The following is a 53,380-nucleotide window of genomic DNA, read 5'->3' on the forward strand; positions in this document are numbered from 1 at the left end:
GTGTACGTTCTGTCGAAGGACGAAGGCGGCCGTCACACGCCGTTCTTCAACAACTACCGTCCGCAGTTCTACTTCCGCACGACCGACGTCACGGGCGCGATCGAGCTGCCGAAGGACAAGGAAATGGTCATGCCGGGCGACAACGTGTCGATCACGGTCAAGCTGATCAACCCGATCGCGATGGAAGAAGGCCTGCGCTTCGCCATCCGTGAAGGCGGCCGCACCGTGGGCTCGGGCGTCGTGGCCAAGATCCTCGACATCTGATTCGAAGCAGCGAAGGAATCACCATGGCTACCAAGCAAAAAATCCGCATCCGCCTGAAGGCGTTCGACTACAAGCTGATCGACCAGTCGGCAGCCGAGATCGTCGACACCGCCAAGCGCACCGGCGCGATCGTCAAGGGCCCGGTGCCCCTGCCGACCCGCATGAAGCGTTTCGACATCCTGCGTTCGCCGCACGTCAACAAGACCAGCCGCGACCAGTTCGAGATCCGCACGCACCAGCGCCTGATGGACATCGTCGACCCGACCGACAAGACCGTGGACGCGCTGATGAAGCTCGACCTGCCGGCCGGCGTCGACGTCGAGATCAAGCTGCAGTAAATACCTGCTGTTGCTCTTTTGTGAAGCCCGCCTACAGAAATGTAGGCGGGCTTTGTTTATTCTGGCTTCTCTGTGGCATCCTCGGAAAAATCTGCAACTTGCGCAGAAAACGCTCATCAGAGGCGAGGTAATTTCTCAGAGAGGTGCGGAATGCAGGTGAAGTGGGTTTGGCGAAGCGTGGCGGTGGCGGGCGTGGTGGTGCTCGCGGCCTGCGGTGGAGGTGGTGGTGGTGGTGGCGGCGGCGGCGGCTTCGCCGCATTGCCGGGGGCCGCCGGGGGCATTGCGGGTGCCGGCACCGTCAGTCTGAGCGGTACCGCGACCTACGTCTCAGTCCCGAATCCCGTCGGCGGACTGGTCTATGCGGCCGCCGCACCGAAGCCGATTCGTGGCGCCAGCGTCGAGATCGTCGACAGCGTGTCGAACGTCGTTGCGACGACGGCCACCGACGCCAATGGCGCCTACGCGGTGTCGGTCCCCTCGAGCACCCAGGTCCTGGTGCGGATCAAGGCCCAGATGGTGCAGGCCGGCGGCGGCGCGAGCTGGGATGTCTCCGTCCGCGACAACACCCAGTCCGACGCCCTCTATGCGATCGAGACGCCATCGTTTTCCAGCGGCGTCGCGGCCGCCACCCGGGACGTCCAGGCGCCGTCGGGTTGGGACGGCACGCACTACGCCTCGACCCGGGCCGCCGCGCCGTTCGCGGTGCTCGACGCCGTCTACGCCGCCCAGGCGAAGATGCTGTCGGTCGCGCCCGCCACCGCCTTCCCGCCTTTGCGCGTCTTCTGGAGCCCCAACAACGTTCCGGCCAGCGGCAATCCTGCGCTCGGGCAGATCGGGACCACCTCCTTCTCGACCAGCAGCGCCGGGCGCGCCATCTACGTGCTCGGCAAGGAGAACGTCGACACCGACGAATACGACGAATCGGTGATCGCCCATGAATGGGGGCACTACTACCAGTCGGCCTTCAGCCGCGACGATTCGCCGGGCGGCAGCCATGGCTTGAACGACCGCCTGGACCGCCGCGTGGCCTTTTCGGAGGGCTGGGGAAATGCCTGGTCGGGCATCGCGCTGGCACGCCGCAACTACACGGATTCGGTCGGCGCATCGCAAGGGCCGGGCACCAACATTGATCTCAGTTCGGGCGCCGCCGCCACTCCCGGCTGGTACCGCGAGGCCTCGGTGCATTCGATCCTCTGGCGCCTGAACAGCCAGGTCGGCTTCAAGCCGATCAACGACACCCTGACCGCCGCCGCCTTCAAGAACGGCGTGGCGGTGACCTCCATCCATCCTTTCGCCGCCGCCTTCTACGCCGTGGCGCCTTCCAGCGCCTCGGCCTTGTCCAGCCTGCTGGTCTCGGAGCAGATCAGCGCCGCTGCTGGCGATCCTTTCGGCGCCCAGGAAACCAACACCGGCAGCGTGTCCGGCGCGCTGCCGATGTACAGCCAGGCCACAGTCCCCGGCAACACCACGGCCTGCGTGTCCAATACGGCGGGCGCCCCCAACAAGCTCGGCAACTACGTCTACCTGCGCTTCGCCATCCCCGGCGCGGGCGTCCGGACGATCACCGTCACCGGCCCGAGCACGGCCGACCCGGATTTCGCGGTCTACAGCGGCCGGCTGATCGACGAAAGCATCGGTTTCGGCAGCAGCGAGAGCAAGGCTGTCAGCCTGCCTGCGGGCGACAACGTTCTGGTGATCAACGACTTCAACAACTCCTCGGCATCGACATGTTTCAACGTCAGCATCCAGTGAGAATCGGGGCCGCCCTGGCCTGCGCCCTGGCGCTGGCCGCGCCCCTGGCAGCCGAAGCCGGCGGCGGACCGATGACGACCGCGCCGATGAAGGCCAATGGGGCCGGTGTGGTGGTCCAGTACCGCGTCGACGGCACGCCGCAGGCCGGCCAGGCGGTGGCGGTGCAATTGAGCTTCGACGGCATCGTCGATCCGGCCGGCGCCACGGTCCAGCTCGCGACCGAAGGCGRCCTGTCGCTGGTGGGCTACGAGACGACCCGCAGCCTGCCGGCGGGGCAGGCTGCCACCTGGACCGTGGAGGTGGTGCCGGCCGCGACGGGCATCGGCTATCTGAACGTCTTCACCACGCAATTCGGCGCCACCAGCGCCACGTCGGTCGCGGTCCCGGTCGGCAAGCCGACCTCCGTGGCCCCGGCCGGCGGCGCCCTCAAGCGCTCCGCCGACGGCGACAAGATCCTGCCGATGCAGGTCAAGTAGCCCTCCCGGGCTTCGCTGAAGCGCTCGCTTGCGCCTTTGGGCGCTTGCGGGCTATAATCTTCGGCTCTGCCTAACTTGCGCCTTCCTGGGAATCCAGGGATTGCGGTCAGGCGGGAACTTTAACAACCCTCGTTCGTGGGCCCTCGAGCGCGAAGGCGTGAAAACGCAAGCGCATGAAGGGGTCCAACGCTGTCGCCAATTGAAGTGGCAGCGGCGGGCGAGGACTTCCATTTTTGGAGAAAACAAATGAGTCTGAGCAACTCCCTCGGGTTGCTGGGCCGCAAGGTGGGGATGATGCGTCTCTTCACCGATGACGGGGACGCAGTTCCTGTCACGGTGGTGGATGTGTCCAACAACCGCGTGACCCAGATCAAAACCCAAGAGACCGATGGCTACGTCGCACTGCAAGTGACGTTCGGTTCGCGCAAAGCATCGCGCGTGACCAAGCCGGCCGCCGGCCACCTCGCCAAGGCGGGTGTCGAAGCCGGTGAAATCATCCAGGAATTCCGCGTGACCGCCGATACGGCCGGTCAGCACAAGGCGGGTGGCGTCATTGCCGCAGGCAGCGTGTTCGCGGTGGGCCAGAAGGTCGACGTGCAAGGCACCTCGATCGGCAAGGGCTACGCTGGCACCATCAAGCGCCACAACATGAGCTCGCAGCGCGCGTCGCACGGCAACAGCCGTTCGCACAACGTGCCCGGCTCCATTGGTATGGCGCAGGATCCCGGCCGCGTGTTCCCCGGCAAGCGCATGACGGGCCACCTCGGCGACGTCACCGTGACGACCCAGAACCTCGACGTGATCCGCATCGACGAAGCCCGTCAATTGCTCCTGATCAAGGGCGCGATCCCCGGCTCGAAGGGTGGCTTCGTCACCGTGCGTCCGGCCGTCAAGGCCAAGCCGCAAGCCGCTGAAGGAGCCAAGTAATGGAACTCGAACTCCTGAACGAACAAGGCCAGGCCGCGTCGAAGTACGACGCCCCCGAAACCGTGTTTGGCCGTGACTACAACGAAGACCTGGTCCACCAGATCGTCGTCGCATTCCAGGCCAATGCCCGCCAAGGCACGCGCGCCCAGAAGGACCGCGAACAGGTCAAGCACTCGACCAAGAAGCCTTTCAAGCAAAAGGGAACGGGCCGCGCCCGTGCCGGTATGACGTCCTCGCCGCTGTGGCGTGGGGGTGGCCGCATCTTCCCGAACATGCCTGACGAAAACTTCTCGCAGAAGATCAACAAGAAGATGTACCGCGCCGGCATGGCGTCGATCTTCTCGCAGCTCGCTCGCGAAGGCCGTCTGGCCGTGGTCGATTCGTTGACCGTCGATTCGCCCAAGACCAAGGCGCTGGCCGCCAAGTTCAAGGCGATGAACCTCGAGTCCGTGCTCGTGATCGCCGAAGAAGTCGACGAGAACCTGTACCTGGCCTCGCGCAATCTCGTCAACGTGCTCGTGGTCGAACCGCGCTACGCCGATCCGGTGTCGCTGGTCCACTACAAGAAGGTGCTGGTCACCAAGGGTGCCGTCGACAAGCTCAAGGAGATGTTCGCATGAGCCGCATGAACCCTACGCCCAAGCAGCGTCAGTTCGACGAAGGTCGCCTGATGAACGTGCTGGTCGCCCCGGTCGTGTCCGAAAAGGCCACGATGGTCGGCGAGAAGTCCAATGCCGTCACCTTCAAGGTGCTGCAAGACGCCACCAAGCCAGAGATCAAGGCCGCTGTTGAACTGATGTTCAAGGTCGAAGTCCAGGGCGTGTCGGTGCTCAATACCAAGGGCAAGTCCAAGCGCTTCGGCAAGTCGATGGGTCGTCGCGACAACGTTCGCAAGGCCTATGTCACGCTGAAGGCTGGTCAAGAGCTCAACCTCGTCGGGGAAGGCGCTTAATCATGGCCGTCATCAAGATGAAACCCACTTCGCCGGGCCAACGCGGCGCGGTGAAGATTTCGCGGGATCACCTGTACAAGGGTGCCCCCCACGCTGCGCTGCTGGAACCGCAATTCCAGAAGGCCGGCCGCAACAACAACGGTCACATCACGACCCGTCACAAGGGTGGTGGCCACAAGCACCACTACCGCGTGGTGGACTTCGTGCGCAACAAGGACGGCATCCCGGCCAAGGTCGAACGCATCGAGTACGACCCGAACCGCACCGCCCACATCGCGCTGGTGTGCTACGCCGACGGCGAACGCCGCTACATCATCGCCCCGCGCGGTCTTGAAGCCGGCGCCACGCTGCTGAGCGGTTCGGAAGCCCCGATCCGCGCCGGCAACACGCTGCCGATCCGCAACATCCCGGTCGGCTCGACCATCCACTGCATCGAACTGCAACCCGGCAAGGGCGCGCAGATCGCTCGCTCGGCGGGCACGTCCGCCACGCTGCTGGCCCGCGAAGGCGTCTACGCCCAGGTCCGCATGCGCTCGGGTGAAGTGCGCCGCGTGCACGTCGAGTGCCGCGCCACCATCGGTGAAGTCGCCAACGAAGAACACAGCCTGCGCCAGCTCGGCAAGGCCGGTGTGAAGCGCTGGATGGGTATCCGCCCGACCGTTCGCGGCGTGGTGATGAACCCGGTCGACCACCCGCACGGTGGCGGCGAAGGCAAGACCGGCGAAGGCCGTCATCCTGTCGACCCATGGGGCAATCTGACCAAGGGTTATCGCACCCGTAACAACAAGCGCACGCAAGTCTTCATCGTGTCGCGTCGCAAGAAGTAAGGGTTAGCAAATGACTCGCTCTCTCAAAAAGGGTCCGTTCGTCGACCACCACCTCGTGGCCAAGGCCGACAAGGCCGTGACGACCAAGGACAAGAAGCCGATCAAGACCTGGTCGCGTCGCTCGATGGTCCTGCCCGAGTTCATCGGCCTGACCATTGCCGTGCACAACGGCAAGCAGCACGTGCCCGTGTACATCACCGACCAGATGGTCGGCCACAAGCTCGGCGAATTTGCGCTCACGCGCACGTTCAAGGGGCACCCCGCGGACAAGAAAGTCCAGAAGAAGTAAGGAACGACCATGTCTGAAACACGTGCAGTCCTCCGCGGCGTCCGCCTCTCGGTCGACAAGGGCCGTCTGGTCGCTGACCTGATCCGCGGCAAGAAGGTCGATCAAGCGCTCAACGTTCTGCAGTTCACGCAGAAGAAGGCCGCTGTGATCATCAAGAAGGTGCTCGAGTCGGCGATCGCCAACGCCGAGCACAACGACGGTGCCGACATCGACGAACTGAAGGTCAAGACCATCTACGTCGAGCAAGGCGCCACGCTCAAGCGCTTCACCGCGCGCGCCAAGGGTCGCGGCAATCGCATCAGCAAGCCCACGTGCCATGTGTACGTGACGGTTGGCAATTAAGGCTGGAAGAAATATGGGACAGAAAATCCACCCCACCGGCTTCCGCCTCGCGGTCAGCCGTAACTGGTCCAGCCGCTGGTACGCAAGCAACAAAGACTTCGCCGGCATGCTGGCCGAAGACATCAAGGTGCGCGAGTACCTGAAGAAGAAGCTCAAGAACGCATCCGTTTCGCGCGTGCTGATCGAGCGTCCCGCCAAGAACGCCCGCATCACGATCTACTCGGCACGTCCGGGCGTCGTGATCGGCAAGAAGGGCGAAGACATCGAGAACCTCAAGCGTGAACTCGGCCGCCAGCTCGGCGTGCCGGTCGCGGTCAACATCGAGGAAGTGCGCAAGCCCGAAATCGATGCCCAGCTGATCGCCGACAGCATCACGCAGCAACTCGAGAAGCGGATCATGTTCCGCCGTGCCATGAAGCGCGCCATGCAAAACGCCATGCGTCTGGGTGCCCTCGGCATCAAGATCATGTCGTCGGGCCGCCTGAACGGCATCGAAATCGCGCGTTGCGAGTGGTACCGCGAAGGTCGCGTGCCGCTTCACACGCTGCGCGCCGACATCGACTACGGCACCTCGGAAGCCAAGACCACCTACGGCGTCATCGGCGTCAAGGTCTGGGTCTACAAGGGCGACACGCTGGGTCGCAACGACCTGCCGGCCGTCGAAACGCCGCGTCCTGATGACGAGCGCCGCCCCCGCGGTCCGCGTCGCGATGGCCGCCCGGGTGGCGACCGTCCGGGTTCGGACCGTCGTGGTCCTGGCCCGCGCGCCGGTGCCCGTGGCCCGATCGGCGGCAACGTCGCTCCGGCCGATGGCAGCGACAAGCCCGCAGAAGCCACTGGTGGAGCTCCGGCTGCACCGGGTGCAGACTCGAAACCCGCCGTTAAGCGCGTACGCAAAGCCGCGCCAGCTGCAGCAGCTGACGGTGCCAAGACCGAGTGATCGGTCTTAGAACTACGGAGTAACAAAAATGCTGCAACCTGCACGCAGAAAGTTCCGCAAGGAACAAAAGGGCCGCAACACCGGCATCGCGACGCGCGGCAACGCAGTCTCGTTCGGTGACTTCGGCCTGAAGTCGATCGACCGCGGCCGCCTGACGGCCCGCCAGATCGAAGCCGCACGTCGCGCGATCTCGCGCCACGTCAAGCGCGGTGGCCGCATCTGGATTCGTGTGTTCCCCGACAAGCCGATCTCCCACAAGCCCGCTGAAGTGCGGATGGGTAACGGCAAGGGCAACCCCGAGTACTACGTCGCCGAAATCCAGCCTGGCAAGGTGATCTACGAGATCGTCGGCGTGCCCGAAGAACTCGCCCGCGAGGCCTTCCGTCTGGCCGCTGCCAAACTGCCGCTGCGCACGACTTTCGTCGCACGCCAGCTCGGCGCCTGATCGAGGAGAACACCCCATGGCAACACGTAAGAAGAAGGAAGTCGCGGCCCCGGCCAAGACTTCGAAGGCTGCAGTGCTGCGCGACAAGGACGTCGCCGGCCTGCAAACCGAAATCAAGGACCTGCAGAAGGCCCATTTCGGCCTGCGCATGCAGAAGGCCACGCAACAGCTGTCGAACACCTCGACCCTGCGCGTGACCCGCCGCGACATCGCGCGCGCCAAGACCATTCTTGCGCAGAAGCAGCAAGAAGCCCAAGCCGCCAAGTAAGGAGTGAACATGACGGAAGCTAAAAAATCCCTCAAGCGCACCTTGATCGGCAAGGTGGTCAGCGACAAGCGCCAGAAGACCGTGACCGTGCTGGTCGAGCGTCGTGTCAAGCACGAGCTCTACGGCAAGATCGTGGCCAAGACCAGCAAGTACCACGCCCATGACGAAAAGGGCGAGTACAAGCTCGGCGATACCATCGAGATCACCGAAAGCCGGCCGATCTCGAAGTCGAAGAACTGGGTCGTGACCCGCCTGGTGCAGAAGGCCGTTCTGGTCTGAATGTAGACCCCACGCTCCCCACTGCGTGTGGTTCGCTGCCCCCCGAGGGGGCCGCAGGCCGCCTTGGGAGCGGCCCGGCGCCGGCCTGATCACCGCGGCGCACGCCCGAACCGAAAGCGGCCCACAATGTGGGCCGTTTTTCTTTTTCTGGAGCACACACATGATCAAAGTCGGCGATTCCCTTCCTTCGGCCACCCTGCAGGAATATTCGGAGGTGGAAGGCGAGGGCTGCAGCATCGGACCGAACCCGGTCGACGTCACCAAGGCCGCCGCGGGCAAGACCATCGCACTGTTTGCACTGCCCGGCGCCTTCACGCCGACCTGCTCGGCCAAGCATGTGCCGGGCTACGTGCAGCACTACGACGACTTCAAGGCCGCCGGCGTCGACGAGATCTGGTGCGTGAGCGTCAACGATGCCTTCGTGATGGGCGCCTGGGCGCGCGACCAGAACACCGGCACCAAGGTCCGCATGCTGGCCGATGGCAGCGCCGCCTTCGCCACCGCCACCGGCCTGACGCTCGACCTGAGCGCGCGCGGCATGGGCGTGCGCAGCAACCGCTATTCGATGCTCGTGAAGGACGGCAAGGTCGCGACGCTCAACGTCGAAGGCCCTGGCAAGTTCGAGGTCAGCGACGCCGACACACTCCTGGCGCAAGCCAAGGGCTGAACCCGTATTCACGGGGAACACCGCGGAACCGGCTTTGCCGGGCCGCTGGTGTTGCCCCCGGTCGGGGGGTGGGCGGGCTACACGAAGTGAGCCCAACCTGGGGGCGAGCTAAAGATCCGCCTTGAGGTAGTGCGACCCCGCAATGGGGTTGTGATAGTAGGGCGGCACTTCCGCAAAGCCCAGGTCCTCGTAGAGGGCCCGGGCTGACTCCATGTCGTCCAGGGTGTCCAGCAGCACGCAGGCATAGCCGGCACCGCGGGCGCCATCCAGGATGGCCTCGGCCAGTTGGCGGCCCAAGCCGACGCCCCGGAACTGCGGCCGCACATAGAGGCGCTTCATCTCGGCCGCGTTCGGGTAGTCGGCCGTATCCAGCGGGCGCAGCGCGCAGCAGCCGGCGACATGCGCGAGCCGGCCCTCGCCGCGCGACAGCGGCGCGGCATCGACCGGGACTGCGACCTCGCCGACGTCGACCAGCGCCAGCAGCAGGGCGCCCCGCGGCTCTGCGTACTCGCCCGGCAGGCCGACCAGTTCCTGTTCGAAGTTCTGGAAGCCGAGATCGATGCCCAGCGAATCGGCATAGTCGCGGAAGATCGCCCGCACCGCGTCGAGTTCGTGCGGCTCGTCCGGCGTGATCATGACGATCTCCGGCGTGTCGGCCAGCGGCAGCGGACGTGACAAGGAGTGGCTCATGGTCGCAGCGATGCGATCCAGCTCGCGAATGCGGCACAGACCGCGAACACCGCCATCGCGAGCAGGCGCGAGGCGGCGTCGTCACGGCTCGGCGGTACGCTGCCGCCAAGCAGCCGCTTGTCCCCGGTGATCATCGGCCTCAGCAGCGGTTGCCGACGGACCAGCACATAAAACAGCACGGCCAGCACGTGCAGGCTGACCAGCACGATCACGATCCATTTGCCCAGCACCGCGTGCCAGTGCGTCGCCGCACCGACGATGCCGCCGGAGACGAAGCGGGCGAGCGGGCCTGAACTCGAGATCTCGTCGTCCGAAAAGAGGCCGGTCGCAACTTGGACCGCGAGCAGCAGGAGCAGCGCGAACACCGACAGCGCGCCAAGCGGCGAGTGGCCGACCAGATGGTCGGGAGGGGCTTGTCCGCGCAGGTAGTCGGCCACCGAGCGCGGCGCATAGAGAAAGGCCGCGAAGCGCGACCAGCGGCCGCCGACGAAGCCCCAGACCGCCCTGAACAGCAGCAGCGCCAACAGCGTGTAGCCGATCCGGAAGTGCCATTCCATCGCGCCGCCGAATCCGGTCGCGATCTGGGCGACGACCGCCGTCGCGAGCAGCCAATGGAAGACGCGGGTCGGGAGATCCCAGACGCGGGTTTCCGAGGGCGCATCGTTCAGACCCGCGCATGGCGTGTGGGACTGGAAGGAGGCGGTCATCGATAGCGGTGGACGGAGCGGCGGAAGCCGCAGATTAGCAAACTTCCAGGCTGCCGCGCCCTGCGGGTTGTCTCTAGTCGTATGCGGGCGCAAATTCATACACTCGCCCAGGCGGCATTTCCCGCGGCTTCCCAGAAAGAACCAAGAATGAAACGATTGCCCCTGTTCGCCCTTGCGGGCGCCGCTTTCGCCCTGGCGCTTCCGGCCGCGGCTCAGTTCGCCAAGCCCGAGGATGCGATCAAGTACCGGCAGAGCGCGATGTTCGTGCAGAACCAGCACATTGGGCGCATTGCCGCCATGGCGAGCGGTCGTGCGCCCTTCGACCAGGCCGCCGCGGTCGCCAACGCGGATGTGCTCACGGTGATCACGAAGCTGCCCTGGGCCGCTTTCGGACCCGGCACCGCGGGTGGCAATGCCAAGCCCGACATCTGGAAGGAGCAGGCGAAGTTCAAGGAACTCAACGAGCGCTTGATGGCCGATACGGAAAAACTCGCGGCGGCGGCCAAGACCGGCAATCTGGATGCGCTGAAGGCCGCTGTGGCGAACGTCGGCGAAACCTGCAAAACCTGCCACGACACCTTCCGGAAGAAGTGACTCGGGCCGGGCCGCGCCGGCCGGGGGTCAGGCTTCCGCCAGCAGTTTCTCGATCAGCTGGTGCAGTTCGGCGAAGTCGGGCTCGCCGACGTAGCGCTTGACAATCTCGCCGCGCTTGTTGACGACGTAGGTGGTGGGCGTCAGCTGCACGTCGCCCCAGGCCTTGGCAACGGCGCCGGTGTTGTCGATCGCCACCTTGAACGGCAGCTTGCGGGTTTCGGCGAAATTGACCACGTAGCTGGGCGGGTCGTAGCTCATGGCCACGGCCAGCGTGTCGTAGCCGCGCGCCTGGTACTTGTCGTAGGTGGCGATGACCTTGGGCATCTCGCCGACGCAGGTCACACAGCTGGTGGCCCAGAAATTGACCAGCGTGACCTTGCCCTTGAGGTCCTCGGTGCTCTTCTTGCTGCCGTCGAGCAGCACGAAGGTGGAGGCCGGTGCCGCCGACACCCCGGTATTCAGGTACACGCCGACACCCACGGCCAGGGCGAGCGCGACAGCGGCGGCGTAGATGACTTTTTTCATGGGCAAGGGATGGAGCGGTCGGGGGAATTTTAGTTCCGATCGGGCGGCGGTTCGATAATCGGGTTTCCGATGGCCCCAATGACCCGTTCCCGCTTCGCCGCGCCCGCCTTGGCCCTTGCCAGCGCGCTCGCCGGCTGCAGCCCGACCTTCAATTGGCGCGAGGTGCCGATCGGGAACGAGGGCGTCGTCGCGCTGCTGCCCTGCAAGCCGGACCGGGCGACGCGCGCGCTGCCGCTCGGCGTCGACGCGGTCACGGTCGACATGGCGGGTTGCGAGACCGGAGGCGCCACCTTCGCGGTGGCCCACGCCGTCGCCGGCAGCCCGGCCCAGGCCGAAGGCTGGATCCGCGCCTGGCGCGCGGCGACGCGAAGCCAGCTGGCCGGCGCCCCGACGACCGAAACCGCGGCCGTGCTGCCGCGCGCGGCCAATGCGCCCGCGCCGGTGCGGCTCGACACGCCGGAGGCCGAGGGCGGCGCTTCCGCCAAGCCGCTGCATGTGCTCTGGTTCGCCCAGCAGCGACCGGACGGCGTCGCGCTCTACCAGGCGACCGTGATCGGCAAGCCGTCCTCGGCCGACGCGCTCCCCACCTTCTTCGAAGGCTTGCGCGTTCCATGAGCCGCCGGGCCGCCCCAAGGCGAATACCGCAGTGCGAAGCACGGAGGTTGCCTGATGAGCCGCCGGGCCGCCCCAAGGCGAATACCGCAGTGCGAAGCACGGAGGTTGCCTGATGAGCCGCCGGGCCGCCCCAAGGCGAATACCGCAGTGCGAAGCAGGTTGCCTGATGCGCCCGCCCCCGCATAATCGACAGGCCGCCCTTCGATCCGAATGAACAGCATCTTCATCATCGCCCACTCTCCGCTCGCGCAGGCGCTGCGGCAGTGCGCGCTGCATGTCTTTCCCGACTGTGAGACGTCGATCGTCGCGCTCGACGTGCTGCCCAACGTGTCGCCGGACGAAACCCTCGCTGCCGCCCGCATCATGCTGGCCCAGTTGCAGCTCGCGCCGCGCTCGCAGGTGCTGGTGCTGGCCGACGTGTTCGGCGCCACGCCCTGCAACGTGGCGCAGAAACTCGTCGACGGCGTCCGGTCGCGGCTGGTGGCGGGCGTCAATCTGCCGATGCTGCTGCGCGCGGTGAGCTACCGCAACGAAGCGCTCGACACGCTGGTGCAGCGAGCCGTTACCGGTGGCACCGCGGGCGTGATGCAGGTGGCAGTGGCGGCTCCGCAGAATCAGGCAAGAAGAAAGCACAGTGACCAAGACATCCGTGACCATCAGCAATAAGCTGGGGCTGCATGCACGCGCCTCGGCCAAACTCACCAAGATCGCCGGCAGCTATCCGTGCGAGGTCTGGCTCTCGCGCGGCGACCGCCGCGTCAACGCCAAGAGCATCATGGGCGTGATGATGCTGGCCGCGGGGTTGGGTGTCACGGTCGAGATCGAGACCCTCGGCGAGGGCGAGCAGGACGCGCTCGATGAGATCGTCGCCTTGATGAACGACAAGTTCGGCGAGGGCGAGTGATGGCTCTCCCCCAGGTCGGCTCACTGCGTGTAGCCTCCCACCTCCTCGCCGGGGGCAACACCAGCGGCCCGGCAAAGCCGGTTCCCCGGTGTTTCACCAGCAGAGCTCGCGCTTCGCGCTGGCTCTTGGGATGACGGGGGCGCCATGACTTTCGTCGTCCACGGCCTTCCCGTTGCTCGCGGCATCGCCATCGGGCGGGCGGTGCTGGTGGTCTCGAGCCGCATCGACGTCGCCCACTATTTCATCAAGCCGGAGCAGATCGAGACCGAGATCGACCGCGTGCGCATGGCGCGCAACGCGGTGGCCGAGGAACTGCAGAAGCTGCAGGCGAGCGTCGCGCTGATGGGGCCCAACGACGCGCCGCACGAGCTCTCGGCGCTGCTCGAGGTGCACCAGATGCTGCTGCAGGACGAGGTGCTCACGGGCGGCGTCAAGCACTGGATCGTCGAGCGGCTTTACAACGCCGAATGGGCGCTGACCACCCAGCTCGAGGTGGTGGCGCGCCAGTTCGACGAGATGGAGGACGAATACTTGCGCGAGCGAAAGGCCGACCTCGAGCAGGTGGTCGAGCGGCTGTTGCACCGCATGAAGGGCACGGCCGCGGTGCTCGCGCCGACGCCGCCGCGGCGCAAGCGCACCGCCGACGAAGACGACCACCACGACCTGATCGCCGGCGACGCCTTCGACGCGCCGCTGGTGCTGATCGCGCACGACCTGTCGCCGGCCGACATGCTGCAATTCAAGAAGAGCGTGTTCGCCGGCTTCGTGACCGATGTCGGCGGCCGCACCTCGCACACCGCGATCGTCGCGCGCAGCATGGACATCCCGGCCGTGGTCGGCGCCCGCAGCGCCAGCCAGCTGGTGCGGCAGGACGACTGGGTCATCATCGACGGCGATACCGGCGTGATGATCGTCGACCCCTCGCCGATCATCCTGGCCGAGTACGGCTTCAAGCAGCGCCAGGGCGACCTCGAGCGCGGACGCCTGTCCCGGCTGCGCCACAAGCCGGCCGTGACGCTCGACGGCCAGCGGGTCGACCTGCTGGCCAACATCGAGATGCCCGAGGACACGCTCGGTGCGGTCAAGGCCGGCGCGGTGGGCGTCGGCCTGTTCCGCAGCGAGTTCCTGTTCATGGGGCGCGAGGCGCACAACCTCACGCGGCTGCCCGACGAGGAGGAGCAGTACCAGGCCTATCGGCGCGCGCTCGATGGCATGAAGGGCATGCCGGTCACGATCCGCACCATCGACGTCGGCGCCGACAAGCCGCTGGACGGCAAGTCCCAGCGCGAGGATTTCCACCTGAACCCGGCGCTGGGGCTGCGCGCGATCCGCTGGAGCCTGGCCGACCCGGCGATGTTCCTGACCCAGCTGCGCGCCATCCTGCGGGCCGCGGCGCATGGCGAGATCCACCTGCTGATCCCGATGCTGGCGCATGTCAGCGAGATCCACCAGACGCTGTCGCTGCTCGACTTCGCACGCACCGAGCTCGACAACCGCGGCGCGGTGTACGGCAAGGTGAAGCTTGGCGCGATGATCGAGATCCCGGCCGCGGCACTGACGCTCAAGACCTTCCTGAAGCACTTCGACTTCCTGTCGATCGGCACCAACGACCTGATCCAGTACACGCTGGCGATCGACCGTGCCGACGAGTCGGTGGCCCACCTGTACGACCCGGCCCATCCGGCGGTGCTGCGGCTGGTGGCCGAAACCATCGCCGAATGCCGGCGCCAGGGCAAGGGCGTCAGCGTCTGCGGCGAGATGGCCGGCGACGTGACGTTCACGCGGCTGCTGCTGGGCCTGGGGCTGCGCAGTTTCTCGATGCATCCGTCGCAGATCCTGGCGGTCAAGCAGGAGGTGCTGCGGGCCGACACCAGCAAGCTCGAGAGCTGGGCGCAGGAGGTGCTGGAGTCGGAGAATCCAGCGGCTGCGCTGGTGCGCACCTGAGGCCGGCGCCGGGCCGCGCCCGCAATAAAACGAAACACAGCGAAACCGCGGCGAAAGGACTTCGGCGCGTCCAGCGCCGAGCATCGAGTCTTCCGGATCATCCCGATCCCCTCTGAAGGAAGACTCTCATGAAACGCTGGTTCAAACGCTCTCTTTTCGGAATCGCCGGTGCTGCGCTGCTGGCCGGCAGCCTGGCCGGATGCGCCGGCCATCGCCATGGCTGGAGCGGCTCCGAGCAGGACCGCGCCGAGTTCCGCGCCAAGATGGTCGAGCGCGTGGGCAGCAAGCTCGAGCTGGACGCCGCGCAGAAGCAGAAGCTGGTGGTGCTGGCCGAGAAGCTGCAGGCGCAGCGTGCGGCGCTGCGCGGCGGCGGCGACCCGCGGGCCGAGTTCCGCAGCCTGTTCGCCGGGGCCAAGCTCGACCAGGAGCGGGCGAAGAAGCTGGTCGACGACAAGACGGCCGCGGTGCAGGCGGGCAGCCCGGAGGTCATTGCCGCCGCGGCCGACTTCTTCGACAACCTGAACCCGGCGCAACAGCAGAAGGTGCGTGACTTCATGGAACGCGGCGGCCGCCGCTGGGGCCGCGGATGACGGCGCCGCCCGTCGGCGTTCGCACCATGCTGCGGCTCGAGGGGCTGGCCGTGGCGGCGGCGGCGGTGGCGGCCTACGCCGCGCTCGGCGCCGGCTGGGGCGCCTTCGCGCTGCTGTTCCTCGTGCCCGACCTGTCGCTGCTGGGCTTCCTCGTCGGACCCCGGGCCGGCGCGGCGGCCTACAACGCGGCGCATTCGTACCTGGGGCCGTTCGCCGTGCTTGCTGCCGGTGCGCTGGGCGATTGGCCGGTGGCCCTGGCTGCAGGCCTGATCTGGTGCGCCCACATCGGCTTCGACCGCCTGCTGGGTTTCGGGCTGCACGACGCCAGCGGCTTCGGTGCCACCCACCTGGGACGGATCGGCCGCGCCGATCCGTGGTGAAGCCGCCGCTGCCGGTGGCGCCCGAATGCACAATCGCCGCATGCCCCGCATCCTGCTGATCGATGACGACGAGCACCTGGGCGCGCCGCTGGCGAGCTACTTCGCGCGTTTCGACCTCCAGCTCGACTGCGCGAGCCGGCCGAGCGAAGGCCTGGCCAGGCTGCGCGCCGAGCGCTACGACGCCGCGATCCTCGACGTCATGCTGCCCGAGATGGACGGCTTCGCGCTGTGCCGCGAGATCCGCAAGGAGAGCGACATCCCGATCGTGATGCTGACTGCCCGCGGCGACGTGATGGACCGGGTGGTCGGCCTCGAGCTCGGTGCCGACGACTACCTGCCCAAGCCCTTCGAGCCGCGCGAACTGGTGGCGCGGGTGCAGACCATCCTGCGCCGGCAGCGTGCCGTGCAGCCGCCGTCCGTCCCGGCACAGCAGCGGATCTTCGAAGGCCTGTCGATCGATCTCGACAAGCGCGAGGTGCTGCGCCACGGCGAGCGCATCGAACTGACCGGCACCGAGTTCGAGCTGCTGGCGCTGCTGGCCGACCAGCCCGGCCGCGTCTGGAGCCGCGACGACATCCTGAACCGCTTGCGCGGCCATGAGGCCGAGCTCTACACGCGGGCGGTCGACATCGTCGTCAGCCGGCTGCGCAGGAAGCTGGAACCGCTGGACTGCATCAAGACGCTGCGCAATGCCGGCTATGCCCTGGCGGTGGGCCGGAGCGCCCCGCCGTGAGGCCCGCCGGCCCGGGTCGCTCCCGCCGCTGGCGCCACAGCCTGCGCCATTCGCTCAGGGTGCGCCTGATCGGGGTCTTCGTGCTGCTGGCGCTGGCGATGACGGCGGTGTTCCTCGGCGGCATGCAGCGCGCTTTCTCCACCGGCTGGCGCGACGCCGCGCGGCCGCTGGTGGCCGACTACATGGACCGGATCGTCACCGAGCTCGGCACCCCGCCCGACGTGGCGCGGGCCCGGGCGCTGGTCGAGCGGCTGCCGATCTCGATCCGCATCGAGGGGCCGAGTGTCGAATGGGACTCGCATCCCGACCGCGGCAGGCACGGCTTCGGCCTGCGCAACAGCGAGGGGTTCAGCCGCGTCACGGCGGACGGCCATCGCGTGAGCTTCGGCATCGGCACCTTGCCCTGGCAGCGCGAACCCCAGGGCATCGGCTGGATCACGCTGGCGCTGCTGCTGGCCCTGACCGCGCTGGCCTACGCCTATGTGCGCAAGCTGCTGCGGCCGCTCGACGACATTCGCGCCGGGGCCGAGCGCTTCGGCCGCGGCGCCTTCGACACGCCGATCCCGCTGCGCCGGCGCGACGAACTCGGCGACCTCGCGCAGCGCATCAACACGATGGCGCACGACATCCAGGGCATGCTCGATGCCAAGCGGGGCCTGCTGCTGGCGCTGAGCCACGAGCTGCGTTCGCCGCTGACCCGGGCCCGGCTCAATGCCGAGCTGCTGCCGGCCACGCCCGAGGGCGCGGCCGAGCGCGCCGCGCTGCTGCGCGACCTGGCCGAGATGCGCGACCTGATCAGCGACCTGCTCGAGAGCGAGCGCTTGTCGAGCCCGCATGCGGCGCTGCAGCGCGAACCGGTCGATCTCGCGGCACTGGTGCGCGAGGTGGCGGGGGAGCATCCCGAGGGGGCGCGCGTCGTCCTGGACCTGGCCGAGGACCTGCCGGTCCTGGCGCTCGATCGGTCGCGGCTGCGGCTGCTGGTGCGCAACCTGCTCGACAACGCGCTGCGCCATGGCGCCGGCGCGGCGCAGCCGCCGCGGGTCGCTGTTCGACGCGGCGGCCAGGATGTGGAACTGGAAGTGCGCGACTTCGGCCCCGGTGTCGATCCGGCCCAGCTCGCGCACCTGACCGAGCCCTTCTACCGCACCGATGGCGCGCGCCAGCGCAGCACCGGCGGGGTCGGCCTCGGCATGTACCTGTGCCGGCTGGTGGCCGAGGCGCACGGCGGCACGCTGGCGGTGCGCAATGCCGAGCCCGGGCTGGCGGTCAGCGTCGCGCTGCCTGCCGCCTGAAGTCGCTCGGGCTGCCGCCTGTGTGTTCGCGGAACACCCGGCTGAAATGCGAGAGGTTGCTGAAGCCCGAGGCCAGCGCGATGTCGGTGATCGGGCGGGCCGCGTTCGCCGGGTCCAGCAGCTCGCGGATGCTGCAGGCCAGCCGCTGCTGGAGGATGTAGCCGGTCAGCGTGTCGTCGTCGCCGGCGAAGGCATTGTGCAGGTGGCGCTTGCTGCAGCGCAGGGCCTGGGCGATGCCGTCGATCGACAGCGACGGGTCGCGCAGGTGCTGCGCCACGTGCTGGCGGATGCGGTCTTTCAGTGCTTCGCGCTGGGTCCGCGGCGTCTCCTGGCCGGCCAGTTCCATCAGCGACAGCCGCACCAGCTGGATGATGAGTTCGCCGGCGCCGCGTGCCGCCGCCTCGCTCATGTGGGGCAGCTCCTGGTAGGTGTTGCGCATGGTCTCGAGCGCCACCCGCGAGATCCCGCTGCCGCCGCCGATGCGGCGCGCCACCAGGTCGGCCAGCGCAAGCCCCGGCGCCGCGAGCTGCGCCTTGGGCAGCATCACGATCAGGTGGTCGCTGCGCTCGGGGTTGGCCACGGCGTAGTCGGTCGTGGTGTCGTAGAGCGTCCAGCCGCCGGCGCGCACCGCCGCCGCGCGGCCGCGCTGGGCGACCTCGGCCGAGCCCTGCCACGGGGCCACGATCTTCAGGTAGGCGGCCTCGCTCCCGCGCGCCATCTGCGGTGTGCGCAGCACCCGGTGCCGATTGGCTTCCAGCCGCGTGAGGATCACGTCGCCGGCATGCGAGGCCGCGATGTGCCCGTCGAACTCGCTGTCGCCGTAGAGGTCCGAATCGAGCCCGCCGAAATGGCGCCACACCCACTCGCGCCAGACCGGCGCGCGCTCGCGCGGCGGGACTTCATCGGTGGAAAGAACCATGGACAGGGTCATAGGGCTTGCTTGGAAGTCTGCGTCTATTTTCCAGCCCGCAGCCGTGGCTGCAGCTTGCGGGTTAACCACTAGCGGCGTGCGCGCTGCGACAAGCGCTTTGTGCGCAGCGGGCACAGCGGGCCGCCCGGCCGCTTCCTACGATGGCGGGACCGGACGCAGCTCGACGCCCGGAAGGAGACCGCATGCCATACCTCGCCAATCGCCGCCGCTGGATCCAGGGCACCGCCACCGCGCTCGGCGCCGCCGCCGTCGCGCCCCGCCTGTGGGCGCAGGGCGCACCGGTGCGCATCGGCTATGCCATCGCCCGCACCGGCCCGTGGGCCGCCGGCGCCCAGGTCAGCCAGGAGCCCAACTACCTGCTGTGGGCCGAGCAGGTCAACGCTGCCGGCGGGCTCGCGGTCAAGGGGGCCAAGCGGCCGATCGAGCTGCTCGGCTACGACGACCGCAGCGAGACCGAGACCTGCGTGCGCACCTTCGAGAAGCTGATGGGCAGCGACAAGGTCGACCTGATCCTGCCGCCCTGGGGCTCGGGCGCCAACTTCGCGGTGGCACCGCTCGCCAATCGCTTCGGCTACCCGCTGCTGGCGCCGACCGCGCTGTCGCGCAAGCTGATCGACATGCACCTGCCGTACTTCTTCTCGCTGCTGCAGCAGCCGGACAAGATGATGGGCGCGCTGGTCGACATGATGGTCGCCAACGGCGTGAAGACCATCGCGATCGTCTACATGGACGACCTGTTCGGGCTGGAGAACTTCGCCGCGCTCAACAACGCGCTCAAGAAGACCTCGATCCAGGTGGTCGACCGCAAGAGCTATCCGCTCGGCGTCAAGGACCTGGCGCCGGTGCTGCGCACCATGAAGGACCTGAACCCCGACGCCTTCATCGGCATCACCTACCCGCCGGACACCCTGCTCGCGAGCCGGCAGGCGCGCGAGGTCGGCTTCAACCCGAAGTACTTCTACGCCTCGGTCGGCACCGCCTTCCAGCTCTACAAGAACGTGATGGCAGGCAACGCCGAGGGCGTGATCGGCATGGGCTCGTGGAACGCCAACACCAGCCCCGAGGCCCGCGCCTACTTCGAGGCCCACAGCAAGAAGTTCGGCAAGGAGCCGGACCGCTGGGCCAGCGGCCATGCCTGGGCCGGGCTCGAGATCCTGCAGCAGTCTACGGCCAAGGTCGGGCTCGACCGCAAGGCGCTGCGCGACCACATCGCCAAGAGTGAGTTCAAGACCATCCTCGGGCCTGTCCGCTTCGACGGCAGCGAGAACGCGTCCATCCCCGGCACCGTCGCCCAATGGCAGAACGGCGAGTTCGAGGTGGTCTGGCCCAAGGACCGCGCCACCGCGCAGCTGAAGCCGAAGCCGGCATGGAAGTAGCGTGTCGCTGAGCGGATGGGCCGAGCTGCTGGCCGGCGGCTTGATCACCGGCGGCATCTATGCACTGGTGGCGATCGGACTGAACCTGCAGTACGGCCTGATGCGCATCATGAACATCTCGCACGGCGAGTTCCTGATGCTCGGCGCCTTCCTGACCTGGTGGGCGCACACGGCCCTGGGCATCTCGCCGCTGCTGTTCCTGCCGGTGGCCTTCGTGCTGCTGATGGTGATCGGCGTCGCGGTGCACTGGCTGTGCTTCCGGCAGGTGGCGGCGCGGGCGCCGAACGTCGAGGTGTTCGAGGCGCGCAGCCTGATGGTCGGCTTCGGCCTGATGTTCTTCGTGCAGAACACGGCGCTCCTGATCTGGGGCGGCGACCTGCGCGGCTACGCGTATCTCGCCGAGCCGGTGCAGCTCGGCGAGATGCGCTTCACCGCCAACAAGCTGCTGCTGTTCGGCGTTGCGCTGGCGCTCAGCCTGGCGCTGATCGCGCTGCTCAGGCTCACGCTGCTGGGCAAGGCGGTGCGGGCGTTGATGCAGTCGCCGGTCGGCGCGCAGCTGGTGGGCATCAACACCCGGCGGCTGCATCCGCTGATGTTCGGCATCGGCCTCGGCCTGTCGGGCGTCGCCGGCGCGCTGCTGTCGATGAGCTACGAGATCTCGCCCTCGATGGGCGAGCCCTACACCGTGACCGCGCTGATCGTCATCACGCTCGGCGGCTTCGGCAGCATCGCCGGCAGCCTGGTCGGCGGCCTGCTGCTGGGCGTGGTCGAGGCGCTGGGCATGCACTTCAGCAGCCCCTCGCTCAAGATGCTGCTCTCGTATGCGGTCTTCATCGGCGTGCTGATCTGGCGCCCCAACGGATTGTTCTCGCGATGAAGAAGTTCCTCGCCGACAAGCCCTGGCTGCTGCTGGGCATCGGGATCGTGCTGGCGGCCTGGGTGCCCTGGATCGCCTCCGACTTCCTCGCGTCGGTGGCGCTCAGCTGCCTGATGTACATCGCGCTGGCGACCAGCTGGTCGTTGTTCTGTGGCGCGACCCGCTACCTGTCGCTCGCGACCTCGGCCTTCTTCGGGCTCGGCGCCTATGCGAGCGCCACGCTGCTCGAGGTGCTGCCCTGGCCGCTGGTGATCCTCTGCGGCGCGGCGATCGCGAGCGCAGTGGCCGTGCTGATGGGCGCGGCCGTGCTGCACCTGCGCGGCACCTACTTCGCGGTGCTGACCTTCGGCATGACCGAGCTGATCCGGCATGCCGTGACCTTCGTCGAGAAGCAGGTGTCGGGCACCGTGGGCCGCGTGCTCGCGGTGGTGCCGTCGAACGAAACGGTCTATCTCACGGTGCTCGCGATCGCCGGCGCCGCGATCGCCACCGCGATCCTCGTCAAGCGCAGCCGCTTCGGCCTCGCGCTCGCGGGCATTGGCGCCGACGAGCAGCGCGCGCAGACGCTGGGGGTCGACACGCGGCGGATGAAGATCGCGGGCTTCGCGCTGACGGCCGCCTTTGCCGGCGCGGTCGGCGCGGCGATGGCGGTGCGCTGGACCTACATCGAGCCGGCCGCGGTGTTCAGCCCTTTTATCGGCTTCCAGACCGTGCTGATCGCATTGATCGGCGGCGCCGCGAGCATCGGCGGACCGGTGGTCGCGGCCATCGTCTTCAGCCTGCTGGCCGAGACGCTGCGGCTGCAGCTGCCCTACGGCTACATGATGGTGCTGGGCCTGCTGCTGATCCTCTGCGTCATGTACCTGCCCAACGGGCTGGCGTCGCTGTGGCAGCGCAAGGCCACGGCGCGGAGGCGAGAGCCATGACTGAAGCGCACATGCCTTTGCTGGAGGCGCGCGACCYCACGGTGCGCTTCGGCGGCCTGATCGCGGTCGATGCGGTCGATGCCCGCTTTCGCGAGGGCGAGCTGGTCGGCATCATCGGGCCCAACGGCGCCGGCAAGACCACCTTCTTCAACGCGATCTCGGGCGTGATCGCACCGACTTCCGGCCGGTTGCTGGTGCAGGGCGGCATCGACCTCACGGGCCGCGGACCGCATCACTACGCGGCGCACGGCATCGCGCGGACCTTCCAGACGCCGCGCGTGATGGCCGACATGACCCTCGCCGACAACGTGCGCTTCGGCATGCAGTTCGCGGGGCGGCATCGGACGCCGGTCGCCGGCCTGCGCACCGAGGGTGACATCCTTGCGATGCTCGGTCTCTCGAACCTGGCCGATCGGCTGGCTGCCGACGTCACGCCGTCGCAGCAGCGCCTGCTGGAGATCGGCATGGCACTCGGCACCCGGCCGCGCGTATTGCTGCTCGACGAAGTCGCGGCGGGCCTGACCGAAGCCGAGGTCGACGCCATGGCGCGTCGCATCCGCGCGTTGCGCGACGACCATGGACTCACGGTGGTCTGGATCGAGCATGCGGTGACCACGCTCCTGAAGTATGTCGGGCGCGTGCTGGTGCTGCACCAGGGCCGCAAGATCGCCGACGGTACGCCGGCCGAGGTGGTGCGCAATGCGGAGGTGGTCGAGGCTTACCTGGGCGACGAGATGGAGGAGGCCGGATGAGTTCGAGCACATTGACGGTGCGGGGCCTCGCGGCCGGCTACCACGGCTTCCAGGTGCTGCAGGGCCTCGATCTCGACGTGCTGCCCGGAATCACCGTGGTGCTGGGGCCTAACGGCGCCGGCAAGACCACGCTGCTCAAGGCGCTCGCCGGGCTGCTGCCGCGCGCCGGCGAGGCCACGCTCGACGGCGTCGCGCTGCCCTCGGGCGAGGCCACGGCCTGCGTGCGCCAGGGGCTGGCGCTGGTGGCCGAGGGCCGGCAGCTCTTTGCGCAGATGACCGTCACCGAGAACCTCGAGCTCGGCGGCTGGCTCACGCCCGCGCGGCTGCGCAGCGAGCGCCTGGCTCGGGCCTTCGACGACTTCCCGCGTCTCAGGGAGCGCGCCACGCAGCTGGCCGGCACCATGAGCGGCGGCGAGCAGCAGATGGTCGCGGTCGCGCGCGCCATGATGAGCGGACCGCGCCTGCTGATGCTCGACGAACCGTCCCTCGGCCTGGCGCCGCGCATGGTCGACGAACTGCTGGCCATCGCGCGCCGCATCGCGGCCCAGGGCGTGACCGTGCTGATGGTCGAGCAGAACGTGCGCAAGGCGCTGCAGGCCGCCGACCGCGGCTATGTGCTGGAGCGCGGCCGCATCGTGGCCGCCGGCGAGGCCCGCGTGCTGCTCGATTCCGACGCGATCCGTCGAGCCTATCTCGGCGTCGCCTGACGCCTCCCAACTTTTCTTCGAGGACCTTTCGCATGACCACCATTTCCATGCTCATCGGCGGCGAGCGCTGCCAGGCCGCGAACGGCGCCAGCTTCGAGCGCCGCAACCCGCTGGACGGCAGCGTCGCCACCCGCGCGCCGGCCGCCACCCCGGCCGAGGCCATTGCCGCGGTCGAAGCCGCGCAGCGCGCCTTCGCCACCTGGTCGCAGACCGGGCCGGGCGAACGCCGCGCATTGCTGCAGAAGGCCGCGCACGCGCTCGAGGCGCGCAGCGAGGCCTTCGTGCAGGCAATGGCGCGCGAGACCGGGGCGTCGGCGATGTGGGCCGGCTTCAACGTCCATCTGGCGGCCGGCATCCTGACGGAAGCGGCGGCACTGACCACGCAGATCGGCGGCGAGCTGATCCCCTCGGACGTGCCGGGCAGCCTGGCGATGGGCGTGCGGCAGGCGGCCGGCGTGGTGCTCGGCATCGCGCCCTGGAACGCGCCCGTGATCCTCGCCACGCGCGCCATCGCGACCCCGCTGGCCTGCGGCAACACGGTGGTGCTCAAGGGCTCGGAACTGTGCCCCGAAACGCATGCGCTGATCGTCGAGGCGCTCAACGACGCCGGCCTRCCGCCCGGCGTGGTCAACTTCGTCACCAACGCGCCGGCCGATGCGGGCGCCGTGGTCGAGGCGATGGTCGCGCATCCGGCGGTGCGCCGCGTCAACTTCACGGGCTCGACGCGGGTCGGCCGCCTGATCGCGCAGACCTGCGCCAGGTACCTCAAGCCGGTGGTGCTGGAACTCGGCGGCAAGGCGCCGCTGGTGGTGCTGGACGACGCCGACGTCGATGCCGCGGTGAGTGCCGCCGCCTTCGGCGCCTTCGCCAACTCGGGCCAGATCTGCATGTCGACCGAACGCATCGTGGTCGACACGGCGATCGCCGATGAATTCGTCTCGAAGTTCGCGGCCAAGGCGGCGAGCCTGCCGGTCGGCGATCCGCGCCAGGGCCCGGTGGTGCTCGGCTCGGTGGTCGACATGGCCACGGTGGAGCGCTGCAACGCGCTGATCGACGATGCGCTCGCCAAGGGCGCGCGCCTGCTTTGCGGTGGCCGCGCCGACAGCACGTTGATGGGCGCCACGGTGCTCGACCATGTCACGCCCGCGATGCGGATCTATCGCGAGGAGTCCTTCGGCCCGGTCAAGGCGGTGGTGCGCGTCAGCGGCGTCGAGGAGGCCATCGCCACCGCCAACGACAACGAGTTCGGCCTTTCGTCCGCGGTGTTCGGCCGCGACATCGCGCGAGCCTGGAACGTCGCGCGGCGCATCGAGGCCGGCATCTGCCACGTCAACGGCCCCACCGTGCACGACGAGGCCCAGATGCCCTTCGGCGGCGTCAAGGATTCGGGCTACGGCCGCTTCGGCGGCAAGGCGGGTGTCGAGGCCTTCACCGAGTTGCGCTGGATCACGCTGCAGACCGCGCCGCGCCACTATCCGTTCTGAGCGACGCGGGTGCTGTCGCCTGCGCTACCGGCTGGCGGGCGGGCCGGGGCTACGATGCGCTTGCATCAGACACCCAAGGAGACACGCGCATGACGAGCCCTCTCACCAACCGCCAGGTCCGCCTCGCCAAACGGCCCGAAGGCGCGGCCACGCGCGACAACTGGCAATTCACGACCGAGCCGGTGGCGGAGCCCGCCGATGGCGGCGTGCTGGTCAAGACCCTGTCGCTCTCGCTCGACCCCGCCATGCGCGGCTGGATGAACGAGGGCAAGAGCTACATCGCGCCGGTCGAGATCGGCGCCGTGATGCGCGCCGGCGGCGTCGGGCGCGTGGCCGCCTCGCGCAACCCGGCCTTCGCGGTCGGCGACACGGTCTACGGCACGCTGGGCGTGCAGGAATACGCGCTGATCCCGCAGGAAGAGATCAAGCGCAACGGCCTTGCGAAGATCGACCTCCGAGCCGGCACCATCGGCCAGTGGCTCAACGTGCTGGGCATGCCCGGCATGACCGGCTACTTCGGGCTGATGGACGTCGGCCAGCCAAAGCCCGGCGAGACCGTGGTGGTCTCGGGGGCGGCCGGCGCGGTCGGCCAGACCGTGGGCCAGCTGGCAAAGATCAAGGGCTGCCGCGTGGTCGGCATCGCGGGCGGCGCCGCCAAGTGCGACTGGGTGGTGAAGGAGCTGGGCTTCGACGCCTGCATCGACTACAAGGCCGGACCTTCGGCGGTGCGCGAGGGCCTGAAGGCCCATTGCCCGAAGGGCGTCGACATCTACTTCGACAACGTCGGCGGCGACATCCTCGACACCGTGCTCGCGAAGCTKGCGCGCGGCGCCCGCATCATCATCTGCGGCGCCATCAGCCAGTACAACAACACGACGCCGGTGCAGGGCCCGAAGAACTACCTGAGCCTGCTGGTGAACCGGGCCCGCATGCAGGGCATCGTGGTGTTCGACTACGCCGACCGCTACGGCGAAGCGGTGGCCGAGTTGTCGGGCTACCTGAAGGACGGCCGCATGAAGAGCCGCGAGGATGTGGTCGAGGGCATCGACACCTTCCCCGAGGCGCTCGCGCGGCTCTTTACCGGCGAGAACTTCGGCAAGCTGGTGCTCAAGGTCAGCGACTGAACGGGCCCCGACGGGCCGGCCTGGCCCTAGCGGGCCCGGGTGCCCAGCACCGCCGCCGAGATGATCAGCACCGCCGCCAGCGCGATGCTCCAGCTCAGCGGCCGTCCGGTGACGATCAACAGCAGGGCGGTCGAGGCCAGCGGCGTGATGTAGCTCAGGATGCCGATCTGCCGCGCGTCGCCGCGTTTCAGCGCCAGGTCCCAGAAGAAGAAAGCGGCGCCCAGCGGGCCGAGTCCGCAGAGCGCGACCAGCAGCCAGTCGCGCGCGTCGAGCGCCACCGAAGGCTCGAGCAGCGCATGGCACGCCAGTGACAGCGCGCCCGACACCAAACCGAACAGGCCGATCGCGCTGGTCGGGAAGGCCGGCACGCGTTGCGTCCACAGCGAGTAGCTGGCCCAGATGAAGGCCGAGCCCAGCGCCGGCAGGAAGCCCCAGTAGCTGCCGCCGGATGCACCGGCGCCGCCGCGCGCACCGAGGATCGCGACCGCCGCACCCGCGAAACCCGACAGGGCCGCCACCACGTGCAGCGGCCGCAGCCACATGCCGGGCAGCAGCACCGGCGCCAGCACCACCATGAACAGCGGCCAGAGGTAGTTGACCAGGTTGGCCTCCACCGGCGGTGCCAGGCGCAGCGCGATGAAGAGCAGGAAGTGGAAGCCGAACAGGCCGTAGATGCCCAGCAGCAGCGTGCGCGCCGGCACCGACCAGGCGCGGCGGTCGCGCAGCACCAGCGGCCAGCTGATCACGCTGCCGATGATCAGCGCCAGCCCGGTCAGCAGGAAAGGCGGCAGGTGCGCGAGCGAGGCGCCGAGCGAGGCGAGGGTGGCCCAGAGGGCGATGGCGGCAAGGGCGTTGAGCGTCGAGGACATGGCCGCCGAGCTTAAGCCGGGCGGTCGTCGCGGATCGCCGGGGCCTCGTCGCGAGACGCCGGTTCGAGGCTCAGGCGCCGGCGCCGAGGCGCCGCAGCGCGGCCGTGAGGGCCGAGGGCGAACGGTAGCCGCTGCGGCGGGCCGCCTCGGCGACGCCGAGGCCGTGCTCGCGCAACTGCCGCGCATGCAGCAGGCGCTGCCTGCGCAGCCAGTGCATCGCGCTCATTCCCTGTTCGTCGCGGCAGCGTTGCGCGAACTGGCTGGGGCTCAGGCAGGCGAAGGCGGCGAGGTCCGCGACGCCCAGCGGCAGGTGCCAGCGCGCCTGCGCCCAGGCGGCGAGACCGGGCCAGTCGATGGCGCGGCCGCGGGCATTCGGAACGGCCGGCCCCCAGGCTTCGAGCAGCAGGTCCGGGGCATGGTGCAGCGTGGCCCGCGGCGGCACCGGCTGGGCGAGGCACAGCGCGAGGTGGCGGGCCAGCGACAGCGACAGCGGCGCCAACGGCGAGCGGCCGGCGCAGCGCGCCCACAGGGCCTGCGTGGTGTCGAGCACCAGGCACTGGCTGCCGGACTTCGATTCGAAATCGTGCCAATCGCCGGGCGCCACGACCCAGCCATCGCCGGGGGCGATGCGTCGGCCCCGGCCCTCGATTTCGAGTTCGAGCACGCCGTCGAGCCCCAGCAGCACCTGGAAATGCGCATGCGCGTGGCTGCCGCGCGAGGCGCCGTAGCGGCGCAGGGAGAGGCCGTGCGAAAGGGATGGAGATGCTTCGGGTCGCATGGGAGGATGCCGATTCTGATCGCCCCGCTGCCCGCTGCCCGCTGCCCGCCGTCACGCCAGCCGCAGCAGCAGCGCCGACGCGCCGCACACCACCAGGAAAGGGATGCCGAGGCGATGGAATTCGCGCAGCCCGTTCGGCAGCTTCGCCAGCCGCAGCGCGATCAGGTTGGCCAGCGAGCCCAGCACGCAGCCGAAGCCGCCGACGCTCACGCCTGCCGCCAGCGCCGGCAGGTCGTGCACGAAGGGGTCGAGCACGATGGCGGCGGGCACGTTGCTGATGACCTGCGAGGTGAAGATGGCCGCCAGGTAGGCGCGCCATCCTTCGCCGATCGGCAGGCCGCCGAGCAGCGTCGCCACCGCGGGCAGTTCGGCCAGCTGGCGCAGGTCGATGAACATCAGCGAGATGATCGCCAACAGCAGCCAGTCGACGCCCAGCAGCACGCGCGGGCGCAGCAGCAGGAAGGCGCCGAAGACCACGCCGAGGCCGGCCAAGAGCCAGTGGCGGTCGAGCGCGACCACGAAGCCGACGAACAGCAGGCCCGACAGCGCCAGCAGGCGCGGCAGCACCGGCGCCCTGTCGTTCGAGGGCTTGAGCGCGATCGGCACCCGCGGCACGCCGAACCAGATCGCGGCGAAGAGCCAGAACAGCATCACCGCCACGGTCGGCCCCATCATGGCCACGAAGCCGACGAAGCTCTCGCCGGAGCGATGCCAGAGGAACAGGTTCTGCGGGTTGCCGATCGGCGTCAGCGCCGAGCCGGCATTGACCGCCAGCGCCTCGATCACCACCAGCCGTGCCAGCGGCAGGTGGGCCTGGGTCGCCAGCACGCGCGTCAGCGGCACCAGCAGGAACAGGCTGACGTCGTTGGTGACCAGCGCCGACAGCACGGCCGCGCTGGCGGCCAGCAGCAGCACCAGGCTGCGCAGGTCGTGCGTGCGTGCCAGCAGCCGCGCCGCGGCGGCCTGCAGCATGCCGCTGCGCTCGACGCCCTGGGTGATGGCCAGGAGTCCGGCCAGCGCGCCGATGGTCTGCCAGTCGACCAGGCGGACGTAGTCCATCGGTGCGCGCGGGCGGACCAGGGCGAAGAGGATCGCCGCGGCCACCAGCACCCACAGCAGGCCGTTGCCGCCGCCTTCTTGCGGGCTCCCTTCCGGGATGGATTCAGCGCGCGTAGAGCTCACGCAGTTCGCGCTTGAGCACCTTGCCGATCGCGCTGCGCGGCAACTCGTCGATGAACTGCAGGCCGGCCAGCCGCTGGGTCTTGCCGAGCTGGTCGTTGGTCCATTGCAGGATCGTCCCGGCGGCGGTGTCGTCGCCGGCGCGGCGCACCACGAAGGCCACCGGCGTCTCGCCCCATTGCTCCGAAGGCACGCCGACCACCGCCACGTCGGCCACCGCCGGATGGGCCCGCACCACCGCCTCGAGGTCGCTCGGATAGATGTTGAAGCCGCCGCTGATGACCATGTCCTTCTTGCGGTCGAACAGTGTCAGGAAGCCGTCCTCGTCGAAGCGGCCGACATCGCCGGTGCGGATGAAGCGCTTGCCCGTGGGATCGAACCATTCGGCCTCGCGCGTCTTGCCTGGCTGGCGGTGGTAGCCGACCATCATGCCGGCCGAATGGCCGACCACTTCGCCGGCCTCGCCGCGCGGGACCTCGCGGCCGTCCTCGTCGATCAGCCGGATGTCGCTGCCTTCGGCCGGCTGGCCGACGGTGTGCAGCTTGTCGGGATGCAGGTGGGCCTCGAGGATGCAGGTGCCGCCGCCCTCGGTCATGCCGTAGAACTCGATCAGCCCGCCGGGCCAGCGCTTCAGCACGTCGGCCTTGAGCGCCGCGTTGAAAGGCGCGCTGGTGCTGAACTTGTACTGGAAGCTCGCGAGATCGTAGGCATCGAAATCGGGCCGCGCCATCAGGCGCTGGTACTGCACCGGCACCAGCATGGTGTGGGTCACGCGGCGGTCTTCGGCCAGCTTCAGGTAGGCCGCGGCGTCGAATTTCGGCATCAGCAGCACGCAGCCGCCGAAGGCGAGGGTGGGAAAGAAGACGACCAGCGTGGTGTTCGAGTAGAGCGGCGTCGACAAGAGCGTGACCGTCTCGGGCCCGTACTCGTACCTGGCGCCGCGCTGCACGTGGGCCCAGCGCATGCCGTGGCCCTGCACGATGCCCTTGGGCTCGCCGGTGGTGCCGGAGGAATAGATGATGTTGAAGGGCCAGGCCGGCTGTGGCTCGACGCTGGCCGGCGCCACGCCGGGCGCCGCCAGCCAGGCCTCGAACCCGCCCCCTGCGGCGGAGCCGTCGAGCGCGATGCGCGGGATGGCGCCGCCGGCCGCGGCACCGATGACCGCGGCCGCCGCTTCATCGACGAACAGGATGCGTGCGCCGGCGTCCTCGATCATCCGCGCCAGGCTGGCAGGCGTTGAGCCGGGTGCCAGCGGAGCCACCGCCACGCCGGCGCGCAGCGCGCCGAGGAACACGGCCCCGTAATTCACGCTCGATGCCGCGCAGATCGCGATGGCATCGCCGGCTTCGAGGCCGTCGCGCTGCAGGCTGGCGGCGATGCGGTCCATCAGCGCGTCGAGTTCGCCGTAGCTCAGTTCTCGGCTGGCGTCGGCCAGCGCGGGCCGCTCGGGGCGCTGCCGGGCGTGGATGGCAATCAGATCGGCGATCACGCCGAAGTCGCGGTCGATGGCCGCTTCGAAGTCGCTCATCAAGACCTCCCCGGTCGGGCTTCAGACGCCGGCGGCATGCGCCTGCTGATCGGCGTGATAGCTGCTGCGCACCATCGCGCCCACCGCCGCGTGGCTGAAGCCCATCTTGTAGGCCTCTTCCTCGAACATCTTGAAGGTGTCGGGATGCACGTAGCGGCGCACCGGCAGGTGGCTGCTGCTGGGCGACAGGTACTGGCCGATGGTCAGCATGTCGATGTCGTGGGCGCGCATGTCGCGCATCACCTGAAGGATCTCCTCGTCCGTTTCGCCGAGGCCGACCATGATGCCGCTCTTGGTCGGCACGTCGGGGTGCAGCGCCTTGAACTTCTTCAGCAGATTGAGGCTGAACTGGTAGTCGCTGCCTGGGCGCGCTTCCTTGTAGAGGCGCGGCGCGGTCTCCAGGTTGTGGTTCATCACGTCCGGCGGCGCGGCCTTGAGGATCTCGAGCGCGCGGTCGTCGCGGCCACGGAAGTCGGGCACCAGGATCTCGATCTGCGTCGTCGGCGAGAGCTCGCGGATGTTGCGGATGCAGTCGACGAAATGCTGGCTGCCGCCGTCGCGCAGGTCGTCGCGGTCGACGCTGGTGATCACCACGTACTTGAGGCGCAGCTTGGCGATGGTCTTGGCCAGGTTCAGCGGCTCGTCCTGGTCGAGCGGGTCGGGCCGGCCATGGCCGACGTCGCAGAACGGGCAGCGCCGCGTGCACTTGTCGCCCATGATCATGAAGGTGGCCGTGCCGTTGCCGAAGCACTCGCCGATGTTCGGGCACGAAGCCTCCTCGCACACCGTGTGAAGGTTGCTCTCGCGCAGGATCTGCTTGATCTCGTAGAAGCGGGTGGTCGGCGAGCCGGCCTTGACGCGGATCCAGTCGGGCTTCTTGAGCACCTCGCCCTGCACCACCTTAACCGGGATGCGAGACAGCTTGGCCGCGGCCTTCTGCTTGACGAGCGGGTTGTAGGTTTCGGGGCCTTGGGCCTCCCTCACCACGGACGGGACGACTTCGGGGGTGCTCATGGCAACTCTCTCTGACGGGGCTCAGGGCGCGAGGTAGGCGGCGAGCTTGCGGCCCAGCACCTGCGCGGCTTCGTCCCAGGTTGTTCGAACGCCGATTGTAGAAAGGTCGACGGTTTGAAGGCCTGCGTAACCGCAGGGGTTGATGCGCGTGAAGGGTTCCAGGTCCATGGCGACGTTGAGCGCCACCCCGTGGTAGGTGCAGTGGCGGCTGACCTTGATGCCCAGCGCGGCGATCTTGCCGAGGCCGCGGAACGGGTCCGCGGGGTGGGCCGGGCCGGTCAGCGCGGCATGCGAGAAGGGGTCGTCCAGCCGCACGTAGATGCCGGGCGCGCCGGCGACGCGGTGCCCGGTGACCTCGAAATGGGCCAACGTGCGGATCACGGCCTCCTCGATCCGGTAGACGTATTCCTTCACGTAGTAGCCGGCCCGCTTCAGATCGAGCAGCGGGTAGGCCACCACCTGGCCGGGGCCGTGGTAGGTCACCTGGCCGCCGCGGTCGGTCTGGACCACCGGGATCCCGCCCGGGTTCAGCACGTGGTCGGCCTTGCCCGCCAGGCCCTGGGTGTAGACCGGCGTGTGCTCGCAGAGCCAGAGCTGGTCGGGACTGTCCGGCGTGCGCTCCAGCGTCGCCTGCCGCATCGCCGCGTAGGTCGGGGCATAGTCGACGCGGCCGAGCAGCGTCGTCGAAAGCTCAGCGCTCCGGCCGGCGCCGGACCGCTCCAAGCCGGCCGCGGCCCCCTCGGGGGGCAGCGACGACACGAAGTGCGGAGCGTGGGGGCTCCGGCCGGCGCCGGACCGCTCCAAGGCGGCCGCGGCCCCCTCGGGGGGCAGCGACGACACGAAGTGCGGAGCGTGGGGGCTCAGAGCACCACCTTGACCATCGGGTGGCTGGACAGGGCGCGGTAGATGTCGTCGAGCTGTTCGCGGCTGGTGGCGGTGACGGTGATGGTCACGCCGAGGTAGTTGCCGGCCTTGCTGTTGCGCAACTCGATCGTGGTGGCGTCGAAGACCGGGTCGAACTGCTCGGCGATCTGCGTCACGGCATGCACGAAGCCGTCGGCCTTCGCGCCCATCACCTTGATCGGGAACATGGAGGGGTACTCGATCAGCGATTCCTTGCGGGCGTCGAGCGGTGCGGCGGGTGCGGTGGTCATGCGGGGACTCCTGGGTCTTGCGTGCTGCGCGCCTTGGCCTGCTGGTAGCCGGCGTAGAGCGCATGGTAGATCGGGCCGGGCTTGCCGGTGCCGATGGTGCGGCCGTCGAGCGCCACGACCGGCAGCACTTCCTTGCTGGCCGAGGACAGCAGCAGTTCGTCGGCGTCGAAGACCTCGTCGCGCGCGATGCGGCGAAGGCGGAAGGGAATGCCGGCATCGGCGCAGAGCCGCTCGATCAGGCCGTAGCGGATGCCCGCCAGCACCAGGTGGTCCTTGGGCGGCCCGCTGAGCGTGCCGTCCTTCACCACCCAGACGTTGCTGGAGGACGCCTCGCTGAGTCCCTCGTCGCGGAACATGAGGGTCTCGGCGGCGCCGGCCTCGACGCTGATCTGCCGCGCCAGCACCGCGCCGAGCAGGCTGGTGGCCTTGATGTGGGCCTTCTGCCAGCGGAAGTCGGGTGCGCTGACGCAGGCGACGCCCTGGGCGCGGGCCACGTCGGCCACCGGCTTCAGGGGGTTCACCATCATGAACACCGTCGGCGCGAGGCCTTGCGGCATCGCATGGTCGCGCGGCGCCACGCCACGCGTCACCTGGATGTAGATGCCCTGCATGGCCGCGCGCTGCGCCGGCGGCGCGGCATCGACCAGGCGCATCGCGATCGCCCGCCATTCGGTGGCCGGATGCGGGTTGCGGATCTTCAGCTCGGCCAGGGAGCGATCGAGCCGCGCCATGTGCTCGTCGAAGCAGAAGGGCTGTCCGCCATAGGCCGGTACCATTTCGTAGACGCCGTCGCCGAAGATGAAGCCACGGTCGAGCACGCTGACCTTGGCGTCGCGCAGCGGCGTGTAGCCGCCGTCGAGGTAGCAGAGGGTGTCGGGGAGGGCATCGGCAATCGGGTGCATGGGGAATTATGGTGGGGGCGCTTGGACGTTTGCCAAGCGATGTCGGAGCGTCCCGGCGCGGCGCCGGGGAACTTTTCCTGCTCCGCCGTACGGGCTGGCGGAACGCCATGGGTTTTTACTTATAATCAATGGCTTTGTAGAAATTCTGGGTCGTCATCCGGGCTTCATTCGAAATGAAAACAATCGCCCGCCATGAATCGAGTGAAGTCCCTGAGGACCTCGCGGACCCGGAAGACGACTTCAAGCCGCTGACAGCCGAGGAGGCCCAGCGGCTGCGCGACCGGAAGCCGTTGATCTCGCCCTGGCGGGTGATCGCGATTCAGGTCGTTGGGGGGCTGCTGGTGGCATTGGCCGCCTGGGGTCTGACAGGGAGGCAAAATCTGGGATGGTCGGCCGGATACGGCGCGCTCGCGGTGGTCATTCCCGCCGCGGTGTTCGCACGAGGTCTGACCGGACGCTTTGCGTCGCTGAATCCGGGCACTGCGGTGTTCGGATTCTTCTTGTGGGAAATGGTCAAGATGGCCTTGACGGTGGCGATGCTGATCGCCGCGCCAAGGCTGATTACGGCGCTGAGCTGGCCGGCGATGCTGGTGGGCTTGGTGGTGACAATGAAGGCGGCTTGGGTGGCAGTGATGCTGGGCCCCAAGCGCCTGAAACTTTGAGACGAGTAACGGATGGCTGCTGAAAACGCTGCGGAACACGGTATGACCGCTGGTGAATACATCGTTCACCACTTGACGCACCTGCAAAGCTCCAAGCCTGGAGGTGTGGCCGATCTCTCCGTATTCAACTTCGACTCGCTGTTCTTTTCGATTCTGCTCGGCGTGCTGGGCTGCTGGATCCTCTGGCTGGCTGCCCGCAAGGCGACTTCGGGCGTCCCGGGTCGCTTTCAGGCCGCGGTCGAGATCCTGATCGAAGTGGTCGACCTGCAGGCCAAGGGCATCGTCCACAACGCCCAGAGCCGCAAGTTCGTCGCCCCGCTGGCGCTGACGATCTTCGTCTGGATCTTCATGCTCAATGCGATGGACTTGTTCCCGGTCGACCTGTTCCCGGCCATCTGGGCGAAGATCTTCGGCGTCGCCGGCGGCGAACCGGAGCACGCCTATCTGCGCGTCGTGCCGACCGCCGACCTCTCGGTGGCCATGGGCATGTCGGTCTCGGTGCTGCTGATCTGCCTGTTCTACAACATCAAGATCAAGGGCCTCGGCGGCTGGATCCACGAACTGTTCACTGCGCCGTTCGGCAACCACTGGGCGCTGTACCCCTTCAACTTCGCCATGCAGATGATCGAGTTCGTCGCCAAGACGGTCTCGCACGGCATGCGGTTGTTCGGCAACATGTATGCCGGCGAACTGATCTTCCTGCTGATCGCCCTGATGGGCGGCGCCTGGACGCTGTCCGCCACCGGCATCTTCCTGGCGCTGGGCCACATCGTCGCGGGCACGGCCTGGGCCATCTTCCACATCCTGATCATCACGCTGCAAGCCTTCGTGTTCATGATGCTGACGCTGGTCTACATCGGCCAGGCGCACGATCACCACTGATCACCCGTTTTCGTTTTTCTTTTCTCTTCAACCAAAGTCCTCTAGGAGTCATCATGGAAGTTATCAGCTTTGTCGCACTGGCCGCCGGCCTGATCATCGGTCTGGGCGCTGTCGGCGCATGTATCGGTATCGGCATCATGGGCAGCAAGTACCTCGAGTCGGCTGCGCGTCAGCCCGAGCTGATGGGCGAACTGCAAACCAAGATGTTCCTGCTGGCCGGTCTGATCGACGCCGCGTTCATCATCGGTACCGGTATCGCGCTGTGGTTCGCAACGGCCAACCCGTTCCTCTCGCAAATCGCCAACCTGCCGAAGTAATCGGGTCCAGGCTTTCTCGTCGAACCCATGTCGTTCCGCGCTGAATGGCCTCGGATTCATTCCCAAAGAGAGGGTGAAAAGTGAGCATTACCGGTACCCTGATCGTTCAGATGATCGTGTTCCTGATTCTTGTCGGGTTCACGATGAAGTTCGTGTGGCCGCCGATCGCGAAGGCGTTGGACGACCGTGCCCAGAAGATTGCCGATGGCCTCGCAGCCGCCGACCGCGCCAAGAGTGAACTGACCGCCGCCAACAAGCGCGTGGAAGTCGAACTCGGCAAGGCGCGCAACGAGTCCGCCCAGCGTCTTGCCGATGCCGAACGTCGCGCGCAAGCCATCGTTGAAGAGGCCAAGGGCCGCGCCACGGAAGAAGGCAGCAAGATCGTTGCGGCCGCCCGCGTCGAGGCCGAGCAGCAGGCCATGAAGGCGCGCGAGGCCCTGCGCGAGCAAGTCGCCGCGCTGGCCGTCAAGGGCGCCGAGCAGATCCTGCGCAAGGAAGTGAATCCGGCCGTCCACGCCGATTTGCTGGCCCGCCTGCAGACCGAACTCTGATCACGCCATGGCCGAACTCGCCACCATCGCACGTCCCTACGCCGAAGCGCTGTTCAAGGCGTCGTCGTCCGACCTCGCCGGCACCGGCGCCTGGCTCGACAACGTCGTCGCCATCGCCGGCAACCCCGAGCTGATCCAGTTCGCGGACAACCCCAAGGCCACGCCCGAGCAGGTGCTCGGGGTTGTCGCCGCCGCGCACGGTTCGCCGCTGCCGCCGCACGCGAACAACTTCCTGATGGCGCTGCTCGAGAACGGACGCTTCCCCGCGCTGCCCGAGATCGCCAGGCAGTTCCGCACGCTGGCCAGCGCGCAGAGCGGCACGTCCGATGCCGTGGTGTACAGCGCCTTCCCGATCGACGGCGCCGCCCTGGGCAATATCTCCGCCGCGCTCGAAAAGCGTTTCGGCCGCAAGTTGCAGTTCACGGTCCAGCAGGACCCGTCGCTGATCGGCGGCATTCGTGTGGTGGTCGGTGACGAAGTGCTCGACACCTCCGTCAAAGCGCGCCTTGAACAAATGAAAGTTGCGCTGGCAGCCTGAAGGCGGCCAGCCCCTTACAAAGAAAGAAGGAAAGAGTCATGCAACTCAATCCCGCAGAAATTTCCGAACTGATCAAGAGCCGCATCGAGGGCCTCGGCGTCAGCGCGAACATCCGCAACGAAGGCACCGTGGTGTCGGTGACCGACGGCATCGTGCGCGTGCACGGCCTGTCGGACGCAATGCAGGGCGAAATGCTCGAGTTCCCGCCGTCGGCTGACGGCACGCCGTCGTTCGGCCTGGCGCTGAACCTCGAGCGCGACTCGGTCGGCGCCGTGATCCTGGGCGAGTACGAGCACATCTCCGAAGGCGACACCGTCAAGTGCACGGGCCGCATTCTCGAAGTTCCGGTCGGCCCCGAGCTGATCGGCCGCGTGGTGAATGCACTGGGCCAGCCGATCGACGGCAAGGGTCCGGTCAACGCCAAGATGACCGACGTGATCGAAAAGGTCGCCCCGGGCGTGATCGCCCGCCAGTCGGTCGACCAGCCGATGCAGACCGGCCTGAAGTCGATCGACTCGATGGTGCCGATCGGCCGGGGCCAGCGCGAGCTGATCATCGGCGACCGCCAGACCGGCAAGACCGCCGTGGCGATCGACGCGATCATCAACCAGAAGGGTCAGAACATGACCTGCGTCTACGTCGCGATCGGCCAGAAGGCTTCGTCGATCAAGAACGTGGTGCGTTCCCTGGAACAAGCCGGCGCGATGGAATACACCATCGTCGTGGCCGCCTCCGCTTCGGAATCGGCCGCCATGCAATACGTGAGCGCCTACTCGGGCTGCACGATGGGCGAGTACTTCCGCGACCGCGGCCAAGACGCGCTGATCGTCTATGACGACCTCTCCAAGCAAGCCGTGGCCTACCGCCAGGTCTCGCTGCTGCTGCGCCGCCCGCCGGGCCGCGAAGCCTACCCCGGCGACGTGTTCTATCTCCACAGCCGCCTGCTCGAGCGCGCCGCCCGCGTCAACGCCGAGTACGTCGAAGCCTTCACCAAGGGTGAAGTCAAGGGCAAGACCGGCTCGCTGACCGCACTGCCGATCATCGAGACGCAAGCCGGCGACGTGTCGGCCTTCGTTCCGACCAACGTGATCTCGATCACCGACGGCCAGATCTTCCTGGAAACCAACCTGTTCAACGCCGGTATCCGTCCCGCCATCAACGCCGGTATCTCGGTGTCGCGCGTGGGCTCGTCGGCACAGACGAAGATCATCAAGGGCCAGTCCGGCGGTATCCGTACCGACCTGGCCCAGTACCGTGAACTGGCTGCGTTCGCGCAGTTCGCTTCCGACCTCGACGAAGCGACCCGCAAGCAGCTCGACCGCGGTGCCCGCGTGACCGAACTGCTCAAGCAGGCCCAGTACAGCCCGCTGCCCATCTCGCTGATGGGTGCCACGCTGTTCGCGGTCAACAAGGGCTTCATGGACGACGTCGAGATCAAGAAGATCCTTTCTTTCGAACACGGCCTGCACCAGTTCCTGAAGTCCAGCCATGGTGCGCTGCTCGACAAGATCGAGCAGTCCAGGGCGCTCGACAAGGACGCCGAAGCCGAACTGAACACGGCGGTTGCCGCGTTCAAGAAGTCGTTCGCCTGATCGACGACCAAGGAAGGAAACAGTCCATGAGCCCCCACGCTCGCATTCACTCGCTGCCCCCCGAGGGGGCGCGTACCTCCTTGAGGCGGCTCGGCGGAGGTACCCATGGCAGCTGGTAAGGAAATCCGCGGCAAGATCAAATCGGTGGAGAACACCAAGAAGATCACCAAGGCCATGGAAATGGTCTCGGTTTCCAAGATGCGCAAGGCGCAGGAACGCATGCGCGCGGCCCGCCCCTACAGCGAGAAGATCCGCGACATCGCGGCCAACCTCGGCCAGGCGAACCCGGAGTACACGCACGCGTTCATGAAGACGAACGAGGCCAAGGCGGTCGGGTTCATCGTCGTGACCAGCGACAAGGGCCTGTGCGGTGGCTTGAACACCAACTTGCTGCGTGCCGTGACCGCCAAGCTGCGCGAGGCGCAAGGCGCCGGCAAGACGATCGAATCGGTCGCCATCGGCAGCAAGGGGCTCGGCTTCCTGAACCGCATCGGCGCCCGCGTGGTTTCGCACGTGACGCACCTGGGCGACACGCCGCACCTCGACAAGCTCATCGGGCCGGTCAAGACGCTGCTCGATGCCTACGCCGAGGGCAAGATCTCGGCCGTGCACCTCTGCTACACCAAGTTCATCAACACCATCAAGCAAGAGCCGATGGTGGAGCAGCTGCTGCCCCTGGCCGCGGAAACGCTTCGCACCGACTCGGGCCGTCACTCGTGGGACTACATCTACGAACCCGATGCGCAGAGCGTGATCGATGAACTGCTGGTGCGCTATGTCGAATCGCTGGTGTACCAGGCGGTGGCCGAGAACATGGCGTCCGAGCACTCGGCGCGGATGGTGGCCATGAAGGCTGCGACCGACAACGCGGGCAACGTGATCGACGAACTCAAGCTGGTCTACAACAAGACCCGCCAGGCAGGCATCACCAAAGAGCTGTCGGAAATCGTCTCGGGCGCCGCGGCGGCCGCCGGCGTCTGAGCCTTTCGGCCCTCAACAGATTTAAATTTTTATCGGAGCAGACATGGCTCAAGCAGAAGCAGTTCAAGGCAAGATCGTTCAATGTATCGGCGCCGTGGTCGACGTGGAGTTTCCGCGCGACAAGATGCCCAAGATCTACGACGCCTTGAAGTACGARGGCGGTGGCCTGACCCTCGAGGTGCAGCAGCAGCTCGGCGACGGCGTGGTGCGCACCATTGCGCTCGGCTCGTCGGACGGCCTGCGCCGCGGACTGATCGTGACCAACACCGGCGCACCGATCACGGTGCCCGTCGGCAAGGCGACGCTGGGTCGCATCATGGACGTGCTCGGCCGGCCGATCGACGAGCGCGGCGACGTCAGTCAGGAGCTCACCGCTTCGATCCACCGCAAGGCCCCCGAGTACGACGAACTGTCGCCCTCGCAGGACCTGCTGGAAACCGGCATCAAGGTGATCGACCTGGTTTGCCCGTTCGCCAAGGGCGGCAAGGTGGGCCTGTTCGGTGGCGCCGGCGTGGGCAAGACCGTGAACATGATGGAGCTCATCAACAACATCGCCAAGGCGCACTCGGGCCTGTCCGTGTTCGCCGGCGTCGGTGAGCGCACCCGCGAAGGCAACGACTTCTATCACGAGATGGCCGATTCCGGCGTCGTGAACCTCGAGAACCTCGGCGAGTCGAAGGTCGCCATGGTCTACGGCCAGATGAACGAGCCCCCGGGCAACCGTCTGCGCGTGGCCCTGACCGGCCTGACCATCGCCGAGTCGTTCCGCGACGAGGGCCGCGACGTGCTGTTCTTCGTCGACAACATCTACCGCTACACGCTGGCCGGTACCGAAGTGTCGGCGCTGCTGGGCCGGATGCCTTCCGCCGTGGGCTACCAGCCGACGCTGGCCGAAGAAATGGGCCGTCTGCAAGAGCGGATCACGTCGACCAAAGTCGGCTCGATCACCTCGATCCAGGCCGTTTACGTGCCGGCCGACGACTTGACCGACCCGTCGCCMGCCACCACCTTCGCCCACCTGGACTCCACCGTGGTGCTGTCGCGCGACATCGCGTCGCTCGGTATCTACCCGGCCGTGGACCCGCTGGACTCGACCTCGCGCCAGCTCGACCCGCTGGTCGTTGGCGAAGAGCACTACAACGTGGCCCGCGCCGTGCAAGGCACGCTGCAGCGCTACAAGGAACTGCGCGACATCATCGCGATTCTGGGCATGGACGAACTGGCACCGGAAGACAAGCTGGCCGTGGCCCGCGCCCGGAAGATCCAGCGCTTCCTGTCGCAGCCCTTCCACGTGGCCGAAGTGTTCACCGGTTCGCCCGGCAAGTACGTGCCGCTGTCCGAGACGATCCGCGGCTTCAAGATGATCGTGAACGGCGAAGCCGACCACCTGCCGGAACAAGCGTTCTACATGGTGGGCGGCATCGATGAAGCTTTCGAAAAGGCCAAGAAGGTCGCTTAAGGAATCCCCATGGCAGGCACCATTCACGTCAACGTGGTCAGCGCCGAGGAGTCGATCTTCTCGGGCGAGGCCAAGTTCGTTGCTCTGCCCGGTGAAGCCGGCGAGCTCGGCATCTACCCGCGCCACACGCCGCTGATCACGCGCATCCGCCCCGGCGCGGTGCGCATCGAGACGGCCGACGGCGGCGAGGAATTCGTCTTCGTGGCCGGCGGCATTCTCGAAGTGCAACCGACCACCGTGACCGTGCTGTCCGACACCGCGATCCGCGGCAAGGACCTCGACGACGAGAAGGCCAACGCCGCCAAGGCCGCGGCCGAGGAAGCGCTCAAGACCGCCAAGACCGACATCGACATCGCGATGGCGCAGTCGGAGCTGGCGGTCATGGCCGCCCAGCTGGCCGCCCTGCGCAAGTACCGCCAAAAGAAGTAATAAGCTCGCCCCCAGGTTGGACTCACTTCGTGTAGTCCGCCTCGAGTCGCTGCCAGAGGCAGCGGCTCTTCGGAGCCGTCCAAGCCTGCGCAGGCAGGCTTGGAGCCGCGGCTCCTCAGCCCCCTACCGGGGGCAACACCAGCAGCCCGGCAAAGCCGGTTCTGCGGTGTTTCTGGAAAAGAAAGCCGCCTTCGGGCGGTTTTTGCGTTGTTGGGGTTCTTGATTGGGGGCTTTGGACTTTATTTGGCCGAAGTTAAGTCTTGTTCGGCTGAAGCGCCGCCCCTAGTATTCGCTTCGCCGCCGGTCGCACAGGCCTGCGGCATCGAAGAACAAGACGGAGACAAGCACTTGGCCCCCTGGAGCCGATTGACCGCGGACGAGATGCAGCTGCTGCAGACCACCTTCTGGTCGGCCGGCGGCTCTCGCCATGGCATGGCCGAGCAGCTCGGCTTCTCGAAGAGCAAGGCCAATGCGTTGATCGCCGGCCTGGTCGACCAGGGCCTTCTCGCCGAAGCCGGACTGCAGCGCTCCTCGGGCGGCCGGCGGCCCGAGAACCTCCAATTGCATGCCGGCCTCGGCGTGGTGGTGGGCATCGACATCGGCGCCACCAGCCTCGACGTCGCCGTGCTGGGCCCGAACCTCGCCGTGCTGGCCCACCACGCGGAAGCCGCCGACGTGCGCGAAGGCCCGGGCGTCGTTCTGGCCCGGGTGCGCGTGCTGGTGCGCGAGTTGCTGGCGCGGGCCGGCTTCGAAGCCCGCCAGGTGATCGGCATCGGCATCGGCGTGCCGGGACCGGTCAACTTCGAGATCGGTCAGCTGGTGAACCCGCCGCTGATGCCGGCCTGGGACAGCTTCTCGATCCGGGACTACCTGCGCGAGGACTACGCGGCGCCGGTGTTCGTCGACAACGACGTCAACCTGATGGCGCTCGGCGAGCTCTGGCGCCTCAGGCGCTCGCTCTCGAACTTCCTCGTCATCAAGGTCGGCACCGGCATCGGCTGCGGCATCGTCTGCCATGGCGAGGTGTATCGCGGTGCCGCCGGGTCTGCCGGCGACGTCGGCCACATCTGCGTCGACCAGGAAGGCCCGCGTTGCCATTGCGGCAACCTGGGCTGCGTCGAGGTCATGGCGGCCGGCCCGGCGATCACGCGGATGGCGTTGCAGGCTGCCGAGGCCGGCGAGAGCGCCGCGCTGGCGGAGTGCCTGCGCAGCAACGGCCGTATCGAGGCGATCGATGTCGGCGAGGCCAGCCGTGCGGGCGATGCCTCGGCCAACGCGATCGTTCAGCGCTCCGGCAGCCTGATCGGCCAGATGCTGGCATCGATCGTCAACTTCTTCAATCCGTCGCATGTGTTCATCGGCGGCGGCATCACCCGCATCGGGCCGCTGTTCCTGGCCGCCGTGCGGCAGAGCGTCTACCAGCGTTCGCTGGCGCTGTCGACGCGGCACCTGGAGATCCAGTACACGCCGTTGGGCGCGCAGGCCGGCCTGATCGGCGCCGGCGTGCTGGCGATGCACGAGACGCTGAAGGTGCGCGGAGTGGCGCCGTGAAAAACGCTGTTGCCGTCGAGTTCGACAGCGTGGTGAAGGCCTTCGGTCCGGTGCAGGTACTGCATGGCGTGAGCTTCTCGCTGGCACCCGGCCGTGTCTACGGCCTGCTCGGCGAGAACGGTGCCGGCAAGTCGACGCTGATGAAGATCCTCGCCGGCTACGAGTCGCTGACCGGCGGCACGCTCACGGTCAATGGCGAGCCGCGGCAGTTCACCAGCTCGCGCGATGCCGAGGCACTCGGCATCGTGCTGATCCACCAGGAGTTCAACCTGGCGGAAGACTTGAGCGTGGCCCAGAACATCTTTCTCGGCCACGAGAAGAAGAAGGGCTGGCTGCTCGACGACGCTGCAATGGAGCGCGATGCGGCGAGTGCGCTGGCGGAGGTTGGACTCGACATCGATCCGAGCACCAAGGTGCGCCGGCTGATCGTGGCCGAGAGGCAGCTGGTCGAGATCGCCAAGGCCATCTCGCGCCACGCGCGCCTCCTGATCATGGACGAGCCGACCGCGACCCTCACGCCCGGCGAGACCGAGCGCCTGTTCAAGCTGATCGCCCAGCTGCGCGCCGACGGCGTGACCATCGTCTACATCTCGCACAAGCTCGACGAGGTCGAGCAGGTCACCGACGAGGTGATCGTGATGCGCGATGGCCGTTTCGTCGCGAGAGCGATGACCTCCGACATCACGCGCCACCAGATGGCGAACCTGATGGTCGGGCGCGAGCTGGCCGATCTCTATCCGCCGCGCGACGTGGTGGTCACGGCGGCCGCACCGGCGATGCGCGTGCGCGACTTCGTCGTGCCCGGGTGGGCGCAGAACGCGAGCTTCGAAGTGCGTCCGGGCGAGATCCTGGGCTTTGCCGGCCTCGTCGGCGCCGGGCGCACCGAGCTGTTCGAAGGTCTGCTGGGCCTGCGCCCCGCCACGGGCACGGTCGAGATCGAAGGCCAGGCGCTCGCTTTTCGCAATCCGCGCGATGCCGCCAGGCATGGACTGACCTACTTGAGCGAGGACCGCAAGGGCAAGGGCCTGCACGTCAACCTCGGCCTGCGCCAGAACCTGACGCTGATGGCGCTCGAACGCTATGCGCGGCCCTGGCTGAAACCCGAGGCCGAACGCAGCGCGCTGGCCGAGGCCGTGAAGGACTACGGCATCCGCACCGGCGACCTCGATGCCCGGGCCTCCTCGCTGTCGGGCGGCAACCAGCAGAAGCTGGCGCTGGCCAAGGTGCTGCAGCCGCGGCCCAAGGTGGTGGTGCTCGACGAGCCGACGCGCGGCGTCGATGTCGGCGCCAAGCGCGACATCTACTTCCTGATCCAGCGACTGGCCCGCCAGGGGCTGGCCGTGATCGTCGTGTCCTCCGAGCTGATGGAGCTGATCGGACTGTGCCACCGGGTCGCGGTGATGCGCGCGGGCCGATTGGTTGCGACGCTCGACGCCCAAGATCTCACCGAAGAGGAGCTCATCGCTCATGCCACCGGAACAAAATAGGCTCCCCCCCGTTGCTTGCTCACTTCGTGTAGCCGCCTCCCCCCTTCAGGGGGCAACACCAGCGGCCCGGCAGAGCCGGTTCCGCGGTGTTCCACGAACGGGCTTCGCTGCGCTTGCCGCGGTGTGCTGAGGACCCGGCATGGCTTCCTCCTCCGAATCCACGKCAGCACACCGCGCTGAGACACGACCGCGCTGGACCGAGCGTCTGCACGGCTTGGGCCCGGTCATCGGCCTGGTGCTGCTGTGCATCGCCGGCACCTTGCTGAACGGCGATTTCGCCACGCTCGACAACGCGATGAACGTGCTCACGCGCACCGCCTTCATCGGCATCATCGCGGTCGGCATGTGCTTCGTGATCATCTCGGGCGGCATCGACCTGTCGGTCGGCTCGATGGCCGCGCTGATTGCGGGCTGCGTGATCATGTTCATCAATGCGATGGGCCCGGCGCTCGGCTCGCCGCTGCTCGCGGTGGTGCTCGGCGCGGTGCTGGCCGTGGTGCTCGGCGCCGCCTTCGGCCTGGCGCACGGGCTCTTGATCACCAAGGGGCGCATCGAGCCCTTCATCGTGACACTCGGCACGCTGGGTATCTTCCGCGCCTACCTGACCTACTTCGCCGACGGCGGCGCGCTGACGCTCGACAACGAGCTGTCGGACCTCTATGCGCCGGTGTACTACGCGAGCCTCGCGGGCATCCCGGTGCCGGTGTGGGTGTTCTTCGTCGTCGCCGTGATCGGCGGCCTGATCCTCAACCGCACCGCCTACGGGCGCTATGTGCAGGCGATCGGCTCGAACGAGCAGGTGGCGCGCTATGCGGCGGTCGGCGTCGACAACGTCAAGATCATGACCTACGTGCTGCTCGGCGTCTGCGTCGGCATCGCGACCCTGCTGTACGTGCCGCGGCTCGGCTCGGCCTCGCCCACCACCGGCCTGCTGTGGGAGCTGGAGGCGATCGCCGCGGTGATCGTCGGCGGCACCGCCTTGAAGGGCGGCGCCGGCAGCATCACCGGCACCGTGATCGGCGCGATCCTGCTTTCGGTCATCAGCAACATCCTGAACCTCACCAGCATCATCAGCGTGTACCTCAACGCCGCGGTGCAGGGCATCGTGATCATCGTCGTGGCCTTCCTGCAGCGCGGCAAGCGCTAGGCCGCCGCCAACGTTCATTTCCCGTCCGTCCCACTTCGTTCACAACAGGAGACAAGCAGCATGACACCACTCACTCGACGCCTGGCGCTGAGCGCCCTTGCCGCCGCGAGCATCGCGGCCTTCCCGGCGCTGGCAGCCGCCGAGACGGTCAACCTCGGCGTCTCGATCCCGGCCGCGACGCACAGCTTCATGGGCGGCATCAACTACTGGGCCAACCAGGCCAAGAAGGACCTCGAGAAAGAGCACAAGGACCTGAAGATCACCATCAAGACCGCGGCCAACGCGCCCGAGCAGGCCAACCAGCTGCAGGACCTGTCGACCGTGAGCAAGATCAACGCGCTGGTCGTGTTTCCGTTCGAGTCGGCCGCGCTGACCAAGCCGGTGGCCCAGGTCAAGGCCAAGGGCACCTATGTCACGGTGGTCGACCGCGGCCTGACCGACACCAGCGCGCAGGACGCCTACGTGGCCGGCGACAACACCGCCTTCGGCAAGATTCCCGCTGAATACATTGCCAAGAAGCTCAACGGAAAGGGCAATGTGGTGGCGTTGCGCGGCATCGCCACCACGCTGGACAACGAGCGCATGGATGCCTTCAACAGCGTGCTCAAGGACTACCCGGGCATCACGCTGCTCGACGCCAAATACGCCAACTGGAACCGCGACGACGCCTTCAAGGTCACGCAGGACTACCTGACGCGCTTCAAGAAGATCGACGCCATCTGGGCCGCCGACGACGACATGGCGGTGGGCGTGCTGAAGGCCATCGAGCAGGCCAAGCGCGACGACATCCTGGTGGTGTTCGGTGGCGCCGGCGCCAAGGGAATGGTCAAGACCATCATGGACGGCAAGGATCCGCGGATCCAGGCCGACGTGAGCTACTCGCCGAAGTTCATCTACGACGCGATCAAGCTCACGGCCGAAGCCCGGCTGAAGGGCGAGAAGCTGCCGGCGACGACGATCATTCCTTCGGTGCTGATCACCAAGGACAACGCGAAGAGCTTCTACCACCCGGACTCGCCTTTCTGATTGTTGCTCGCCCCCAGGTTGCCCGGCACTTCGTGTCCGGGCGCCCACCCCCCTACCGGGGGCAACACCAGCGGCCCGGCAAAGCCGGTTCCTCGGTGGCACTGTTACTCGCCCCCAGGTTGGCTCACTGCGTGTAGCCGCCCACCCCCTACCGGGGGCAACACCAGAGGCCCGGCAAAGCCGGTTCCTCGGTGTTTCACCAAGGGCGCGCTTCGCGGCGCTTGAATTTCCATGAATCACGACATTGCTCAACGGAAACTGCGCTACGCCATGGTCGGCGGCGGTCGCGATGCCTTCATCGGCGCGGTGCACCGCAAGGCGATCGCGCTCGACGGGCAGATCGAGCTGGTCGCCGGCGCGCTGTCGTCGAGCCCCGAGAAAGCCAGGGCCTCGGGGCGCGAGCTGTTCCTGGCCGAGGACCGCAATCATGGCGACTGGCAAAGCCTGCTCGCCGATGAGCTGAAGCGGCCCGCCGGGGAGCGCATCGACTTCGTGTCGATCGTGACGCCGAACCACGTCCACTTTCCGGTGGCTCAAGCCTTCGTCGAGGCCGGCTTCCATGTGGTCTGCGACAAGCCGCTGGTGCACACGCGCGTGCAGGCCGACGCGCTGGTCGCGGCGGTGGCACGGCAGGGCACGGTGTTCGGCGTCACCTACAACTACACCGGCTACCCGATGGTCCGGCAGGCGCGCGAGATGGTCCGCGCGGGCCAGCTCGGCGAGATCCGCAAGGTGGTCGTCGAATACAACCAGGGCTGGCTCGCGACGCGTCTCGAAGGCGAAGGCAACAAGCAGGCCGCGTGGCGCAGCGACCCGGCGAAGAGCGGTGCCGCGGGGGCGATCGGCGACATCGGCTCGCATGCCGAGAACCTGGTCGCGACCGTGACGGGCCTTCAGATCGAAAGCCTCTGCGCCGACCTGAGTTCGCTGGTGCCCGGGCGGCCGCTCGACGATGACGGCAGCCTGCTGCTGCGCTTCGCCGGCGGTGCGCGCGGCGTGCTGATCGCATCGCAGATCAACACCGGGCTCGAGAACGACCTGCGGCTGCGGGTCTCCGGCACGATCGGCACGCTGATCTGGCGGCAGGAACAGCCGAGCGAACTGACGCACCTGCCGCACGACGGGCCGAAGCGCATCCTCACGCGCGGCTCGCCCTGGTTGTGCGAAGCGGCGCAGCGCGCGAGCCGGCTGCCGAGCGGGCATCCGGAAGGCTTCATCGAGGCCTTCGCCAATGTCTACGGCGGGGTGGCGGCGGACATCCGGGCGCGGCTCGCGGGCCAGGCCGCGGATCCGCTTGCGGCTGACTATCCGCGCGTGGAAGACGGCGCACGCGGCATGCGCTTCATCGAGCGCACGGTGGCCTCGGCGGCCAGCGAACTGAAGTGGACGCCCTGGTGAAGCGGGCACTGGGGTCGTAGGCCGCGGCTCACGGCGCGTCGCGCCCGATCAGCGAGGGCATCTCGGGCTACAGCACCACCGGCGCATCCGGCAGCTCGTTGCGATCCGCCTGCCCTTCCGCCAGCGGAAAGTGCTCGACCAGCAGCGCCGACACCTCTTCCAGCGCCTGGGTCAGCCCGTCCTCGAAGCGCCCCTCGCGGAAAGCGGAGCCCATGCGCTGGGCCATCGCTGCCCACTGCGCGTCGTCGACGCGGGCATCGATGCCGCGGTCGGCGACGATCTCGATCGCGTGCTCGGCCAGCAGCAGGTAGATCAGCACGCCGTTGTTGTGCTCGGTGTCCCAGACCCTCAGCTTGCCGAACAGCATGATCGCGCGCTCGCGCGCCGGCGCACCGCGCCACAGGTAGGACAGCGGCAGCCCGGCCTCGACGCAGATGCGGACCTCGCCGCTGTGGCGCCGCTCGCTGGCGGCGACGCGGCGCGTGAGCCGGTCCAGCACCTCGGCCGGCAAGGCGCGGCGAACATCGGCCTCGTCGGTCCAGCGGTGGCGCCAGATGCGGCCCAGTCGGGCGAACAGCGAAGCGGAGGAAGATGAAGGAGATGCCATGGCTACCAGTCTCCCGAAGCGCCGCCGCCGCCGAAGTCGCCTCCGCCACCCGAGCTGAAGCCACCGCCCCCGCCCGAAGACGATCCGCCGCCCCAGCCGCCGCCACCGCCCAAGCCGCCGCCAAAGCCGCCACCGCCCCGCCGCCCGATCGACGGCCCGGCGCCGAGAGCGGTCGACAGCAGCGTGAAGAGCAGGGCGCCCAGCGCCGCCAGCACCGCGATCACGAGGCTCGATGTCAGCACCATCACCACCACGCCGGTCAGCCCGCCGAGCGCCAGCGAGCCCGGGACCTTGCCGAGGATGCGGCGCGCGATCGGCCCGCCCACCAGCACGACGGCGAACAGGAAGATGCCGAGGTCCTGCCAGTTGAAGCCGCTGCCGGAAGCGCGGCCGTCGCCGAAGTCGCCGCCGCGCGCATCGACCTCCGGCAGGGCCTCGCCGTTGACGCGGGCGATCAGCTGGTCGGCCGCGGCATCGAGTCCGCCGGCGAAGTCGTTCTGGCGAAAGCGCGGCTTCATCGCCTCGTCGATGATGTGCGCCGCGGCCAGGTCGGGCACCGCGCCTTCGAGCGCCTTGGCGACCTCGATGCGCATCTTGCGGTCGTCCTTGGCGACCACCACCAGGATGCCGTCGCCGACCGCCTTGCGGCCGATCTTCCAGGCGTTGCCGACCCGGTTGGCATAGCTCGCGATGTCCTCGGGCTGCGTGGTCTTGACCATCAGCATGACGATCTGCGAGCCCTTCTTCTGCTCGAAGGCCTGCAGCTTGGCGTCGAGCGCGCTGCGTTGCGCGGCGCTCAGCGTGCCGGTCTGGTCGATCACGCGGGCGTCGAGCGCGGGCACCGGCAGCAGGCCCTGTGCCTGCGCGCCGACCAGCGCCGCCGCCATCAGGAGGAGGGCCGTCAGCGCCTGCCGGATGCGGGCCGCCGTCATCGCGTGCTGCCGCCCGCTACTTCTTCGGAGCGCTGAAATCGACCGTCGGCGGCGTCGAGATCTGGGCTTCGTTCTGGACCGAGAAATTGGCCTTGGGCGGGTAGCCCATCACCTTGGCCGTCAGGTTGGTCGGGAAGCTGCGGGCCAGCACGTTGTACTCCTGCACCGTCTGGATATAGCGGTTGCGCGCCACCGTGATGCGGTTCTCGGTGCCCTCCAGCGTCACGCGCAGGTCGCGGAAGGCCTGGTTGGCCTTCAGATTGGGATACTGCTCCGACACCGCCATCAGCCGCGACAGCGCGCTCGAGAGCTCGCCCTGCGCCTGCTGGAACTTGTTGAAGGCCTCGGGATTGTTGAGCGTCTCGGGCGTGACCTGGATCGAGGTCGCCTTGGCGCGCGCCTCGATCACCTTGGTCAGCGTCTCCTGCTCGAAGTTGGCTTCGCCCTTGACCGTGGCGACGATGTTGGGCACCAGGTCGGCGCGCCGCTGGTACTGGTTGAGCACCTCGCTCCAGGCCGACTTGCTGGCCTCGTCGAGACGCTGGAAGTCGTTGTAGCCGCAGCCCGCGAGCGACAGCGTCGCGACGATGATCAGTAGCCAGCGTTTCAACATGTCCGAATCCTCTCTGTGCGAAGTCGGCAAAGGTAGCATAGAAGGATGGCGCCAGACCCCCTCCAGGCCCTGCAGGCCGCGAACCGCCGGCCCCTCGACGGCAGCCCCTCGAAGGGCACGCTGCTGATCGCCGGCGCCACCGGCGCCCTGGGCCACGAGCTGGTACGGCGGCTCGCCGGCCGCCATCGCTACGACCACACCCTGGTACTCGCGCGCGAGCCGATCCGTGACGGCCTGCCGGGCGTCGAGACCGTGCAGGTGCCGGCCTTGCCGATCGCGCAATGGCGGTCCGTGGCGGCCCACACCGCCCTCGTGCTGTTCGAGCCGCCGCGGCTTTTCTATGATCGCGAGCGGGCGCTGTGGACGCCCGAGCCGGCGCAGCTGCCGGCGCTGGCGGCCTGGCTGCGAACCTGCGGCGTCCGGACGCTGGCCGTGGTGCTGCCGCACGACCAGGGGCGCCTGCCCGAGGCGCTGAAGCACGGCCTGGCCAGCCTCGACGAGCAGGCGGTGGTGGCGCTGGGCTTCGAGCGCGTGCTGCTGGTGCGCTCGGCGCAGAAGCCGGCGGCCGTGCGCTACTCCAGCGTGGGCGAGCGGCTGGCAGCCTGGATGCTGTCGATCGCCCGTTTCATGGTGCCGGCCAGTGAGCAGCCGGCGCGGGCGTCGAAGGTGGCCGAGCTGGTCGATGTCGCCCTGGCGCTGGCGCCGCCCGGCGTCCACGTGGCCGCTCCCGAACTGGTCTGGCGCGCGACCCAGGGCGAGCTGCGGGCCGTCGTGCAGGGCTGGGTGGCCGCGCCCCCCTGAGCCGACACGCGACCGAGGCAAAATCACCAACTCCGGCAGCACCCTCCATGTCCACCAAAGCCAAACTCCGCGCCAGCGCCATCGGCGGCACCGCTGACGACGTCGAAGCCGCCTTCTACGAAGCCCTCCAGCGCGGCGACGTCGATGCCCTGATGGACTGCTGGGCCGACGAGGAAGAAGTGTTCTGCGTCCACCCCGGCGGGCCGCGGCTGGTCGGGGCCGAGGCGATCCGCGCCGCCTTCGAGCACATGTTCGGCAACGGCGCCATCCAGGCCACGCCGGCGCGGGTGCGCAAGGTCGAGTCGCTCGCCAGCGCGGTGCACAACGTGCTGGAGCGCATCGAGGTGCTGACCGCCGAGGGGCCGCGCCACGCCTTCGTGCTCGCCACCAACGTCTATCACCGCACCGCGCAGGGCTGGCGCATGGTCGCGCACCATGCCAGCCCCGGCAGTGCCCACGAACCCGGCGACGCCGTCGAGGCGCCGCAGACGCTGCACTGAGCCATGCAATACTGAGCCATGCAATACGTCGCGCCACGCTGGCTGCCGGGCGGCAATCTACAGACCATCTGGCCGGCGCTGGTTGCGCGGCGCGCCGAGGCGGCCCTGCCCGGTTACCGGCGCGAACGCTGGACCACGCCCGACAGCGATTTCATCGATATCGACTTCCTGGATGCCGCGGTGGCCGGCCCGAAGCCGATGCTGGTGCTGTTCCATGGCCTCGAAGGCTCGTCGCGCAGCCATTACGCGGAAGCCTTCGCGGCCTTCGCGCACGCCCGCGGCTGGGACTACGCGGTGCCGCATTTCCGCGGCTGCAGCGGCGAGCTCAACCTGGCGCCGCGGGCCTACCACTCGGGCGACTTCGAGGAGATCGGCTGGATCCTGGCCCGGCTGCGCGCGCGGCGGCACCCGGCGCAGCCGCTGCTGGCGGCCGGCGTCTCGCTCGGCGGCAATGCGCTGATGCGCTGGGCCGAGGAGGCCGGGGGCGAGGCCTCGAAGCTGGCGAACGCGGTGGCCTCGATTTCCGCCCCGCTGGACCTGGCGGCCGGCGGCGCCGCGATCGGCCGCGGCTTCAACCGGCTGGTCTACACGCGGATGTTCCTGTCGACCATGAAGCCCAAGGCGCTGGCCAAGCTGGCCCAGTATCCGGGCCTGTTCGACCGCGACGAGCTGCTCGCGGCCCGCGACCTCTACGCCTTCGACAACGTCTTCACCGCGCCGCTGCACGGTTTTCGCAGTACCGACGACTACTGGTCGCGCGGCTCGGCCAAGCCGCACCTGCACCGAGTCCGGATCCCGGCCCTGGTGGTGAATGCCGTCAACGACCCCTTCGTGCCGGCCGCCAGCCTGCCGCGCCAGGACGAAGTCGGCCGCCACGTCACGCTCTGGCAGCCCGCCCATGGCGGCCATGTCGGCTTCCCGCTGGGACCGCCCCCGGGCCACGTCCGCGCCATGCCCGAGCGCGTGGTCGACTGGCTCAAAGACCACCTCTGACCCGCGAGAGCAGAATCCCTTCATGGATGACATCGTCAAACAGGCCCTGGCCAAGTGGCCGAACGTGCCCCATTGCTACGGCTGGCTCGGACTCGATGCCCGCGGCAACTGGTTCATGCGCGACGACCGCACGCAGGCCATGGGGCCGTTCACRCAGGCCAGGGGCTCGCAGCTGCGGCACKAAAAGCTGATCGATTTCATCCAGCGCAACTACGAGCATGACGAGAAGGGCCAGTGGTTCTTCCAGAACGGGCCGCAACGGGTCTATGTCGAACTCGAAGCCGCTCCCTGGATCTGGCGCATCGCGGAAGACCTGTCGGTCAGTTCCCACGCCGGGTTGCCGATCGAGCCCACCGCCTGCCTGCTCGACGGCGAGGGCAAGCTCTACCTGGTGGCGGACATCGGGCTCGGCCTGGTCCACACGCAGGACGTCGGGCTGGCGGCCGAGGCGGTCGAGCAGGGGCGCTGGGTGCCCGAGGACGTCCGCGCCGAGGACCTTCCGGCCCGCTTCGGCTTCGTGCCGAGCCCGGCGGCGAGCCAGCCGGCGCCCCCCGCGCCACCGTCACGACCATGAAAAAAGCCCGCGTCGCGCGGGCTTTTTTCGGGGGGCGAATCGCTTACTTGCCGGCTGCCACCGCGGGGGCTGCCGCATCGGCGGCGGCGCCTTCGGCTGCCGCCGGCCGGTCGGGCACCGGGAAGGTGGCGCCGCCCGAATTCGCCATGTAGACCACGGCGCGGCCGATCTCGAGGTCGTCGAAGTCGCCGCCGCCCTGGGCCGGCATCGCGCCCTTGCCCTTGAGCGCATGCTCCACCAGCGTGGCATAGCCCTGGCCGATGCGGGGGCCCCAGGCCGCGGCATCGCCGTAGTGCGGCGCGCCCGGGATGCCCGGGGCGCCGTGGCAGGTCACGCACTGGGCCTTGAACACGGCCTCGCCGGTGGCCAGCGCCCGGTTGGCATCGCGGATCTCGATGCTGCCGACCTTCTTGAGGCGCTCGGCGACTTCGCGGTCACGGGTGTCCTTCGAAACGCCGTAGAGCGACATGCCTTCGCCCTCCGCCGATCCCGAGGGATGGGTGCCCGACACCACGAACGACACCAGGCCGACGATGATCAGGATGGGAGCGATGAAAGAGAAAAAGACCGCGAGCAGCAACTGCCTCGGATTCTTGATCGGGCCGGTGTGGGCTTCTTCTGTGGCCTGGTAGTGCGGGTCGTCGCTCATTGCGTCCTCAGTATCGGGGGCTCGGTGGGGCTTTTCGAATCAACCGCGGATTATAGAGAGCCCCTCGGGCCCGGCCGTCCGGGAACGGCCGGGGCCCGACCCAGGGTCACTTGGTGGCCCAGCCGCCGCCCAGCGTCTTGTACAGCGTGACCTGGTTCTGCAGTCGCGCCTGGCGGACCTGCGCGGTCGCAAGCTGCGAGGTGTACAGCGAACGCTGGGCATCCAGCAGGTCGAGCCCGCTGGCGACGCCGCCGCGATAGCGCATGTCCGACAGTTGGAAACGCGTTTCCTCGGCCTTGGCCTGGGCCACCAGTGCGCGCAGCTCCTCGTCGTAGGTCGCGCGGCCCGCG

66 protein-coding genes (1 of these 66 cut by a window edge) are annotated in these 53,380 nt (G+C 68.1%); 49 read left to right on the forward strand and 17 right to left on the reverse strand.

Translation table 11 applies throughout. From position 1 onward, the window contains the following. From AC1D2E_RS05245 to AC1D2E_RS05315, 15 genes are all read left to right on the forward strand, one after another. Positions 1–264 (forward strand): EF-Tu C-terminal domain-related protein (locus AC1D2E_RS05245; RefSeq protein ID WP_478196435.1); only part of this gene is annotated, 264 nt, incomplete at its 5' end. A gap of 23 nt (positions 265–287) precedes the next feature. Beyond that, positions 288–602, forward strand: coding sequence for a 30S ribosomal protein S10 (gene rpsJ, locus AC1D2E_RS05250; RefSeq protein ID WP_028250951.1), 315 nt, complete (start codon positions 288–290; stop codon positions 600–602). Between the two features lie 150 nt (positions 603–752). Further along, positions 753–2,354 carry a hypothetical protein gene (locus AC1D2E_RS05255; RefSeq protein WP_478196436.1) on the forward strand — a complete coding sequence of 534 codons (1,602 nt, stop codon included), beginning with the start codon at positions 753–755 and terminating at the stop codon, positions 2,352–2,354. Beyond that, a complete protein-coding gene (locus tag AC1D2E_RS05260; RefSeq protein ID WP_478196437.1) occupies positions 2,351–2,830 on the forward strand; it encodes a hypothetical protein in 480 nt (159 codons plus the stop codon). The genes AC1D2E_RS05255 and AC1D2E_RS05260 overlap by 4 nt, the downstream gene beginning before the upstream one ends. A 246-nt stretch (positions 2,831–3,076) precedes the next feature. Next, complete coding sequence (gene rplC / locus AC1D2E_RS05265) at positions 3,077–3,757, forward strand: 50S ribosomal protein L3 (protein WP_286506353.1); 681 nt, start codon at positions 3,077–3,079, stop codon at positions 3,755–3,757. Further along, positions 3,757–4,377 carry a 50S ribosomal protein L4 gene (gene rplD, locus AC1D2E_RS05270; protein WP_286370946.1) on the forward strand — a complete coding sequence of 207 codons (621 nt, stop codon included), beginning with the start codon at positions 3,757–3,759 and terminating at the stop codon, positions 4,375–4,377. The genes rplC and rplD overlap by 1 nt, the downstream gene beginning before the upstream one ends. Positions 4,378–4,382: 5 nt before the next feature. Then, the gene (rplW, locus tag AC1D2E_RS05275; protein ID WP_478091358.1) at positions 4,383–4,709 is read left to right on the forward strand and encodes a 50S ribosomal protein L23; all 327 of its coding nucleotides are present in this window, start codon (positions 4,383–4,385) and stop codon (positions 4,707–4,709) included. A 2-nt stretch (positions 4,710–4,711) separates the two neighbouring features. Continuing rightward, on the forward strand, positions 4,712–5,536 hold the full coding sequence (gene rplB / locus AC1D2E_RS05280; protein ID WP_028250945.1) for a 50S ribosomal protein L2: 825 nt from the start codon (positions 4,712–4,714) through the stop codon (positions 5,534–5,536). A 10-nt stretch (positions 5,537–5,546) separates the two neighbouring features. Then, entirely contained in the window at positions 5,547–5,825 is a 279-nt protein-coding gene (rpsS, locus tag AC1D2E_RS05285; protein WP_007838132.1) for a 30S ribosomal protein S19, read from the forward strand. Between the two features lie 9 nt (positions 5,826–5,834). Next, positions 5,835–6,167 carry a 50S ribosomal protein L22 gene (rplV, locus tag AC1D2E_RS05290; RefSeq protein ID WP_007838134.1) on the forward strand — a complete coding sequence of 111 codons (333 nt, stop codon included), beginning with the start codon at positions 5,835–5,837 and terminating at the stop codon, positions 6,165–6,167. A 13-nt stretch (positions 6,168–6,180) separates the two neighbouring features. After that, positions 6,181–7,107, forward strand: coding sequence for a 30S ribosomal protein S3 (gene rpsC, locus AC1D2E_RS05295; protein ID WP_478196438.1), 927 nt, complete (start codon positions 6,181–6,183; stop codon positions 7,105–7,107). Positions 7,108–7,135: 28 nt separating this feature from the next. Next, positions 7,136–7,552: a 50S ribosomal protein L16 gene (gene rplP / locus AC1D2E_RS05300; protein ID WP_028250943.1), complete on the forward strand. Its 417-nt coding sequence runs from the start codon at positions 7,136–7,138 to the stop codon at positions 7,550–7,552. A gap of 16 nt (positions 7,553–7,568) precedes the next feature. Further along, a complete protein-coding gene (rpmC, locus tag AC1D2E_RS05305; protein ID WP_478196439.1) occupies positions 7,569–7,820 on the forward strand; it encodes a 50S ribosomal protein L29 in 252 nt (83 codons plus the stop codon). Between the two features lie 9 nt (positions 7,821–7,829). Then, the gene (gene rpsQ / locus AC1D2E_RS05310; protein ID WP_286521867.1) at positions 7,830–8,099 is read left to right on the forward strand and encodes a 30S ribosomal protein S17; all 270 of its coding nucleotides are present in this window, start codon (positions 7,830–7,832) and stop codon (positions 8,097–8,099) included. Positions 8,100–8,259: 160 nt separating this feature from the next. Then, positions 8,260–8,766 carry a redoxin family protein gene (locus AC1D2E_RS05315; protein ID WP_478196440.1) on the forward strand — a complete coding sequence of 169 codons (507 nt, stop codon included), beginning with the start codon at positions 8,260–8,262 and terminating at the stop codon, positions 8,764–8,766. Positions 8,767–8,874: 108 nt separating this feature from the next. On the opposite strand, the gene AC1D2E_RS05320 is transcribed toward AC1D2E_RS05315, so the two are convergent. Continuing rightward, the gene (locus AC1D2E_RS05320) at positions 8,875–9,456 is read right to left on the reverse strand and encodes a GNAT family N-acetyltransferase (protein ID WP_478196441.1); all 582 of its coding nucleotides are present in this window, start codon (positions 9,454–9,456) and stop codon (positions 8,875–8,877) included. Further along, a complete protein-coding gene (locus tag AC1D2E_RS05325) occupies positions 9,453–10,163 on the reverse strand; it encodes a cytochrome b/b6 domain-containing protein (RefSeq protein ID WP_478196442.1) in 711 nt (236 codons plus the stop codon). Before AC1D2E_RS05325 ends, AC1D2E_RS05320 begins: the two co-directional genes overlap by 4 nt. A 147-nt stretch (positions 10,164–10,310) precedes the next feature. Here AC1D2E_RS05325 and AC1D2E_RS05330 point away from each other — a divergent pair, with 147 nt between their 5' ends. Then, on the forward strand, positions 10,311–10,757 hold the full coding sequence (locus AC1D2E_RS05330; protein WP_478196443.1) for a c-type cytochrome: 447 nt from the start codon (positions 10,311–10,313) through the stop codon (positions 10,755–10,757). A gap of 27 nt (positions 10,758–10,784) precedes the next feature. Here the strand turns inward: AC1D2E_RS05330 and AC1D2E_RS05335 are convergent, their stop codons facing one another. Further along, entirely contained in the window at positions 10,785–11,282 is a 498-nt protein-coding gene (locus AC1D2E_RS05335) for a TlpA family protein disulfide reductase (protein WP_478196444.1), read from the reverse strand. Positions 11,283–11,360: 78 nt separating this feature from the next. Between AC1D2E_RS05335 and AC1D2E_RS05340 the strand changes: the two genes are divergently transcribed. The 8 genes from AC1D2E_RS05340 to AC1D2E_RS05375 all read left to right on the forward strand — a co-directional run bounded on the left by AC1D2E_RS05340 (position 11,361) and on the right by AC1D2E_RS05375 (position 17,740). Beyond that, positions 11,361–11,897, forward strand: coding sequence for a hypothetical protein (locus tag AC1D2E_RS05340; RefSeq protein ID WP_478196445.1), 537 nt, complete (start codon positions 11,361–11,363; stop codon positions 11,895–11,897). Between the two features lie 210 nt (positions 11,898–12,107). Further along, positions 12,108–12,563 carry a PTS sugar transporter subunit IIA gene (locus AC1D2E_RS05345; protein WP_478178236.1) on the forward strand — a complete coding sequence of 152 codons (456 nt, stop codon included), beginning with the start codon at positions 12,108–12,110 and terminating at the stop codon, positions 12,561–12,563. Beyond that, positions 12,532–12,801: an HPr family phosphocarrier protein gene (locus tag AC1D2E_RS05350; RefSeq protein WP_478196446.1), complete on the forward strand. Its 270-nt coding sequence runs from the start codon at positions 12,532–12,534 to the stop codon at positions 12,799–12,801. Before AC1D2E_RS05345 ends, AC1D2E_RS05350 begins: the two co-directional genes overlap by 32 nt. Positions 12,802–12,945: 144 nt before the next feature. Continuing rightward, positions 12,946–14,745: a phosphoenolpyruvate--protein phosphotransferase gene (gene ptsP, locus AC1D2E_RS05355; protein WP_478196447.1), complete on the forward strand. Its 1,800-nt coding sequence runs from the start codon at positions 12,946–12,948 to the stop codon at positions 14,743–14,745. Between the two features lie 128 nt (positions 14,746–14,873). Further along, the gene (locus AC1D2E_RS05360; RefSeq protein ID WP_478175214.1) at positions 14,874–15,335 is read left to right on the forward strand and encodes a Spy/CpxP family protein refolding chaperone; all 462 of its coding nucleotides are present in this window, start codon (positions 14,874–14,876) and stop codon (positions 15,333–15,335) included. Then, a complete protein-coding gene (locus AC1D2E_RS05365; RefSeq protein ID WP_478196448.1) occupies positions 15,332–15,715 on the forward strand; it encodes a DUF4260 family protein in 384 nt (127 codons plus the stop codon). Before AC1D2E_RS05360 ends, AC1D2E_RS05365 begins: the two co-directional genes overlap by 4 nt. Before the next feature lie 40 nt (positions 15,716–15,755). Further along, entirely contained in the window at positions 15,756–16,448 is a 693-nt protein-coding gene (locus AC1D2E_RS05370) for a response regulator transcription factor (protein ID WP_478175212.1), read from the forward strand. Further along, positions 16,445–17,740 carry a HAMP domain-containing sensor histidine kinase gene (locus AC1D2E_RS05375; protein ID WP_478196449.1) on the forward strand — a complete coding sequence of 432 codons (1,296 nt, stop codon included), beginning with the start codon at positions 16,445–16,447 and terminating at the stop codon, positions 17,738–17,740. The genes AC1D2E_RS05370 and AC1D2E_RS05375 overlap by 4 nt, the downstream gene beginning before the upstream one ends. On the opposite strand, the gene AC1D2E_RS05380 is transcribed toward AC1D2E_RS05375, so the two are convergent. After that, positions 17,715–18,671, reverse strand: coding sequence for an AraC-like ligand-binding domain-containing protein (locus AC1D2E_RS05380; RefSeq protein WP_478196450.1), 957 nt, complete (start codon positions 18,669–18,671; stop codon positions 17,715–17,717). The genes AC1D2E_RS05375 and AC1D2E_RS05380 overlap by 26 nt on opposite strands. A 182-nt stretch (positions 18,672–18,853) precedes the next feature. Here AC1D2E_RS05380 and AC1D2E_RS05385 point away from each other — a divergent pair, with 182 nt between their 5' ends. The 7 genes from AC1D2E_RS05385 to AC1D2E_RS05415 all read left to right on the forward strand — a co-directional run bounded on the left by AC1D2E_RS05385 (position 18,854) and on the right by AC1D2E_RS05415 (position 25,917). Beyond that, a complete protein-coding gene (locus AC1D2E_RS05385; RefSeq protein WP_478196451.1) occupies positions 18,854–20,047 on the forward strand; it encodes an amino acid ABC transporter substrate-binding protein in 1,194 nt (397 codons plus the stop codon). Between the two features lies 1 nt (position 20,048). Then, positions 20,049–20,924 carry a branched-chain amino acid ABC transporter permease gene (locus AC1D2E_RS05390; protein ID WP_478196452.1) on the forward strand — a complete coding sequence of 292 codons (876 nt, stop codon included), beginning with the start codon at positions 20,049–20,051 and terminating at the stop codon, positions 20,922–20,924. Next, entirely contained in the window at positions 20,921–21,850 is a 930-nt protein-coding gene (locus AC1D2E_RS05395; protein WP_478196453.1) for a branched-chain amino acid ABC transporter permease, read from the forward strand. The genes AC1D2E_RS05390 and AC1D2E_RS05395 overlap by 4 nt, the downstream gene beginning before the upstream one ends. Continuing rightward, positions 21,847–22,602, forward strand: coding sequence for an ABC transporter ATP-binding protein (locus tag AC1D2E_RS05400; RefSeq protein WP_478196454.1), 756 nt, complete (start codon positions 21,847–21,849; stop codon positions 22,600–22,602). The genes AC1D2E_RS05395 and AC1D2E_RS05400 overlap by 4 nt, the downstream gene beginning before the upstream one ends. Next, entirely contained in the window at positions 22,599–23,309 is a 711-nt protein-coding gene (locus AC1D2E_RS05405) for an ABC transporter ATP-binding protein (RefSeq protein WP_478196455.1), read from the forward strand. Before AC1D2E_RS05400 ends, AC1D2E_RS05405 begins: the two co-directional genes overlap by 4 nt. Positions 23,310–23,341: 32 nt before the next feature. Beyond that, positions 23,342–24,793 carry an aldehyde dehydrogenase gene (locus AC1D2E_RS05410; protein ID WP_478196456.1) on the forward strand — a complete coding sequence of 484 codons (1,452 nt, stop codon included), beginning with the start codon at positions 23,342–23,344 and terminating at the stop codon, positions 24,791–24,793. Between the two features lie 89 nt (positions 24,794–24,882). Beyond that, positions 24,883–25,917, forward strand: a complete 1,035-nt coding sequence (locus AC1D2E_RS05415; RefSeq protein ID WP_478196457.1) for an NADP-dependent oxidoreductase — start codon at positions 24,883–24,885, stop codon at positions 25,915–25,917. Positions 25,918–25,943: 26 nt separating this feature from the next. On the opposite strand, the gene AC1D2E_RS05420 is transcribed toward AC1D2E_RS05415, so the two are convergent. From AC1D2E_RS05420 to AC1D2E_RS05455, 8 genes are all read right to left on the reverse strand, one after another. Then, positions 25,944–26,786: a DMT family transporter gene (locus AC1D2E_RS05420; RefSeq protein ID WP_478196458.1), complete on the reverse strand. Its 843-nt coding sequence runs from the start codon at positions 26,784–26,786 to the stop codon at positions 25,944–25,946. A gap of 70 nt (positions 26,787–26,856) precedes the next feature. After that, a complete protein-coding gene (locus AC1D2E_RS05425; RefSeq protein ID WP_478196459.1) occupies positions 26,857–27,564 on the reverse strand; it encodes an AraC family transcriptional regulator in 708 nt (235 codons plus the stop codon). A gap of 51 nt (positions 27,565–27,615) precedes the next feature. After that, positions 27,616–28,746 (reverse strand): SLC13 family permease, encoded by a 1,131-nt coding sequence (locus tag AC1D2E_RS05430; RefSeq protein ID WP_478196460.1) that lies wholly within the window; start codon positions 28,744–28,746, stop codon positions 27,616–27,618. Continuing rightward, positions 28,727–30,271 (reverse strand): class I adenylate-forming enzyme family protein, encoded by a 1,545-nt coding sequence (locus AC1D2E_RS05435; RefSeq protein WP_478196461.1) that lies wholly within the window; start codon positions 30,269–30,271, stop codon positions 28,727–28,729. Before AC1D2E_RS05435 ends, AC1D2E_RS05430 begins: the two co-directional genes overlap by 20 nt. Before the next feature lie 21 nt (positions 30,272–30,292). Beyond that, positions 30,293–31,285, reverse strand: coding sequence for a lipoyl synthase (gene lipA / locus AC1D2E_RS05440; RefSeq protein WP_478196462.1), 993 nt, complete (start codon positions 31,283–31,285; stop codon positions 30,293–30,295). Positions 31,286–31,306: 21 nt separating this feature from the next. Next, positions 31,307–32,008, reverse strand: coding sequence for a lipoyl(octanoyl) transferase LipB (gene lipB / locus AC1D2E_RS05445; RefSeq protein WP_478196518.1), 702 nt, complete (start codon positions 32,006–32,008; stop codon positions 31,307–31,309). Positions 32,009–32,145: 137 nt separating this feature from the next. Continuing rightward, a complete protein-coding gene (locus AC1D2E_RS05450) occupies positions 32,146–32,439 on the reverse strand; it encodes a YbeD family protein (protein WP_478196463.1) in 294 nt (97 codons plus the stop codon). Continuing rightward, positions 32,436–33,341, reverse strand: a complete 906-nt coding sequence (locus tag AC1D2E_RS05455; RefSeq protein ID WP_478196464.1) for a D-amino acid aminotransferase — start codon at positions 33,339–33,341, stop codon at positions 32,436–32,438. The genes AC1D2E_RS05450 and AC1D2E_RS05455 overlap by 4 nt, the downstream gene beginning before the upstream one ends. A gap of 173 nt (positions 33,342–33,514) precedes the next feature. Between AC1D2E_RS05455 and AC1D2E_RS05460 the strand changes: the two genes are divergently transcribed. The 14 genes from AC1D2E_RS05460 (at position 33,515) to AC1D2E_RS05525 (ending at position 47,361) form a co-directional block, all read left to right on the forward strand. Further along, positions 33,515–34,003, forward strand: coding sequence for an ATP synthase subunit I (locus tag AC1D2E_RS05460; protein WP_478196465.1), 489 nt, complete (start codon positions 33,515–33,517; stop codon positions 34,001–34,003). Between the two features lie 12 nt (positions 34,004–34,015). Continuing rightward, positions 34,016–34,885, forward strand: a complete 870-nt coding sequence (atpB, locus tag AC1D2E_RS05465) for a F0F1 ATP synthase subunit A (RefSeq protein WP_478196466.1) — start codon at positions 34,016–34,018, stop codon at positions 34,883–34,885. Between the two features lie 53 nt (positions 34,886–34,938). After that, the gene (atpE, locus tag AC1D2E_RS05470) at positions 34,939–35,202 is read left to right on the forward strand and encodes a F0F1 ATP synthase subunit C (RefSeq protein ID WP_019657641.1); all 264 of its coding nucleotides are present in this window, start codon (positions 34,939–34,941) and stop codon (positions 35,200–35,202) included. 80 nt (positions 35,203–35,282) lie between these two features. After that, complete coding sequence (locus AC1D2E_RS05475; protein WP_478196467.1) at positions 35,283–35,753, forward strand: F0F1 ATP synthase subunit B; 471 nt, start codon at positions 35,283–35,285, stop codon at positions 35,751–35,753. 7 nt (positions 35,754–35,760) lie between these two features. Beyond that, the gene (locus AC1D2E_RS05480) at positions 35,761–36,291 is read left to right on the forward strand and encodes a F0F1 ATP synthase subunit delta (RefSeq protein WP_478196468.1); all 531 of its coding nucleotides are present in this window, start codon (positions 35,761–35,763) and stop codon (positions 36,289–36,291) included. Between the two features lie 38 nt (positions 36,292–36,329). After that, positions 36,330–37,883 (forward strand): F0F1 ATP synthase subunit alpha, encoded by a 1,554-nt coding sequence (gene atpA, locus AC1D2E_RS05485; protein WP_478196469.1) that lies wholly within the window; start codon positions 36,330–36,332, stop codon positions 37,881–37,883. A 105-nt stretch (positions 37,884–37,988) separates the two neighbouring features. Continuing rightward, positions 37,989–38,864 carry a F0F1 ATP synthase subunit gamma gene (gene atpG / locus AC1D2E_RS05490; RefSeq protein WP_478196470.1) on the forward strand — a complete coding sequence of 292 codons (876 nt, stop codon included), beginning with the start codon at positions 37,989–37,991 and terminating at the stop codon, positions 38,862–38,864. A gap of 43 nt (positions 38,865–38,907) precedes the next feature. After that, positions 38,908–40,323 (forward strand): F0F1 ATP synthase subunit beta, encoded by a 1,416-nt coding sequence (atpD, locus tag AC1D2E_RS05495; RefSeq protein ID WP_478196471.1) that lies wholly within the window; start codon positions 38,908–38,910, stop codon positions 40,321–40,323. Positions 40,324–40,332: 9 nt separating this feature from the next. Next, the gene (locus tag AC1D2E_RS05500; protein WP_478175191.1) at positions 40,333–40,752 is read left to right on the forward strand and encodes a F0F1 ATP synthase subunit epsilon; all 420 of its coding nucleotides are present in this window, start codon (positions 40,333–40,335) and stop codon (positions 40,750–40,752) included. Between the two features lie 381 nt (positions 40,753–41,133). Further along, positions 41,134–42,303 (forward strand): ROK family protein, encoded by a 1,170-nt coding sequence (locus AC1D2E_RS05505; RefSeq protein WP_478196519.1) that lies wholly within the window; start codon positions 41,134–41,136, stop codon positions 42,301–42,303. Further along, entirely contained in the window at positions 42,300–43,790 is a 1,491-nt protein-coding gene (locus AC1D2E_RS05510) for a sugar ABC transporter ATP-binding protein (RefSeq protein WP_478196472.1), read from the forward strand. Before AC1D2E_RS05505 ends, AC1D2E_RS05510 begins: the two co-directional genes overlap by 4 nt. A gap of 139 nt (positions 43,791–43,929) precedes the next feature. Beyond that, the gene (locus tag AC1D2E_RS05515; protein WP_478196473.1) at positions 43,930–44,937 is read left to right on the forward strand and encodes an ABC transporter permease; all 1,008 of its coding nucleotides are present in this window, start codon (positions 43,930–43,932) and stop codon (positions 44,935–44,937) included. A gap of 60 nt (positions 44,938–44,997) precedes the next feature. Continuing rightward, positions 44,998–45,963 (forward strand): substrate-binding domain-containing protein, encoded by a 966-nt coding sequence (locus tag AC1D2E_RS05520; protein ID WP_478175188.1) that lies wholly within the window; start codon positions 44,998–45,000, stop codon positions 45,961–45,963. A 231-nt stretch (positions 45,964–46,194) separates the two neighbouring features. Continuing rightward, positions 46,195–47,361 carry a Gfo/Idh/MocA family protein gene (locus AC1D2E_RS05525; protein ID WP_478196474.1) on the forward strand — a complete coding sequence of 389 codons (1,167 nt, stop codon included), beginning with the start codon at positions 46,195–46,197 and terminating at the stop codon, positions 47,359–47,361. A gap of 67 nt (positions 47,362–47,428) precedes the next feature. On the opposite strand, the gene AC1D2E_RS05530 is transcribed toward AC1D2E_RS05525, so the two are convergent. Genes AC1D2E_RS05530 through AC1D2E_RS05540 form a run of 3 tightly spaced genes read right to left on the reverse strand, consistent with a single transcriptional unit; the run spans position 47,429 to position 49,513 of the window. After that, a complete protein-coding gene (locus tag AC1D2E_RS05530) occupies positions 47,429–47,968 on the reverse strand; it encodes a TPM domain-containing protein (protein WP_478196475.1) in 540 nt (179 codons plus the stop codon). A gap of 2 nt (positions 47,969–47,970) precedes the next feature. Next, entirely contained in the window at positions 47,971–48,900 is a 930-nt protein-coding gene (locus AC1D2E_RS05535; protein ID WP_478196476.1) for a TPM domain-containing protein, read from the reverse strand. 16 nt (positions 48,901–48,916) lie between these two features. After that, a complete protein-coding gene (locus AC1D2E_RS05540) occupies positions 48,917–49,513 on the reverse strand; it encodes a LemA family protein (RefSeq protein ID WP_478175184.1) in 597 nt (198 codons plus the stop codon). Positions 49,514–49,558: 45 nt separating this feature from the next. Between AC1D2E_RS05540 and AC1D2E_RS05545 the strand changes: the two genes are divergently transcribed. The 4 genes from AC1D2E_RS05545 to AC1D2E_RS05560 are packed head-to-tail and all read left to right on the forward strand — an operon-like array spanning position 49,559 to position 52,381. Beyond that, entirely contained in the window at positions 49,559–50,314 is a 756-nt protein-coding gene (locus AC1D2E_RS05545) for a hypothetical protein (RefSeq protein ID WP_478196477.1), read from the forward strand. A 47-nt stretch (positions 50,315–50,361) separates the two neighbouring features. After that, on the forward strand, positions 50,362–50,814 hold the full coding sequence (locus AC1D2E_RS05550; RefSeq protein WP_478175182.1) for a YybH family protein: 453 nt from the start codon (positions 50,362–50,364) through the stop codon (positions 50,812–50,814). 18 nt (positions 50,815–50,832) lie between these two features. Continuing rightward, the gene (locus AC1D2E_RS05555) at positions 50,833–51,807 is read left to right on the forward strand and encodes a YheT family hydrolase (protein ID WP_478196478.1); all 975 of its coding nucleotides are present in this window, start codon (positions 50,833–50,835) and stop codon (positions 51,805–51,807) included. 22 nt (positions 51,808–51,829) lie between these two features. Further along, positions 51,830–52,381 (forward strand): DUF2946 family protein, encoded by a 552-nt coding sequence (locus AC1D2E_RS05560; RefSeq protein ID WP_478196479.1) that lies wholly within the window; start codon positions 51,830–51,832, stop codon positions 52,379–52,381. Between the two features lie 43 nt (positions 52,382–52,424). Here the strand turns inward: AC1D2E_RS05560 and AC1D2E_RS05565 are convergent, their stop codons facing one another. Both AC1D2E_RS05565 and AC1D2E_RS05570 read right to left on the reverse strand, forming a co-directional pair. Continuing rightward, entirely contained in the window at positions 52,425–53,030 is a 606-nt protein-coding gene (locus tag AC1D2E_RS05565) for a c-type cytochrome (RefSeq protein ID WP_478175179.1), read from the reverse strand. A 106-nt stretch (positions 53,031–53,136) separates the two neighbouring features. After that, on the reverse strand, positions 53,137–53,380 hold the end of the coding sequence (locus AC1D2E_RS05570; RefSeq protein WP_478196480.1) for an efflux transporter outer membrane subunit. It continues 1,166 nt past the right edge of the window; only the last 244 of its 1,410 coding nucleotides appear in the window; its start codon lies off the right edge, out of view; the stop codon is at positions 53,137–53,139.

The sequence above is a fragment of the Variovorax sp. P1_H2 genome, from assembly GCF_056405295.1.

What these genes read in the sequence shown, in the direction of transcription:
- AC1D2E_RS05425 (WP_478196459.1), bottom strand. Translation starts at nt 27,564, where the DNA reads ATGCGACCCGAAGCATCTCCATCCCTTTCGCACGGCCTCTCCCTGCGC.
- rpsJ (WP_028250951.1), top strand. Translation starts at nt 288, where the DNA reads ATGGCTACCAAGCAAAAAATCCGCATCCGCCTGAAGGCGTTCGACTAC.
- AC1D2E_RS05395 (WP_478196453.1), top strand. Translation starts at nt 20,921, where the DNA reads ATGAAGAAGTTCCTCGCCGACAAGCCCTGGCTGCTGCTGGGCATCGGG.
- AC1D2E_RS05535 (WP_478196476.1), bottom strand. Translation starts at nt 48,900, where the DNA reads ATGACGGCGGCCCGCATCCGGCAGGCGCTGACGGCCCTCCTCCTGATG.
- AC1D2E_RS05405 (WP_478196455.1), top strand. Translation starts at nt 22,599, where the DNA reads ATGAGTTCGAGCACATTGACGGTGCGGGGCCTCGCGGCCGGCTACCAC.
- rplP (WP_028250943.1), top strand. Translation starts at nt 7,136, where the DNA reads ATGCTGCAACCTGCACGCAGAAAGTTCCGCAAGGAACAAAAGGGCCGC.
- AC1D2E_RS05505 (WP_478196519.1), top strand. Translation starts at nt 41,134, where the DNA reads ATGCAGCTGCTGCAGACCACCTTCTGGTCGGCCGGCGGCTCTCGCCAT.
- AC1D2E_RS05450 (WP_478196463.1), bottom strand. Translation starts at nt 32,439, where the DNA reads ATGACCACCGCACCCGCCGCACCGCTCGACGCCCGCAAGGAATCGCTG.
- atpE (WP_019657641.1), top strand. Translation starts at nt 34,939, where the DNA reads ATGGAAGTTATCAGCTTTGTCGCACTGGCCGCCGGCCTGATCATCGGT.
- AC1D2E_RS05255 (WP_478196436.1), top strand. Translation starts at nt 753, where the DNA reads ATGCAGGTGAAGTGGGTTTGGCGAAGCGTGGCGGTGGCGGGCGTGGTG.
- AC1D2E_RS05530 (WP_478196475.1), bottom strand. Translation starts at nt 47,968, where the DNA reads ATGGCATCTCCTTCATCTTCCTCCGCTTCGCTGTTCGCCCGACTGGGC.
- AC1D2E_RS05330 (WP_478196443.1), top strand. Translation starts at nt 10,311, where the DNA reads ATGAAACGATTGCCCCTGTTCGCCCTTGCGGGCGCCGCTTTCGCCCTG.
- AC1D2E_RS05370 (WP_478175212.1), top strand. Translation starts at nt 15,756, where the DNA reads ATGCCCCGCATCCTGCTGATCGATGACGACGAGCACCTGGGCGCGCCG.
- AC1D2E_RS05320 (WP_478196441.1), bottom strand. Translation starts at nt 9,456, where the DNA reads ATGAGCCACTCCTTGTCACGTCCGCTGCCGCTGGCCGACACGCCGGAG.
- AC1D2E_RS05385 (WP_478196451.1), top strand. Translation starts at nt 18,854, where the DNA reads ATGCCATACCTCGCCAATCGCCGCCGCTGGATCCAGGGCACCGCCACC.
- atpG (WP_478196470.1), top strand. Translation starts at nt 37,989, where the DNA reads ATGGCAGCTGGTAAGGAAATCCGCGGCAAGATCAAATCGGTGGAGAAC.
- AC1D2E_RS05480 (WP_478196468.1), top strand. Translation starts at nt 35,761, where the DNA reads ATGGCCGAACTCGCCACCATCGCACGTCCCTACGCCGAAGCGCTGTTC.
- AC1D2E_RS05565 (WP_478175179.1), bottom strand. Translation starts at nt 53,030, where the DNA reads ATGAGCGACGACCCGCACTACCAGGCCACAGAAGAAGCCCACACCGGC.
- rplD (WP_286370946.1), top strand. Translation starts at nt 3,757, where the DNA reads ATGGAACTCGAACTCCTGAACGAACAAGGCCAGGCCGCGTCGAAGTAC.
- AC1D2E_RS05345 (WP_478178236.1), top strand. Translation starts at nt 12,108, where the DNA reads ATGAACAGCATCTTCATCATCGCCCACTCTCCGCTCGCGCAGGCGCTG.
- lipA (WP_478196462.1), bottom strand. Translation starts at nt 31,285, where the DNA reads ATGAGCACCCCCGAAGTCGTCCCGTCCGTGGTGAGGGAGGCCCAAGGC.
- atpB (WP_478196466.1), top strand. Translation starts at nt 34,016, where the DNA reads ATGGCTGCTGAAAACGCTGCGGAACACGGTATGACCGCTGGTGAATAC.
- AC1D2E_RS05325 (WP_478196442.1), bottom strand. Translation starts at nt 10,163, where the DNA reads ATGACCGCCTCCTTCCAGTCCCACACGCCATGCGCGGGTCTGAACGAT.
- rplW (WP_478091358.1), top strand. Translation starts at nt 4,383, where the DNA reads ATGAACCCTACGCCCAAGCAGCGTCAGTTCGACGAAGGTCGCCTGATG.
- AC1D2E_RS05420 (WP_478196458.1), bottom strand. Translation starts at nt 26,786, where the DNA reads ATGTCCTCGACGCTCAACGCCCTTGCCGCCATCGCCCTCTGGGCCACC.
- AC1D2E_RS05315 (WP_478196440.1), top strand. Translation starts at nt 8,260, where the DNA reads ATGATCAAAGTCGGCGATTCCCTTCCTTCGGCCACCCTGCAGGAATAT.
- AC1D2E_RS05360 (WP_478175214.1), top strand. Translation starts at nt 14,874, where the DNA reads ATGAAACGCTGGTTCAAACGCTCTCTTTTCGGAATCGCCGGTGCTGCG.
- atpA (WP_478196469.1), top strand. Translation starts at nt 36,330, where the DNA reads ATGCAACTCAATCCCGCAGAAATTTCCGAACTGATCAAGAGCCGCATC.
- ptsP (WP_478196447.1), top strand. Translation starts at nt 12,946, where the DNA reads ATGACTTTCGTCGTCCACGGCCTTCCCGTTGCTCGCGGCATCGCCATC.
- AC1D2E_RS05540 (WP_478175184.1), bottom strand. Translation starts at nt 49,513, where the DNA reads ATGTTGAAACGCTGGCTACTGATCATCGTCGCGACGCTGTCGCTCGCG.
- rplC (WP_286506353.1), top strand. Translation starts at nt 3,077, where the DNA reads ATGAGTCTGAGCAACTCCCTCGGGTTGCTGGGCCGCAAGGTGGGGATG.
- AC1D2E_RS05335 (WP_478196444.1), bottom strand. Translation starts at nt 11,282, where the DNA reads ATGAAAAAAGTCATCTACGCCGCCGCTGTCGCGCTCGCCCTGGCCGTG.
- AC1D2E_RS05525 (WP_478196474.1), top strand. Translation starts at nt 46,195, where the DNA reads ATGAATCACGACATTGCTCAACGGAAACTGCGCTACGCCATGGTCGGC.
- rplB (WP_028250945.1), top strand. Translation starts at nt 4,712, where the DNA reads ATGGCCGTCATCAAGATGAAACCCACTTCGCCGGGCCAACGCGGCGCG.
- AC1D2E_RS05455 (WP_478196464.1), bottom strand. Translation starts at nt 33,341, where the DNA reads ATGCACCCGATTGCCGATGCCCTCCCCGACACCCTCTGCTACCTCGAC.
- AC1D2E_RS05340 (WP_478196445.1), top strand. Translation starts at nt 11,361, where the DNA reads ATGACCCGTTCCCGCTTCGCCGCGCCCGCCTTGGCCCTTGCCAGCGCG.
- rplV (WP_007838134.1), top strand. Translation starts at nt 5,835, where the DNA reads ATGTCTGAAACACGTGCAGTCCTCCGCGGCGTCCGCCTCTCGGTCGAC.
- AC1D2E_RS05500 (WP_478175191.1), top strand. Translation starts at nt 40,333, where the DNA reads ATGGCAGGCACCATTCACGTCAACGTGGTCAGCGCCGAGGAGTCGATC.
- AC1D2E_RS05550 (WP_478175182.1), top strand. Translation starts at nt 50,362, where the DNA reads ATGTCCACCAAAGCCAAACTCCGCGCCAGCGCCATCGGCGGCACCGCT.
- AC1D2E_RS05545 (WP_478196477.1), top strand. Translation starts at nt 49,559, where the DNA reads ATGGCGCCAGACCCCCTCCAGGCCCTGCAGGCCGCGAACCGCCGGCCC.
- rpsS (WP_007838132.1), top strand. Translation starts at nt 5,547, where the DNA reads ATGACTCGCTCTCTCAAAAAGGGTCCGTTCGTCGACCACCACCTCGTG.
- AC1D2E_RS05555 (WP_478196478.1), top strand. Translation starts at nt 50,833, where the DNA reads ATGCAATACGTCGCGCCACGCTGGCTGCCGGGCGGCAATCTACAGACC.
- AC1D2E_RS05460 (WP_478196465.1), top strand. Translation starts at nt 33,515, where the DNA reads ATGAAAACAATCGCCCGCCATGAATCGAGTGAAGTCCCTGAGGACCTC.
- rpsC (WP_478196438.1), top strand. Translation starts at nt 6,181, where the DNA reads ATGGGACAGAAAATCCACCCCACCGGCTTCCGCCTCGCGGTCAGCCGT.
- rpmC (WP_478196439.1), top strand. Translation starts at nt 7,569, where the DNA reads ATGGCAACACGTAAGAAGAAGGAAGTCGCGGCCCCGGCCAAGACTTCG.
- AC1D2E_RS05520 (WP_478175188.1), top strand. Translation starts at nt 44,998, where the DNA reads ATGACACCACTCACTCGACGCCTGGCGCTGAGCGCCCTTGCCGCCGCG.
- AC1D2E_RS05380 (WP_478196450.1), bottom strand. Translation starts at nt 18,671, where the DNA reads ATGACCCTGTCCATGGTTCTTTCCACCGATGAAGTCCCGCCGCGCGAG.
- AC1D2E_RS05435 (WP_478196461.1), bottom strand. Translation starts at nt 30,271, where the DNA reads ATGAGCGACTTCGAAGCGGCCATCGACCGCGACTTCGGCGTGATCGCC.
- rpsQ (WP_286521867.1), top strand. Translation starts at nt 7,830, where the DNA reads ATGACGGAAGCTAAAAAATCCCTCAAGCGCACCTTGATCGGCAAGGTG.
- AC1D2E_RS05365 (WP_478196448.1), top strand. Translation starts at nt 15,332, where the DNA reads ATGACGGCGCCGCCCGTCGGCGTTCGCACCATGCTGCGGCTCGAGGGG.